The organism is Acinetobacter sp. Tr-809, assembly GCF_011753255.1.
Classification (GTDB): Bacteria; Pseudomonadota; Gammaproteobacteria; order Pseudomonadales; family Moraxellaceae; genus Acinetobacter.
The window spans coordinates 57,672-108,311 of sequence record NZ_VWVZ01000010.1; the positions used below are offsets into that span (position 1 = coordinate 57,672).

A 50,640-nucleotide genomic window follows, 5' to 3' on the forward strand; every position below is an offset into this window, starting at 1 on the left:
TGTATGGATATTGCTGATTGTGAGTGATTAGAAAAAAAATTCATTTATAGAATTAGACAAATCAAGAATAGAAAAGATGAATAATTCATGTTAATCCTATTTGTAGCCAATGTTAAAAATAGCTCAGATGAGGGCAGCGTGATGGATAACTCAGAACAACTCATTCATAAGCAAGAAAATACCAGTTTCGCAAAAATTGAACCTTATACCCAACCCGCAGGTGGGTGGGGCGCATTACTGAGTGTCGCCCGAAACCTAAAAAGACAGGATATTTTAAAAAAAGGGTCAATCACTTTACTCAATATTAATCAGCCTACAGGTTTTGACTGTCCTGGCTGTGCATGGCCTGAGAAAAAAGATGCGCATGCCTTTAACTTCTGTGAAAACGGTGCCAAGGCTGTGGCTTTCGAAGCAACCAGTAAAACGGTAACACCTGAATTTTTTGCACAGCATACCGTCAGTTGGCTGGCTGAACAGAATGATTTCTATCTGGAAGATTTAGGTCGTTTAACCGACCCGATGCGTTATGACCCAGTCTCGGATAAATATGTGCCAATTTCTTGGGACGAAGCTTTTCAGTTGATTGCCAAACATCTACAGGCACTTGATCACCCTGATCAAGCGGCATTTTATACCTCTGGTCGTGCCAGCAATGAAGCGGCTTTTTTGTACCAATTATTTGTCCGCAGCTTTGGGACCAATAATTTTCCAGACTGTTCCAATATGTGCCACGAAACCACCAGTGTTGGCTTAAAAGATGCGATTGGTTTAGGTAAGGGTACCGTCATTCTAGATGATTTTGATCAAGCAGATGCTATTTTCAGCTTTGGGCATAATCCAGGCACCAACCATCCAAGGATGTTGGCAACCTTAAGAGAAGTCTCGAGAAGAGGTGGTAATATTGTTGCCATTAATCCAATCAAGGAGCGTGGACTGGAACGCTTCCAAGATCCGCAAGCCCCATTGGAAATGATGACCAATGGCAGTACTCCAATTAGTCGTTATTACTTCCAACCCAAAATTGGGGGGGACTATGCGCTGATGTTTGGGGTGATGAAGCATTTACTGGAATGGGATAAAAAGGCGCTTGCGAAAGGAAAAGCAAGCGTTTTTGATCGTAGCTTCATTGAAATGAATAGCATTGGTTTTGAGGAGATGCTGGCTGAGATTGATGGTACAGCGTGGTCTGAAATTCATAAACATACAGGGCTTTCACCTGAACATTTGGAATCAATTGCCAAGATGTATCTGGATGCCAAAACCGCTATTTTCTGTTGGGGGATGGGAATTACCCAACACCGTCATGGTACAGCCAATATTCATATGTTGGCGAACCTGATGCTGGCACGGGGACATATCGGTCGTCCGGGGGCAGGTCTCTGTCCAGTGCGAGGACATAGTAATGTGCAAGGCGACCGAACCATGGGGATTAATGAAAACCCAAGTGATGCCTTACTAGACAATATTGATCGCGTATTTGGAATTAAGTCACCGCGTAAACATGGTTTTGGTGTGGTGGATACCATTAAGGCGATGTATGAAGGTGATGTGAAAGTCTTTATTGGTTTGGGTGGAAACTTTGCTGTAGCAACCCCTGATACACCTTATACCCAAGAAGCCCTACGTCGTTGTAATTTAACGGTCAATATTACCACCAAGCTGAATCGTAGCCATCTGGTCTGTGGCAAAGATGCGTTGATGTTACCTTGCCTAGGGCGTACTGAAGTTGATATGCAAGTGCATGGCGCACAAGCAATTTCAGTGGAAGATTCGATGTCGAATGTGCATCTTTCAGCGGGACGTAATCCACCGATCTCTGAAAATATTTTATCTGAACCTGATATTGTGGCACGTATGGCGGAAGCTGCTTTACCTGAGAGTAAGGTGAAATGGCGTTGGTATATTGAAAGTTATGACCGTATTCGTGATTCAATTGCCGATGTTTTTGATGAGTTTCATGATTTTAATCAACGGGTCTATCAACCAAGTGGTTTTCATTTAGAGCATCCTGCCAATCAGCATGTCTGGAATACGCCAAGTGGTAAAGCCCAGTTTTTGATTACACCACTGGCCGAAGTTTACGAAGACAAAGAAAATCAGTATGCCGCTGCTTATAGCGAACAGCAGGTGTATACCTTGATGACCACTCGTTCGCATGACCAGTACAACACTACTTTATATGGTTTGGATGACCGTTATCGCGGTGTGTTCGGGCAACGCCGTGTGTTGTTTATGAATCAAGCAGATATTGATGCAGCAGGCTTTGAAGCAGACCAATGGGTTGATATTGAGAGTGTATTCTCGGATGGTGTGAAACGGATTGTACATAGTTTCCGTATTGTGCCTTATAACATACCGCAAGGCAGTTTGGCGGCTTATTATCCAGAAACCAATCCTTTAGTCGCTTTGAGTAGCCATGATAGATACGCCAAAATTCCAGCGTCTAAAAGTATTCCTGTGATTTTGCATGCAGGTAAGGCACCAGCGCATTTTAATTTGAATATTGAAGTTGACCCTGAGCATGCCAATGAACGTGTTAGTAGTGCATAGCGGATAGGAAACCTATTTTTTCAAAACAGTTATGCGAATGAGGTAAGTGTGGACACAAAAACACGAGGTTATGAAACGATGCAAGTGCATCGTTTCCATCGCGATATCTCTGAAAATGAACTGGATTATATTGTTCAGGAATATCCTGTTGCCTTAATTTATAATGGTATTTCGCATGCCGTGATGATGGCAACACCATCGGATATTGAAGTTTTTGCCAAAGGCTTTAGTCTCTCGGAAGGAATATTACAAAGTTTAAGCGAGCTGTACTCACTCGAGATTCGTCACAATGAACTGGGGGTTGAAGTGGATATGACCATTTCATCCCGTGCTTTTATGGCTTTAAAAGAGCATCGACGTATGATGGTTGGGCGCACAGGTTGTGGCTTATGTGGTATAGAAAGTCTAAAGCAACTTTATGCAAATTTACCTGAGGTGAGTACCCATGTTTCTTCAACATGGTTAAGTCAAATTCCGCATGCGATTGCCCAATTGAAGGTCAGACAAAAAATTACTGAATTAACTGGTGGTGCGCACGCTGCAGCATGGGTCGTGAAAGGGCAAATCGTGGCTTTGTTTGAAGATGTTGGTCGGCATAATGCCTTGGATAAATTATTAGGTTACTTGGCTGAACAGAAAATGGATGTAGCGGACGGTTTTGTGGTAATGACCAGTCGTGCCAGCTACGAACTGATTCGTAAATGTGCGCAATACAATATTGGTCTATTGGCGACCATTTCTGCACCCACCAGTATGGCGATTGAAATGGCAAAACAACTAAATCTCACATTAGCCAGTTTTTGCCGTGGTGAGAGCTTTGTTTTATATACTGAATAATGGTAAAAATTTGTGATTTGATTAATATCTAATGCATTGATTTGTGTAGGATATGAGCATTAAGTTTTTTGATTCCTAAATATTATGAATACACCTTTAAGACCTCAGCCTGTGATCAATAATCTTTCAGGTGAAAACGCGTTATTTATTGTGCTCGGCATCAATAGCAATCCTGATCATTCAGGTGTAATTGATTTTCTTGCGAATTTTTCCGCATTAGTACGCAGTTTGACCAATCGTTTTCCGAATAGTAATTTCAGTGCTTCTGTGGGGATAGGTTCCAATGCGTGGGACTTACTTTTTCCTGATTTAAATAAGCCGAAAGAACTTGCGCCATTTCAAGAGATCAAAGGGTCGAGACATACTGCGGTAGCAACAGCAGGCGATTTATTCTTCCATATTCGTGCCAATCAAATGGCAATCTGCTATGAACTCGCAGCAATTCTGCATGAGCAGTTAAAAGAAGATACCTATTCGATCAGTGAAACCAAAGGTTTTCGATACTTTGATGGTCGCGCCATTATTGGCTTTGTTGATGGGACTGAAAATCCTGAACATGAAATTGCCAAAGAGATTGCATATGTAGGTCAAGAAGATGCCGAGTTCCTTGGCGGAAGTTATGTATTTATCCAAAAATACCTGCATAACATGGAGATGTGGAAGGGCTTAACCACCGAAGAACAAGAAAAAGTCATTGGTCGAAAGAAATATGATGATGTAGAACTTGGAGATGATGTTAAACCGCAAAGTGCGCATAATGTGGCAAGTAAGGCACATGATGCTGATGGAAATGAGCTCAAAATCTTAAGAGCCAATATGCCATTCTCAAATCCAACTGAAGGAGAGTATGGTACCTTCTTTATTGGCTATTCTCGTTCTTTTAATATCACCAAAACCATGCTTGAAAATATGTTCTTAGGTAAAGAAACTGGGCATGTTGATCGTTTACTTGATTTTAGTACTGCAGTTTCAGGCAGCTTATTCTTTGTACCGACCTTTGATTTTCTCGAAGATTTAGGTGAATAAGTTTAATCCGCTGAAATAAATTGGTTTATTTCAGCGGAAAATGCTTATTGGTTCATCAGATATTGTTGTAACTGGGCACGGAACTGATCGGGGATGCGATCTGACTTTTGTGTGCTGAAATCGAAATACACCTGAACCGCTTTGCCCCGAGCAACACAGTGATCATTTTGCCAAGCTTCATGCGCCACAATAAAAGAAGAATTGCCGATATGTTCAATCCATGTTTTGATTTCGATATCCGCACCGTAATAAATTTGGGCAACAAAATCGACTTCAACACGAGCCAGAATCAAAGGCAGGTTTTTGATTTCCATACTTGGATTGAATAAGCGAAAAACAGGTTCGCGTGCTGTTTCAAACCAGCCTGTAATCACGGTATTGTTGATATGTCCAAAAGCATCAGTTTCATAGAATCTTGGTGTAATCGAAAGTGTAAACATAGATCAACTGTTATTTTTTCATTTAAAGCTCAATACTATAAGGGCTGAATATGTAAAAATCAGCCCCAATAACAGACTTCAGCGTTTATGAATGCTGAGATAGTCCACCACCTAGAGCTTTATACAATTCAATCTGATTATTCAACTTGCTTTGTTCAAGCATGAGCAAGCCTTGTTGAGCTGCATACGCTGAGCGTTGTGCATCCAATACGGTCAGATAACTATCAATACCTGCTCTAAATCGAGCTGTGGATAATTTATAGGTGGTCTCAGTAGCAGAGACCAAACGACGTTGTGCAGCTAAACGCTCATCAATATGGGCATGCGCAGCTAACGCATCATTGACTTCACGAAAAGCGGATTGAATGGATTTTTCATAATCTGCCAGTGCAATCTGTTGTTCAGTTTCTGAAATTTTAATATTGGCTTTACGCGTGCCCCAATCGAAAATGGGCAGGTCGATACTTGGGCCAACAGACCACGAAAAACCACCTGATTTAAATAAATCTTTAAGATCTGTGGACGCATAGCCAGCTGAACCTGTTAGGCTAATCGTAGGGAACATACGTGCTTTGGCTGCGCCAATATTTGCGCCTGCAGCACGCAACTGATATTCAGCAGCTTTTAGATCGGGACGATTATTCAGTAAATCGCTGCTTAAGCCAGTTGCAAAACTCCTTTCAGCACTAATCGTTTTTACAGCTTGACTAGGTAACAGTTTTTGAGGAACATTTTGTCCAGCCAGTAAATTGAGTAAGTTTTGAGCCTGCAACACTTGGGTTTTATAGGCGGCAACATCATTTCGTGCAGTCTCAACTGAAATTTGTGCCTGGCGCAGTGGAACCTCGCTATCAATACCGACATCAAACCGTTTTTTGTTCAGATTATAGGAATCAAGTTGAGCCTTTAAGGTTTGTTCTGCAAGATTAAGGTTGGCCTGAGCAAAGGCATAATCCAACCAAGCTTGTGAGACTTGACTGACTAAACTGATCTGCGTGGCTTCTCTTGCACTCTGGGTCGCAAAGTAATTATTTAACGCCACATCTTTTAAGCTTTTGACTCGGCCCCAAAAATCCAGCTCATAAGCCGTCATCCCCAAGCCGACTTGAAAAGTTGAATAAGGATTGTTTGGGTTCGCAGATGGATTCACCTGTCGAACAGCACTGCCATTTGCCCCAATAGTAGGCAACTGATCATTTTTACTGATCTGATATTGCTGTTGGGCACGTTGAATATTCAGTGTCGCAGTACGTAAATCACGGTTGTTATTTAAGCTGATTTCAATCACTTGCAGTAGGCGTGTATCAGCAAAGAACAGTTTATAACCCTGAGTTGCAATTGAGTCGCCTGTGTTTGCGAGTGCAAAATTTTCTGGAATATTCGATTTGATTACAGGTTTGGGTGCCTGCAAATTCATACATGCTGTTAGGGCTATCGAAAGCGTAGACACAAGCAGGGCACGAGATAAGACAATCGCTTTAGACATGGTCTTCTCCAAATAATAAAAGGGTAAATACTGAGGAGGAGTCAGAGGGAATCAATTGATTCCCTCTGCTCGTTATCATTTAAGATGGATTTTTTTGTTTTGAGGAAAATAGCTTTTCAACTGCACCCAAAACAAAAATGAAGAACACGGGGACAAAGAAGATTGCCAGAATGGTGGCAGAAATCATGCCACCAAATACGCCTGTACCTAAGGCATGTTGGGTCTCTGAACTTGCACCTGAAGCGATGACCAATGGAATGACACCACAGGTAAAGGCAAGTGAGGTCATGAGGATTGGGCGTAAACGGAGTTTTGCAGCTGCAACGGTGGCCTCAATTAAACTCATTCCTTCTTCTTTTAGCATCTTGGCAAATTCGACAATCAAAATGGCGTTCTTGGCAGATAAACCAATGATGGTAATCAAGCCAATTTTAAAGAACACATCGTTCATCATGCCTCGGGACATAATCGCCACAATCGCACCGAAAATACCAAGTGGCACCACCAGCATCACTGAAAGCGGAATCGCCCAACTTTCATACAGTGCTGCCAAGACCAAGAATACGACTAACATTGATAATGCCAGCAGGAAGGCCATTTGCGATTCAGATTGCTTTTCTTGTAGGGAAATACCAGTCCATTCATAGCCAATCCCTTTCGGTAATTTGGCAATTAGTTGTTCCATTTCACGCATGGCATCACCTGATGAGGTATCGAAGTTCGGAATACCAGCAATGCTTAATGATGGTCGACCGTTATAGCGATTGTATTGCTGGGGGGCTTTACTCCATTGTGGTGTGACCACTTCAGATAAAGAAACCAATTGTCCGCTTGATCCCGAGACTTTCAGGTTCAAAATATCTTTCAATTGCATCCGTGATTTGGCATCGACCTGAACAATTACTTGCTGCATACGACCTTGGTTCGGAAAGTCATTGATATACATTGATCCCATTGAGGTTGAGATAATGTCTGAGACATCAGAGAACTTCACCCCTAAAGCATTAAGTTTCTCACGGTCAATTTTCAGAGAAATGTTGTCGCCTTGCGGTAAGCCTTCATTCCAGACCATATAGAACTTTTTGTTCTTGGCAGCCATTTCCATGAGTTGATCTTGTGCAGCCAGTAGCGCAGGCATTCCTAAGTTGGCACGGTCTTGCAAACGTAAACTAAAGCCTGAAAAGGTACCCAGTTCATCAATCGCCGGTGGAAGTACAGCCATCGTAGCGCCTTCCTTACTGTTTGCCATGCTGGCATTGACCGCATTGGTCATTTCAGTTGCTGTTGAAGTACGGTCTTTAAAATCAGTAAGTGTGGTAAAAGCCACAGCCACATTTTGACCTGCGCCACTAAAGCCCCAACCCATGATGGTGGTGTTACTTTGTACATTAGGATTATCTTTTAGACTGCTTTCAAATTCATTGACCACACCTCGCGTTCTTTCAGCCGTGGCATCCGATGGCAATTGGAATGACGTCAGGAACCAGCCTTGATCTTCTTCTGGCATAAAGGCGGTAGGCCAATATTTCATACCAGCAAAGGTAATGCCTGTAATCACCACAAATATCACCATCATTGGAATGCTATGTTTGATGACTTTCAGTAGTATCAACTCATACTTTTTGGTGACTTTGTCAAAGCTACGATCAAACCATGCGAAGAAGCCTTTTTTCTGATGATGACCATCAATTGGTTTAAGAATCGTGGCACACAGTGCAGGGGTTAAAATCAGAGCGAGCAGGGCCGAAAATAAAATTGACACCGACATGGTCAAGGTAAATTGCTGATAGATAATCCCGACCGAACCACTGGCAAAGGCCATCGGTAAGAACACTGCAGCAAGTACCAAGGTGATCCCGATAATTGGACTGGTAATCTCTTTCATGGCTTTGGAAGTGGCTTCTTTTGGTGACAGTCCTTCAGTCGCCATAATTCGTTCAACGTTTTCGACTACCACAATCGCGTCATCGACAATGATCCCGATAGCCAGCACCATACCAAACATGGTCAGTACGTTAATCGAGAAACCTGCGAGTAGCATCACTGCAAAAGTACCCAACAATGCAATCGGTGCAACAATCGCTGGAATCAGGGTATAACGAACATTATGTAAGAATAGATACATCACAATGAAAACCAGAACCATGGCTTCAAGTAAGGTATGGATCACTTTTTCAATCGAAATTTTTACAAAGGGTGCAGTGTCATAAGGAATACTGAATTGCATGCCTTCGGGTAAGTTGAGTTTTAATTCCTCAATTTTTGCTCTTACACCTTCAGCAGTTTTCACAGCATTAGCACCCGGACTGAGCTGAATCGCAGCAGCCGTTGCAGGTTTGCCATCTTCTAAAATCGCAAAGTTATAGGCCTGAGAACCGATTTCAACTTTGGCAACATCAGACAGTTTAATTACACTACCGCTGGTTTTGCTTTTTAGGCTGATGTTTCTAAATTGTTCTACATTGCCTAATTGTCCTTGTGCAGATAGGGGAACAGTAATGAGTTGACCTCGTTCAGCGGGCATATCTCCAAGACGACCTGGGGCAATTTCAATGTTATTTTCACGAATGGCATTATTCACATCACTAATGGACAAGCCATAAGACACCAGTTTATTTGGGTCAACCCAAATGCGCATGGCTTTTTCTGCACCGAAGGATTGTACTTTACCGACACCTTCAACCCGTTTCAGTTCTTCGACTACATTACGAACGAGATAATCACTCAGGTCGACTTCGGAATATTGACCATTGGGTGAGTTGATTCCAACCAACATCAAGAAGCCCGATGACGATGCTTCGACCTGTAAGCCTTGCTGGCGAACCACTTGTGGCAGTCGGGCTTCAACGGCCTTGATCTTGTTCTGCACATCAACCTGTGCCATTTCGACATCAGTTCCGGGTTTAAATGTTGCAGAAATTTCTGCCGTACCCGATGTATCTGTGGTCGAACTATAATAGAGCAGGTTTTTTACACCTGATAATTCACGTTCAATCAGAGTCACAACGCTGTCATTGATGGTTTTTGCCGTTGCACCCGGATAGGTGGCACTAATATTCACTTGTGGTGGCGCGACACTTGGAAAGCGGGCAATTGGTAGTTTGGGAATACTGAGTAATCCAAACAAGATAATGAAAATCGCAATCACCCATGCAAACACGGGGCGGCGAATGAAGAATTGTGACATCATCATTGAGCTCCTTGCGTTGCAGGTGATGTGCTATTGCTCGATACAGGTACTTTCCACGCGGCGAGTTCCAGTTTTTGATTCGGCTGGATACGCTCCATACCTTCAACCACGATCTTGTCGCCCGCTTTGAGACCCTTGCTGGCAATGTAGAACTGCTCATATTGTTGACCCAATTCGATTGGACGAATATCTGCCGCACCTTTGGCATTGATCACATAAACTTGTGGATCACCATTGATATTGCGTTGAATGGCTTGGGCAGGGACGAGCAAAGCTTGAGGAACAGAAGCGCGGTCAATATTGACGCGAACATACATGCCTGGAAGGAGTTTGCGTTCTGGATTCTGCACTTCAATTCGAATGGTGACATCGCCCGTTTCAGGATCGACATTGATGTCTTCAAATAGCATTTTTGCGCTGACGTTATAAGGATGACCATGACTATTCGAAATACGCACGGTCTTTTCATTGTTGGCTGATAACTCACCACTTTGCAGCGCAGCCTGTAGACGCTCATATTCACTAATCGATTGTTTTACATCGACATAGACTTTATCAATCTGCTGTACTGTCGACATGGTGTTGGCATCACCTTGACTCACCAATGCACCTTCTGTCACAAAGGACTGTCCAATACGACCTGAAATTGGTGCCCGTACCGTAGCATATTGTAGGTTCAGGTTTTGACGCGTAAGCAGGGCCTTCATTTGCGCAACATCAGCCAAAGCTTGACGATATTCGGCTTGTGCATTACTGACTTCTTGTTTACTGATGGCATTGCTTGGCAGTAATTGTTCATAACGTTCTAACTGAACCTTTAAACGAACCACTTCTGCTTCTGCTTTGTGTAGCGAGGCTTGATTACTGTTCACATCGGCTTGGAAGGTTTCTGAATTAATTTTATAGAGGGCTTGTCCAGCTTTAACCTCACTACCTTGGGTAAACAGGACTTTTTCAATAATGCCACCGACTTGTGGGCGGATTTCAGCGGTACGAAACGCTTGAACACGTGCAGGCAGGTTCTCGCTAAAGTTCACCGATTGTGGCTGTATATTGAGTACTGTGACTTTTGCAGGTGGTGTTTCTGCTGGAGCCGCATCTTTGGAACCACATGCTTGCAGCACCAGTCCGATGGATAAGAATAATGGAAGTAATAGATGCTTTTGCATTCTGTCCATGCCTTGGGAGTTTTTGATGCTGACATTATTTTCGAACTTTGTGTAACCAACATCGCTGAAGTGTGGAAAAAGTGTGGAGGTCAACAGATAAATCAGCGTATCATCGAGTTTGACTGAACCTTTGTGCTGATTTATTCATGTTTGACGCCTCATTTTCTTTTGACTGCCGTGATAAACAGATTCTCGTTGTAGAAGATGAATACGAGATTGGCGATATTATCGAGCACTATTTAAAACGTGAAGGCATGCGGGTGATTCGTGCCATGAATGGCAAACAGGCAATAGAAATCCATGCAGCACAATTCGTAGATTTAATTCTGCTTGATATCAAACTCCCTGAACTAAATGGCTGGGAAGTACTAAGCAAAATCCGCCAAAAAGCACAAACCCCTGTGATTATGTTGACGGCGTTGGATCAAGATATTGATAAGGTCATGGCATTAAGAATTGGTGCCGATGACTTTGTGGTGAAACCGTTTAATCCAAACGAAGTGGTGGCGCGTGTACAAGCCGTTCTGAGGAGAGCTCAACAAAACAGTCAAGCCCCAAACAAGAATCTGGTGTATAAAAACATCGAAATTAATACCGATATTCATAGTGTCTATGTGCATCAGCAAGATCGAAAAATCATGCTGAATCTCACCCTGACCGAATATAAAATTCTGCTTTTAATGATTGATCATCCATACAAAGTCTTTACCCGCAGTGAACTGATGAATCATTGCCTCCCAGATAGTGATGCTTTAGAGCGTACAGTGGATAGTCATGTCAGTAAGCTCAGAAAAAAACTGGAAGAGCATGGCTTGCAACAAATGTTGATTAACGTGCGTGGGGTCGGTTACCGACTTGATCATCCTGTGGAATGATCATACTTGAATGTTGAATTAATTGAAGTCATCAGATTTTCTGTTCTGTGACCTGACCGATTTAAACAAGCGTTTCAATCCATTTTTGATGTTTGCCCAATATTCCTTACCCAATAGGGCAATCACGATTAACAGCAGAATTTCACCCCCAATCGCCATTGCTGTCATGATCAACGCTTTATGGGGAATATCTAGAAATGGAACAATTGGAAAAGCAAGCCAGTAAGCGATGACAATGGCCAAAAGAACAAAGCCTATTTTCTTACGTAGATTGAGTTTTGGTTTTGGCATTTTGGTTACATCAATAAGATTTTGATGTTGCTATTTTTGGAAAGGTTTGAGGAGGAAGGATCTTTAAAGTGTGGAAAAAGTGTGTAAATCCCTCAAAAAATCAGCGTATCATGTGGAAAAGTTAGATTAATTGATTGGAAAAATCCAATGAAGAATAAGTCAGGTATTAGTAAGCAGTTGTTTATCGCATTAAGTATCGTGAACTTGAGCGTGACGCTGTTTTCGGTTTTGCTTGGCTATTTTATTTATAACTATGCCATTGATGTGGGCTGGATCACTTTAAGTTCTTTACAGGGAGACTGGACTGAATTTCATTTTGTCGACTGGATTTGGTTATCTACGGTTATTTTTTGTGGTGGTGTCATTTCCATTATTATTGGCATGCATTTGGCTCAGCGTTTTATTAAACCGATTAATTTCTTGGCGGATGCCGCAAAAAAAATCAGTCAGGGTGATCTTTCTGCAAGGGCAGATGACAGTAAAATTCATTCCACAGAAATTGCTGAGTTGATGCAGAACTTTAATGACATGGCGCAGCAGCTGGAAAGTTCGGTTGAAAATGCGAAAGTTTGGAACGCAGCAATCGCACATGAATTAAGAACCCCAATTACGATTTTGCAAGGACGCCTACAAGGCGTCTTAGATGGGGTGTTTCAATCGGATGAAGCATTGTTTAAAAGCCTGCTTAATCAGGTGGAAGGTTTATCGCATTTGGTCGAAGATCTGCGCACTTTGAGCTTGGTTGAGAATCAACAGCTCAGATTAAATTATGAGTTAGTCGATTTGAATGCGCTGACCGAGAAAGTACTCAAGCTGTTTGAAAACCGTCTGGAGAAAGCTCAGATTGTGCCTATACTTAATGTGGTGCAGACGCCTATCCGTTGTGATAGTCGACGGATTGAGCAGGTTTTGATGGCTTTGATCGAAAATGCAATTCGCTATGCCAATGCAGGAACATTAAAAATTTCTGCAAAGCTGGTCTCGGATGAATGGATTCTACAAATCACAGATGAAGGCCCAGGTATTGTGCAAGAATATCAACAGGATTTATTCAATCCATTTTTTAGATTGGAACAGTCTAGAAATAAAGAATTTGGTGGTACAGGTCTAGGTTTAGCTGTTGTACATGCAATTGTGATTGCGCATAAAGGTTCAATCGAATATAGCAATCCGAATCACAATAGTGTGTTTAGTATCAAGTTACCAAATGAGATTTAGTTTATTTCTTCTTATATTTCTTTAGGCGACCACTTTTAAATGCATAAAAAAGACTAAATTAATAAAAAAATCTTGGTTCTGAAAATTATATAACTTGAATATATTGGGGCTGCGTTACAAGTTTTTATTTTTAATAAAACTATAAATTTAGAGATAGCTAATAGGGACGATAATGACCGTACTCACACAGCTTTCAGCCGCGATTGAAAATGCACCGCGTTGGCATGAATACAAGAAACATAGTTTAGATACCGTACAAATTACACCAATCGAAGGTGCATTGGGAGCGATTGTGACTGGATTAGATGCCAGCAAACCACAAAGCGGGGAAGTGATTCTCAAACTGAAAAAGGCATTGCATGAACATTTAATTCTGGTTTTCAAGGCACAAGACTTGGAAGACAATGACTTACTTGCTTTTGCCAGTTATTTTGGCGGAATTTTCCGGCCACCAACAGATGTTCCTGTATTGGCAACGCGTAATGATACCAATGCACCACCTGATATTGTGCCCGTATCCAATGCGGTTGGAGAAGGTGATTATACAGGTCATGGGGAACTCACCCCGCATAGTGACCATCACTGGACCCCACAGCCTTCTAGTGGATCTTTGCTTTACGCAATTGAACTTCCAAAAGATGGTGGTGCCACCAGTTGGTATAACACTGTTCAGGCCTATGAAGACCTTGATCAGGAAACCAAAGATGAAATCGAAGGGCTGCAACTGATTACGTATAATCCATTTTTACGCTTAAAGGATAAAAGCCCGATTCCAAAATATCGCTTTTCTAATCAACCGATATTAGGTGCTGCATTTCCGCATCCATTGGTTCGTACGCATTCTGAAAGTGGTCGTCGTGGTATTTATCTGGATGCACAAACCGAAGTTGAAGTTGTCGGATATGATGATAAAAAAGGTGCTGCATTGATCGAACGTTTAAGAGCCCATATTGTGCAACCTCAATATCGTTATGAACATCAGTGGGAAATTGGCGATATTGTCTATTGGGATAACCAACTGACCTTACATTCGCGCACAGCCTTTCCAGCCGAGCAACGCCGTTTATTGAAACGTGTTAGTTTGGCGGGTGCAAGACCATTCTAAAGTTAAACTGAGCCAGCGAAAGCTGGCTTTTAATTTCCTGCTTTTGCCAATTCTGCTTCGATATAACTAATAATCATGGTGCTTAAACCTTTAACCATTTCATCAAAGCTAATCTGTGGGTTGGGTAAGATCAAGTGACGGGCGACATTGAAAATACTACTATTAATACTAATATAAGCGGTCACGCTAAGATTATTAACTTTTAAATATCTCGGATGACGAATCATGTATTTCATCAAGACCTCCATCAGTGCCATCTCAATTTGACCTATATATTTTTCGTACTTAAGCTCAGTCGCATAGCGTAGGCAGATCAGATAGCGATCATCATCACGTGTTAACAAATCACGAAAGGTATAAAAGATCATTTCAAATAAGGGCTCTAACTCTTGCTCAATCATGATAGGTGTCAGTTCTTTTACCATGTCCAAAACTTCTTTGACGAAAGTCCTAGCCATCGCATCATAAATTTCTTCTTTATTTTTAAAATACTCATATAAAGAGCCAACACTGACCCCTGCAATATCAGCAATATGCCGTGTGGTGGTGCCACTGGTACCATTGGTTGCAACGGCAATAAAGCCTGCTTCAATAATCGTATCTACTGTCACTTTAGAACGTGACTGACGTGGTTTGCGAGTTGCCATAATACTTTATTATTAAAATCCGAACATAACGTCAGATTAACATGTCGCTTAAAATGAGGAAAGTAGGGGGATTAATCCGAACAAATAAAATTTATCGCTTTTTCATATTAAATTTTTATCTGTAATGATCCTATTTTTTAGGGAGATGCTTTGTATAGAAACAAGGTATTTATTAGAAATTTAATTTAAATATATGTTTGATATTTAATATTAAATTATATTAGAAGAGAGGTCCTTGAAAAATTTAAAAACAAAGAAACGTACTGAGCATTGATATTGGATAGCTAAAAAAATCTGAAAAAATTACCCGAATTGAATCCGAACATAAGATCGGTTTACAGTGGGTCTAGAAGAGGAACTGGTTCATAAAAATCTCCCGAATGTTTTTTCGTAACCAAGCGCTTGCTTTTTTAGAAATGCGAAAAGAGATGAACCATATTCGAAGAATGCTAAAGGGCAAATGACGCTCAAGTGAAGTAGGTAGGTGTAGCCATGATTAGCAGCACATTAAAGAAAGGTTTAAGTTTATTTAAATCTAACCCAATAACTGAGCAAATCGATTTTGCGAGTAAAAAAAGTATCCCAATTCGTCACCTGGCTATCGGATTTGAAGGGAAACAAGTTGATCTCTCATTTTATATGAATAATCAATTTGCCACGATTTTTTTCGCGACACTTTCAGTATTTTTAACCTATGGTGAAGACTTGGTGATTGAAACAGCACGTCATCACCGCGATCAATTGAAAGACCCGATTTTAAGACAGCGTGTGACTTCATTGATTGGTCAGGAAGCAATTCACTCAAAACTACATAATGAGTTTAATGATGCAATTGTTGAACTCGATTATCCAGTAAGACTCTATCGTTTCTTAGGTGAACAATTTTTTGAACACATTTTCTTGAAATTCCCGCAGCCTTTGAAGTTGTCATTGATGGCAGGGATTGAGCATTTTACTGCTGTACTGGCAGAGTACATGATGGCGCACGAGCAGAATTTCTATTTCTCTGATGATGCAAAAACCCGTGCATTATGGATGTGGCATATGCTTGAAGAATCAGAGCATAAAGATGTTGCCTATGATGTTTATCAAACACTAAATGGTAACTATGCCTTACGTGTTTCAGGCTTCTTCTTGGCTTATTTCACCATTCTTGGATTGATCCCGTTTTCGGCAACCATGGTTCCTATTTTACGTAAACCACAAGAAATGCTGACCTCGAAATTTTGGAAAGATGCGCGTCGTGGCATCAAGCTGATTTTCAGTCCAGTGGATGGTGTGTTTGGTAGCACCCAAAGTCGAATTTTTGATTATCTGCGTACTGATTTCCATCCGAATGATCATGATGCATCTGCATATTTTGAATATTACGAAAAGAAACTTTTATCCGAGGGCGGTGCATTGCATCCATTCTTTGTAAAAGAGTTCACGCCTAAGATTCAAGCGGCTTAATTTTGAATTCAGCAGGTAGTTGCATGTAGCGAAATTTCACTAGGTGTTGGCAAAAAAGTTCAATCGTTGATGAGCAGTTTTGTTCTTGTTGCACTTATTTCGCTCATGCACTATGCAAATAATCTTATTCAGTTGCTGTGTAGAGAGATATACAAGCTGGCTAAGTCTTTTAAGTTGTGAAGCAGTTTTAGGGGATCAAGATATGGTCGCTCAAGTTCTTCGAAATGTCTTTTCAGACAAACTCAGTACCAAATACCGAGGCATTATTCAAAATCTTGCGAATAAGTCACCGATTCCAATTCGCCATTTTGATTTTAAGTTCGATCCTGAAAGCTTGGATATCAAGTTTTTAATGCAGAAGGAATGGGCAACTGCGTATTTTGCTGCTCTATCGATTTTTCTCACTTATGGTGAGGATTTGGTAATTGAAACCGCACGTTATCATCGTGATTTTATTGATGACCCTATCTTAAAGCAAAGATTAACTTCTTTGATTGGACAGGAGGCAATTCATTCAAAATTGCACAATGAATATAACGAAATCATGATTCCAAATGATGTACCTGTTCGCTTATATCGTTTTTTGGCAGAGCAAGTATTTAATTATACTTTTTTAAAATTTCCCCAACCACTCAAGCTGTCGTTGATGGCAGGGATCGAGCACTTTACTGCTGTGCTCGCTGAGTTCGGTATGAAGCATGAATATATTTTTCAATATTCTGATGATGAAAAAGCATGTGCTTTGTGGATGTGGCACATGCTTGAAGAATCTGAACATAAAGATATCGCTTATGATACTTATCAGGTGCTCTCTGGAAATTATGCATTAAGGATTCTTGGCTTTTTTCTGGCGTTTATTACCATAGGGGCTGGTGTTGGAGCTGGTGGTTTGTTTTTACCATTTTTCCGCCGTCCGAGTAATTTGATTAACCTCAGTTTCTGGAAAGAAGCGGGTGCAAGCTGGTCTGTACTTTTTAGTTTAAAAGATGGCATGTTTGGTAGCACATTACCTCATATCTTTGATTATTTACGTCCGGATTTCCATCCCAATGATCATGATACAACAGCCTATTTGGAGTACTACAAAGAACGTTTATTAAACCCTGAAACCGGCTTATTAAGCCCTTATTTCCTTAAAGAGTTTGTACCACCTGTACGTGCAGCGACTGCATAACTTGGTCCATATCCATACGAGACGATTGGAACATAAAGATGAAATTATTTGGAAAAAAATCCAAGCCAAGCCAAAAAGCATTTGCTGTGGTGACTGGCGCAGGAAGCGGGATTGGTCGTAGTTTTGCACTTGAACTGGCAAAACGTGGCGGTACAGTGGTGTGTTCGGATATTAACCTTGATGCAGCAAAAGAAACGGTCGGTTTGGTTGAGGCACTTGGAGCCAAAGCCTTTGCTGTGCAATGTGATGTTGCTAAAGAAGAGCAAGTCAATCAGTTGGCAGAACAGGCCCAACAATTGATGCAGAACCCAGTCACATTGGTGATTAATAATGCAGGAATTGGTTTGGGAGGCAAGTTTGATGAAATGTCTTCTGAAGATTGGCATTGGTGCATGAATATTAATTTATGGGGTGTAATCCACGGCTGCCGCGCTTTTGTGCCGAAGTTTAAACAACTTGGACATGGTGCAATTATTAATGTGGCTTCCGCTGCATCTTATACTGCAGCACCAGAAATGACCGTCTATAACGTATCTAAAGCAGGTGTTCGTGCCTTGTCAGAAACACTTTCGGCTGAACTGCGAAAATCGAATATCAAGGTCAATGTGCTTTGTCCAACTTTAGTACCAACCAATATCATTAAAAACGGCAAAGTCCCACATAAAGGGCTTTTAGATTATGCCCTCACCAATTTGGCTTTTACCACCAGTGACAAGGTGGCCAAGCTGACTTTGGATCGTTTGGATAAAGGTGAGCTTTATACCATTCCACAAATCGATGCCAAGTTATTTTGGTTGATGAAACGTACTGCACCAAATTTGTATGCAAAATTCTTAGGTACCTCGTACCGATTTATGAAGTAGTTACCTCGGATAAAAGATTTTAAACACTGAAATAAGAAGAAACGCGATTAGCAATAGGCTTATTTCAGTTGAATGAATAAAGGATATTTTTAAATGACAGCTCAAGCAAAAAAATTAAACTCAGCTGAAGGAAAGGCGCTACCACAACATATCTATGATACCTTTATTGTAGGTGCTGGTATCTCGGGTATTGCAACTGCAATTCGTCTTGATCAAGTGGGTTATAGCAACTACAAGATCATTGAGAAAGCGACACGCGTTGGGGGAACTTGGCGTGAAAATACCTACCCAGGTTGTGGATGTGATGTTCCGTCTGCGTTGTATTCATATTCATTTGCACCAAGTGCAAAATGGAGTCATTTATTTGCACGTCAACCTGAAATCTTGAGCTATTTAGAGGAAGTAAGTGAAGATTTTGGGGTGAGCTCAAAAATAGAATTTGGTACAGAGTTGGTTAACGCTGCTTGGGACAATGAGCGCAATTTATGGGTTATGGACACCAATAAAGGGCAATTCTTAGCACGTACCACAGTTTTTGCAACAGGACCAATTACTGAGGCGCAAATTCCCAAACTCGAAGGCTTGGAAACGTTTAAAGGTGAAATGTTCCATTCCGCCAAATGGAATCATGATTACGATCTAACAGGCAAACGTATTGCAGTCATTGGGACAGGTGCTTCTGCAATTCAGTTTGTTCCTCAGATTCAGCCTTTGGCGAAAGAACTCTACGTCTATCAGCGTACGGCACCGTGGGTGGTACCAAAGCCAGACACTGATTTAGGTGATGTCAGTAAAGCCCTGATTGAAAAATTTCCACTCATTCAAAAAACATGGCGTAAAACTGTTGCTCAGTCCTTGAATGCGATTAACTTCGGCTTACGTAACCCAGCAGTGCTAAAACCAGTGGGTGAATTAGCCAAACTGATTTTACGTTTCCAGATTGAAGATCCTGAATTACGCAAAAACGTAACACCGAACTTTACCATAGGCTGTAAACGTCTATTGTTCGCCAATAATTATTATCCAGCATTGCAACAAGCGAATACCAAACTGATTCCACATGGATTGGTGAAAGTAGAAGGCAATACCGTCGTGTCTGCAAATGGTGAACGTCATGAAGTAGACGTGATTATTTGGGGTACTGGTTTTGAAGTCTCTCATCCGCCTATTGGTAAGCGTGTGACCAATGAAAAAGGTCAGATATTAAATGATTTGTGGAAAAGCAGTTCACCAGAAGCATATTTGGGTACCAGTATTGAAAATGTCCCGAATGCGTTCTTAGTTTTAGGACCAAATGTCTTGGTTTATGATTCATTCATTGGTTTGGCTGAAGCACAACTTGATTATATCGTTGATGGTTTACTAAAAATCAAAGAAAAAGGCATCAGTAAGCTGAATATCAAGCCTGAAGTGATCAAGCAGCATAATGAATTGGTACAAAAACATCTAAAAACCACTGTGTTTAACGCGGGTGGATGTAAGAGCTATTACTTAGATGCCAATGGTCGTAACTTTGCTGCGTGGCCTTGGTCGTTGAAAAAGTTAAAGCAACGTTTGAAACGCATGGACTTAAATGATTATCAAGTGACGTATCAAACTGAAAAAGCTAAATAATTTTTCATTTAGTCATTAATAAGCAGTAAATTTTGTCTAGCGATGGAATTTGCTGCTTATTTTTTGCAAGATAGCAATAAAAATGGGGGAATCAAAATGAAAGAAGGACAATCGAGTCGCACGGCTGAAGCAGCCGCAGCATTGCGTGCCAATCATTTTCAAAATGCTGAAAATCCAGTCTTTTCAGACCCTTTTGCATTTGAATTAACCAGTAAGGGCTGGAAGAAACTGTTAACCACTTCATTGACCGTGAAAGTAATGAATTCTGCTATGTTTAATCGAACCTTTGGCTTATTAACAGGTCAAGTGGTAGGACGTTCAAGATATGCAGAAGATCTACTTGAGCAAGCAATCGCGAAAGGGTTGCAACAATATGTGTTAGTCGGTGCAGGGTTAGATTCTTTTACCTTGAGACAGGCCCAGAAGTACCCTCAGTTAAAAATTTTTGAAGTGGATCATCCAGATACTCAAGCGGCAAAACAAAGCAAATTACGCCAATTGGGAGAGCTTCCAGCGAATGTTGAGTTTGTTGCGATTGATTTTGAAAAAGAATCGATTGCAGATGCTTTAGTACGGAGTATGTTTAAGCAGGATCAAGCTGCTTTTTTCTCATGGTTAGGGACGACCCATTATCTGGAACCAGCAACGACTTTAAATACCTTAGCCAGTATTGCACAGATTGCTGCACAGGGTAGTGAGGTAGTGTTAGACTACTCAGTTGACTATCGCGAGTTGGAAGGCATAGAGCGTTTGGGGACCTTGTTCGTGTCGCAATTTACCCGTTTTTTAAAAGAACCATTGAAAGGGCAATTTAGACCGAAGATATTGCATCAAGCAGTAGAACAAATGGGGTATAACATCATTGAGGATTTATCAGGGGATGGCTTAACTGAACGTTATTTTCAGGCACGACCTGATCATATCCGCCATACTGTTGCGACACATATGTTGCATCTGAAATTGATCAAAGCTTAATTTTTTATTCTGTTGCTATAAAAGAAAAAGCCCTTTAATTCTACACACCGAATTAAAGGGCTTTTTGCTTAGCGGCGTTTATTATAAAGCGCTAATGCCGCTGGTAAGTTTTTACGCATATCACTAATACGTTGTGTATTTGATGGATGCGTTGACAAGAATGAACTGCCACCAGCACCATCTAAACGATTCATTTTTTCCCAAAGACTAATTGCTGCATTTGGATTATAGCCTGCTTTTGCCATAAGCATTAAGCCACCGTAATCGGCACGGCTTTCTAGATTACGTGAGTAAGGTAGACCAACACCGACTTGGCTGCCCAAATCGATTGCAGCGTTACCTAGATCGCCTATGCTGCTACCTGCGTATGATTTACCAATACCTATCGCAAGATTTGTTAAAGCCTGAGCACCAATTTTACTTTTTGCGTGTTCTTCTAAAGCATGTGTCATCTCATGACCCATAATTGCCGCAATTTCATCATTGGTTAAATTCAGCTTGTTGACAATACCTGTATAGAAAACAACTTTACCACCTGGAGCAACGTAAGCATTGACTGTATCTGATTTTAATACAGCCAACTGCCAGTCAAAGCGTTGTCCAGTTTGGTTCATTTGGTCTGCATAAGGTTTTAAGCGTTGAAACACAGTATTAATACGTTGATAAGTACTTGAGCTGCTATCTAGCTGGTTCTTGGCACGCGCTTCTTGTGTCATTTTTGCGAAGCTTTGTGCTGATTGAGCATTCAAGGTTGCACTGTCTGCACCCGCCATATCTGCGAAAGATGCACAGCCAGAAATTGTCATCACGGTGACTGCACAAAGGCTCAAAGCTAATTTCTTCATACTTATTCTCTCCAAATCAGTATCTTATGAATATAGTCTTAATTAGGTGGGATTATAAAAAATGTTTACAGCAGTTAACATTCTGAATACCTCTATAATCATTGTAATTATGTAATCAACCAACCCTATATTTTAGCGCAAAAAATAAAGCCAATGACAGGCACTGGCTTTATTCGAATTCATTCAATCTTCGATCAAATTAATCTTCGTCATCATACTCATCTTCAGAGAAGGTATTTTCTTCTAAAGAAGCATCAAAAATTAAGATTGCTTTACCATCAGTTTGGATCATGCCTTGATCTTCAAGTGTCTTGAGGACACGTCCAACCATTTCACGAGAACAACCGACGATACGACCAATTTCTTGGCGGGTGATACGAATCTGACGACCGTTCGGCAAAATCATTGCTTCTGGTTGAGCAGATAAATCAATTAGGCAACGTGCAATACGACCTGACACATCAATGAAGGCCAAATCAGTCACTTTACGTGTTGTATTTTTAAGACGACGTACCAATTGAGCAAACACAGCATAGCTTAAATCTGGATATTGTTTGCTTAACTCGTGGAAATTGTCGTAAGAGATTTCTGCAATTTCACAGACATCTCGTGTACGTACTTCTGCGGTACGTTGAGGGTTCTTTTCAAAAAGCCCCATTTCACCAAAGAAATCGCCTGGGTTTAGATAGGCAACAACAATTTCACGTTCGTCATCTTCACGTAAGATAATTGACACTGAACCTTTTAATATTAAATACAGTGATTTTGATTCCGTTCCAGCGTCAACAATCGTGGTGCGTTTAGGGTATCTATTAATATGAGCACGTTTTAGCAAAGCTTTAACTGATTCAGGTAGTTGACCTGGAGACAAAGCATCAGTGCTAAGTTGTGAAAAATTTGAAGTCATGCTTAAAATTTCCGAATTTGGATAAAACCGATCGCACAGGCCCTTGGTAGAGCCTTTTCTACACAGAAGAGATGAAATTCCTTATCAACTCATTTTATGTTAGTGTACAAGAACAGAGTAAATTTATAACGTTTTTCGGGTAGTTGCAATGCAAACAAGTGTACATTGGTTAGAGAATGTTGCTTTTGAGGCAAAATCAGAAAGTGGCCACAGTGTGGTGATGGATGGTTCTGCTGAATATGGTGGTGAAAACCGTGGTCCACGTCCTATGGAGTTGATTTTAATGGGACTTGGTGGGTGTGCTTCGTTTGATATTGTGACCATTTTAAAGAAATCTCGCCAAGATGTGACGGGCGTTGTATGTCAGCTCAAAGCAGAAAGGGCTGATTCGATTCCTGCGGTATTTACTAAAATTCATTTACACTTCATTGTCACTGGCAAAGCGGTAAAAACGAAGCAAGTTGAGAAAGCGGTTGAACTCTCTGCAGAAAAATATTGTTCGGCGAGTAAAATGCTTGCAGATGGTGGTGTTGAAATTACCCATGATTTTGAAATTATTGAAGCAGTTTAAATATTAAATTATTAAGTTTTGCTAAAAAGTGATCTATTTTTATAGATCACTTTTTTTTATAAGCTTTTCTTTTTATTTTAGAAATAATTGTGGATCTACCCGCGCATTATTCAGGCTCATGCCCCAATGTAAATGTGGTCCAGTGACGCGACCGGTTTTACCTACCAATCCGAGTGTTTCACCCTGATGAATCTGCTGTCCCTTCGCCACATTAATTTTACTCAAATGACAGAACATGCTGATTAAGCCCTGACCGTGATCAATCAGTACAGTATTGCCATTAAAGAAATAGTCACCCGTTTGTACGACGATCCCATCTGCAGGTGCTACTACTATCTGTCCAACTGGGGCTGGAATGTCTAAACCAGAGTGAGGTGCCCGTTCTTCACCATTGAAAAAGCGTTTTCTTCCAAATGAGTTACTGAATTTACCCGCAGTCGGTCGAATAAAATTTGGAAATTGCGTCCATGTGCTTGTCGTAAAGGAGCTATAAATATCATTTTGCTCTTTGGCTTCTTGTGCATAACGATCCAATTGATCTTGATTTGGATTGACATAGTCTTGGTTTTTGACCGTCAAGCGTTGTTCGGCATAGCGATATGGGCTTACTTCGATTTGAATCGGTGTGCTATTGGTTGTTAAAGTCAAATTGCCTAGCGATGCTGAGAGTGGAATACCAAAGATGGCATAACGCTGAGTCCCTTGTTGTGTAATCAATACTGGTTTTTGTTCGTAAAAGACCTGCGTGGTTGTTGTCGGGAGTGGAATCACGGCAATACCACCGGCACGTCTTGAGTCCTGTGGCAGTTGTGCAAAAGCTGCATGAAGTGGAAGCAGGGAAGCCACGCTGAGCAAAATTGTTTTTAGAGACATGATAAGCATTTTTAATTGAAGCAAAGTGCTAAGCTAAAACGTTCACCTTAAAATCACAATAAGGATTTTGTGCAAAACGGAATAGACGGAAAAATTATACAAAATATACTTGAAATAGATTGTTTATACACCCATATTATTACTGAGTTTTGTCTCTTGAATTTTTTATAAAATATTGAAAAATATATAAATTTTATTTGAAATTTTAAAAAGCGTTCCCATCTAAGTGATAAGTTAAGAATTTGTTGTGAGGAATAACAAGAATGCGATTTGAAAAATTTACAAACCGTTTACAGCAAGCACTCTCAGACGCACAATCATTGGCAATGGGTAAGGATCATACTGCAATTGCAGGGATTCATATCCTGTCGACTCTTTTGAAAGAACCTGCCAATCTGAGTTTATTGCAACAAGCGGGTGCACGTTTACCAGAGTTAAAGCAAAAATTGGAACAAGCATTAGAAAATGCTCCTACTTTGGCGAATCCTACAGGCGATATCAATCTGAATCCTGAAGCGGTAAAGGCATTGAATTTAGCTGACCGTTATGCACAAAAAGCAGGTGATGAATTTTTATCAACCGATTGGGTGTTGTTAGGTTTGGCGGAAACAGGTGAAACCAAAAGCATTTTAAACAGTGTAGGCGTGACACCAGAAAGCTTACGCAAAGTGATTGAAAATATTCGAGGAAATGACAAAGTTATGAGCAATAATCACGAAGATCAACGTGACTCACTTAATAAATACACCATTGACTTAACTGAGCGTGCTTTAGCGGGCAAGCTTGATCCTGTGATTGGCCGTGATGATGAAATTCGTCGTACCATTCAAGTTTTATCACGTCGTACCAAAAATAATCCTGTTCTGATTGGTGAACCTGGGGTCGGTAAAACAGCGATTGTCGAAGGATTAGCACAACGTATTGTCAATGGTGAAGTACCTGAAGGGTTGAAGAATAAGCGTGTACTGTCATTAGACTTAGGTTCATTGCTTGCAGGTGCAAAATATCGTGGTGAGTTTGAAGAGCGTTTAAAAGCTGTATTGAAAGACCTTGCTAAACACGAAGGCGAGATCATCCTGTTTATTGATGAGTTACATACGCTCGTTGGTGCTGGTAAGGGTGATGGTGCAATGGATGCAGGTAATATGTTGAAACCTGCTTTAGCGCGTGGTGAACTTCGTTGTGTAGGTGCAACGACTTTAGATGAGTATCGTCAATACATCGAGAAAGATGCTGCGCTTGAACGTCGTTTCCAAAAAGTGTTGGTGGATGAACCAAGTGTTGAAGATACCATTGCGATTCTACGCGGTCTAAAGGAAAAATATGCCACCCATCATGGTGTGCAAATCTTAGACTCAGCGATTATTGCTGCAGCGAAGATGTCTCATCGATACATTACAGATCGTCAACTACCTGACAAAGCTATCGACCTGATTGATGAAGCAGCATCGCGGATCAAAATGGAAATCGACTCGAAGCCAGAAGCTTTGGACAAACTTGACCGTCGCTTAATCCAATTGAAAATGCAATTGGAAGCGGTGAAAAAAGACCAAGATGCGGGAAGTAAAGCCGAGGTGAATCATCTTGAGCAGCAAATTGCTGAAAAGCAAAAAGAGTACAACGATCTCGAAGAGATTTGGAAAGCTGAAAAAACGCTGGTCGAGGGGGATAAGAAAGCACAAGTTGAATTGGATCAGGCACGCGTCGCTCTGGAAAAAGCTAAACGCGAAGGTGATTTGGCAGAAGCAGCACGTTTGCAATATGGTGTTATTCCAGAGTTGCAGAAGCGTTTAGAGCAAGCTGAAGTTGCAGAGGAAAATGAAGAACCGAAGCTAATTCGTACCAAAGTCACTGAGAATGAGATTGCCGAAGTGGTGAGTGCCGCAACAGGTATTCCTGTGGCGAAGATGTTGCAAGGTGAACGTGAAAAACTTCTAAATATGGAAGAGTTCTTGCATAACCGTGTGGTCGGACAAGATGAAGCAGTAATTGCTGTTTCCAATGCGGTACGTCGTTCACGTGCAGGCTTGTCTGACCCGAACCGTCCTAGTGGATCATTCTTGTTCCTTGGACCAACTGGTGTAGGTAAAACCGAGTTGACTAAGGCTTTGGCAAACTTCTTGTTTGACAGTGATGATGCCATGATTCGTATTGATATGTCTGAATTCATGGAAAAACACTCGGTCAGTCGTCTGGTTGGTGCGCCTCCTGGTTATGTCGGTTATGAAGAAGGTGGTGTTTTAACTGAAGCGGTACGCCGTAAACCTTATAGCGTGGTGTTGTTTGATGAGGTGGAAAAAGCTCATCCGGATGTGTTTAACATTTTGCTACAGGTGTTAGATGATGGGCGTTTAACCGATTCGCAAGGTCGTGTGATTGACTTTAAAAATACAGTCATTGTGATGACCTCGAACCTCGGTTCACAAGATGTACGTGAGCTGGGTGAGGGTGCAACCGATGATGAAGTTCGTACTGTGGTCATGAATGCGGTAACCCAGCATTTCCGTCCAGAGTTTATTAACCGTATTGATGAGTTGGTGGTTTTCCATTCATTACAAAAAGCGCAAATTCGTGGAATTGCCGATATTCAGTTAGATCGTTTACGTTCACGCTTGAGCGATCGGGATATGGGCTTAACCGTGGATGATACTGCTTTCGACTTATTGATCGATGCCGGTTTTGACCCTGTGTATGGTGCACGTCCATTAAAACGTGCCATTCAACAGCAAGTGGAAAATAACTTGGCTCAGAAAATCCTTTCAGGTGAATTTCAGCCGGGGGATAACATTTTAATCAAAGGTGAAGATGGTCATCTTGTGTTTGATAAAATGAAACTCAGCTAAGCACAATTTTAACGATTGGCTAAAAAGATGGTGATCAAAATCACCATCTTTTTTTGTATTGGTGTTATTGGTCAGATTTTTGCTCGAATATTACCAATAACATTGCGACTTGATTAAAAACTTGATAGCTTCGGAACAAATAAGAAAAAAATTCAGGATGAATTGCAATGGAAAACAACAGACATCATTGCACACATGCTTGTGTAATTTTGTTGTTAACAGCCTTATCTTCGATGGCGAATGCTGCACAGCCATTGAATGAAGGATCACTCGCTTTACAAACAGGTATGCTGAACAATGCACTGCCTAGTATTATCATTAAAGCTCAGCAAGATGCTTTAAAGCCTGAAGAAGAGCGTTGGCGTTCACAACGGATCCTTAGTGATAAATACTTGGGTGATATTCGTGTCGGTACCATCTTGGGAGGCGTGTTATCTCCTCACGAAGAGCAAAAAAAAGTACTGGCTGTCGATACCAGAGATAAAGATAAGAGAGAAGCGACTATTAAGCCACATCAACAACCACCTGACCGTTACATGATTTATGAGTTCGAGTCAGGCAATGTTCATGTGACTTATAACGATGATGTTAAAGCCGAGCTCGTAATTAAATAGCGGGATGCTGAATTTTCCAAGCACGATGAATTTTTTGATTACGTTTAAAATCTAAACCAATCGTTTCAGAGGTGATTTCTTCCACTTGATACATCGCCTCTAACTCTTCATCTAGTTCAAAGCCACGATAGTTATTTGAGAAATACAAGGTTCCATCACTGGTTAAGCGATTCATAGCACGTTTTAGAAGTGAAACGTGGTCACGCTGTACGTCAAAAGTTCCATAGAACTTCTTAGAGTTTGAGAAGGTTGGTGGGTCAATGAAAATCAAATCATATTGCTCATGACCTTCTTTTAACCACTCAAAGCAATCACTTGCAAAGAACATGTGTTGTTCATCTGCATGATCTACAGTTAAACCGTTTAATACAAAGTTTTCTTTTGACCAATTCAAGTAAGTATTGGATAAATCGACACTGGTCGTACTTGCTGCGCCACCTAAAGCAGCATGTAGGCTTGCTGTAGAGGTATAGCTATAAAGATTGAGGAAATGTTTGCCTCGTGCTTCTTTGGCAATTCTTAAACGCATCTGGCGGTGATCCAAGAATAGACCTGTATCTAAATAATCGGTCAAATTTACCAAGATACGAGCATTGCCTTCTTGAACGATAAAACGTTTCGATGCCGTACTTTGTTTAGTGTACTGGTTTGCACCCGCTTGTTTTGCACGTGTTTTAATAAAGATTGCATCACGACCTAAGCCTGTTACCGCACGAATGGCAGCTAGCGCAAGGTTAAAACGTTTTTTTGCTTTTTCTGGATCAATCGTTTTTGGTGGCGCGTATTCTTGAACATGCAAACGATCCCCATATAAGTCGACCGCGACGTTAAAATCTGGCAAATCGGCATCATATAAACGTAAACAGAATATATTTTCTTTGACTGCCCATTTTTTCAATGTTTGCATATTTTTTTGCAAACGATTGGTAAAGTCTTCGGCTCCTTCAATTTTTTCAAATTGTTGTGGTTGCCAAGTGGCAAGAAAAGGTTGTGTCACTGTTGCTGGTTTGACTGTACCAAAACGGATATAAATTGGTAATTTACCATTCATTAAACGTAAGGTTTGAGGGTCATTAATAGCAAGCACATCTGCCTGTTCAATTTGTGCTGCAATGACAGCAACAGACTGATTTGGGAAATTCTTTTGTAACAGTCCCGATAAACCTAAATAGAATGAACGGCTAGAGGCTTTATCACCTAAACGTTCGCCATAGGGTGGATTGGTCACGATAAAGGCTTTTTTACCTTCGGCATGGAAGTCATCCCAATCTGCTAAGGTACGTTCTTCAATTTGGATTTGATCAAGTAACTTTTCAAAACCAGCAGCAATAATGTTTTGGCGAGTCGCTTTTACAGCCTCCCAATCAGCATCATAAGCATAGAATTTAGGTAGTGGCTGTTGTAAAGCTTTCTCATGACGTTCAGCAGCTTCGGCTTTCAGGGATAGCCAGAGTGCATGGTCATGACCATGCCAACCATTAAAACCAAAACGACGCACTAAACCAGGCGCACGGTCTGTCAAAATGAGGAGAGATTCGATAATAAATGTGCCTGAGCCACACATTGGGTCAAGAATAATATCGGGTTGGTATTTTGATAATTGTGCTTTTTGTAAAATTGCTGCTGCCAAGTTTTCTTTAATTGGTGCATCGGTCATATAACGACGATAGCCACGCTTATGTAAAGAATCACCAGATAAGTCTAAGCAAAAGGTGTGTTCAGTCTTACCTGCAAGGGCATACAGGGTGATTTCAGGCTGCTTAATATCAATGCTTGGACGCTTGCCAACGGCTTCCATAAAAGAGTCGACCACACCATCTTTAACGCGTAGGGTCGCGAACTGTGTATTGACCTTAATTTCTCGTTCTACATGCAAACGAACGGCAAAGGTACTTTGTGGGGCAAAAATCAAAGACCAATCAAAGCTAATCGCGCCTTCATAGAGTTCTTCAGCGACATCGCGCGCATCATGGGTATGTTCAAGCTCGTGGGTATGAATCGGTAAAAGTACGCGAGAGGCAAGGCGTGACCACATACAAACGCGGTATGCATTTTCAAGTGTGCCTTTAAACACTAAACGCCCAGCAAAACGTTGGATATTTTGAATGCCTAAATCTTCAAGCTCTTGTTGTAATAAGGTTTCAAGCCCGTCCGCACAGGTCACCCAATAGTCTGTTAGACGTTGTTTAGCATTCATTCAAATTTCCAAAAACATTTTTAGCAATCGGCTATTTTAACTGATTTTTGTTTGCTCTGTCGGTGCATATTTGTGTGATTGTCAGCTTTATTCTGAATTAATCGATATTTTTTGAATAATTTGATCTGTATTTAGGAGATTCAAACAATGTGATCGAGTACATTTTTATTTTTTATTTTAATAGTTGGTACAGCTTTTGCATTTATCTAGATGAATGATCAATAAATATTTCTCCCAATGATGTGAGGACTTTATGAAAGAAAGCATGAATAACGAAGTACTGGTCAATGCCGAAGCTTTTACGATTGCAACTCAAATGTATGTCCGTTTAAGACGTGTCTGTGGTCGTGTAATCGATGTAATGTATCTCGTTAACAATAAAGATTATGCCAAGCATGTACTGGATATTGCTTTAACTACTCAGGACCCAGAGTTGGAACGTTTTGTACATCGTTTAAGCCCATTGATTGATTTATATCCTGAGCCAAATCCATTGGTTGTGGAGACAAAAACTGCGATTGAAAAACAATCGGTTGAGGTTTTAGATACTTATTCCATGGAAGTGACAGATGAAGAAATTTATCAAGCGCAGGTGCATCATCACTATATTGGTGCACTAAGGTAAATTATAATTCATTAAAAAATAGAAAATTAAAAGGATGTAGCGTTGATGCTTACATCCTTATCCTTTTTTAGGATATTCATATATAGACTAATATTCAGAATCGATGTTCTGATAGTGCATAAAAAATAAGATCAAGTAAAAGAACTAAAATTTTTTACTTAAGTGCTGAAAACTTCAACTACGAATGAAATCCAAAGTCTGTATAATGCCTTAACTTAACGTGTTAGGAATCTCTTATGCACTTGGCGGCATTGCATACTTTGAGTCAGATCCAGCTCAATCAACAAGGAAATCTCAAGCACTTTTTAACAATCGAGGGTCTTTCTAAAGAAACCCTGACCAAAATTCTAGATACAGCACAAAGCTTTTTAGATGAAAATAATAATTTGATCAACCGTCCACTACTTGAAGGGCTGACGGTGATGAATCTGTTCTTTGAAAACTCCACGCGTACCCGTACCACTTTTGAGGCTGCAGCGAAGCGTTTATCTGCCAATGTCTTAAATATTGATATCGCACGCTCAAGCACATCTAAAGGTGAAACGTTACGTGACACGCTTTGGAACTTGGAAGCAATGGCGGCAGATATTTTTGTGGTACGCCATTCATCTTCAGGTGCGGCACATTTTATTGCTAAAGATGTGTGTCCTAAGGTTGCGATTATCAACGCGGGTGATGGTCGTCATGCGCATCCAACCCAAGCAATGCTGGATATGTTGACGATCCGTCGTGAGACTAAAAAACCTTTTGAAGAATTAACCGTTGCCATTATTGGTGATATCAAGCATTCACGTGTTGCTCGTTCAAATGTGGCAGCATTGCAAACATTGGGTTGTAAAGACATTCGTGTAATTGCACCAAATACCTTATTACCAGTAGCTTTTGATGAATATGGTGAGCATGTCCGTCTGTTTAACAAAATGGATGAAGGTGTAAAAGACTGCGATGTGATTATTGCATTACGTATTCAAAATGAACGTATTGATTCGCCTGCACTATCTTCACAGGCTGAATTCTACAAAATGTACGGTTTAAACAAAGAGCGTTTGGCTTTAGCCAAACCTGATTGCATCGTGATGCATCCTGGTCCAATGAACCGTGGCGTTGAGATTGATTCAAGTGTTGCGGATGGCGATCAATCTGTCATTTTAAAACAAGTGACCAATGGTATCGCAGTTCGTATGGCGGTACTGGCACTTGCGATGCAAGGGCAGTTACAAGAACAAGGTTTAATTGAAGCGATTGCACTGTAAGGGATAGATCACATGAGTATTGTAAAAATTGAAAATGTCCGTGTGCTCGATCCAATTCAAAAAACTGATCAAGTCAAAACGGTTTATATCGAAAATGGTAAGTTGATCGATGCGGTAGGCCAAGTCGATGAAAGCATTGATGGGCAAGGCAAGTGGTTAATGCCGACCATGGTTGATTTATGTGCACGCTTACGAGAGCCAGGTCAACAACAACATGGGACTCTAAAGTCGGAAGGTAAAGCAGCGCGCGCCAATGGTATTTTGCATGTGATTACACCACCTGATTCAAAGCCAATTGTTCAAGATAATGGCGCTTTAATTCATGGCTTAATTGAAAAAGCACAATTGGATGGTGGTATTTATCTGCAAATTATCGGGGCCCAAACACAAGGTCTGAATGGCAAACAACCTGCTAATATGGCGGGATTGAAGAAGGGTGGATGTACTGCGGTTTCAAATGCCAATGCAAGCTTTGAAAATGATGATGTAGTAATTCGTACACTTGAGTATGCAGCAGGTTTGGGCTTAACTGTCGTGTTCTATGCAGAAGAGCCTCAGATTGCCAAAGATGGCTGTGCACACGAAGGCTTTATTGCTTCTCGTCAAGGTTTACCGATGATTCCAGCAATTGCTGAAACAGTTGCAATTGCAAAATACCTAATCATGATCGAAGCAACAGGAGTGAAAGCCCACTTTGGACTGCTGTCTTGTGGTGCTTCAGTTGATTTGATTCGCGCAGCAAAAGAGAAAGGTTTACCTGTTACTGCGGATGTTGCGATGCATCAACTGCATCTTACTGAGCAGCTGACCGATGGCTTTAACTCACTAGCGCATGTACGTCCACCGTTACGTTCTGAGCAAGATAAGGCTTTATTACGTCAAGGTGTCAAAGAGGGCGTGATTGATGCAATTTGTACCCATCATGAACCATTAAGCAGTTCTGCGAAAATGGCACCCTTTGCAGAAACACAACCAGGGATTAGTGCTTTTGATACCTATGTGGGTTTAGGCGTACAGCTGATTCAGGAAGGTGTATTTGAACCTTTAGAGTGGGTTGAAAAAGTCACGTCGATTCCAGCACAAGTTGCCAATATGACGGAATGCTGGCAGCAAGAAGCGGGTTGGGTTTTGGTTGATCCAGAACAAGTGTGGACTGTTTCCAAAGAAACAATCGTCTCTCAAGGTAAAAATACGCCATTGCTTGGACAGCAGTTAACCGGCAAAGTTATTACGATATTTGCTTAAAATGATATAAAAGCAGCAGAATAAGACGATGAAGTCTTATTCTGCTTTGTAAAGTGTGATGTAGATTATTGTATTTAAATTTTACAAAATAGATAAAAACAAAAAAATTAGATTAAAGTAAGAAAATAAATGAGATGTGCTTTACATAAAATTATAAAAAACGAGAAATAAATGAGTTAAATCATTGGAGCTAAACATATGGCTATAAATCCAATGGAGCTACTTAAGCAAAAAGTATCCTCTATTATTGTGAATGACCAAACTTTTTTGGTGAATGAGAAAAATGATGTTTTATCCAGATTTTATCCCATTTTTCTGCATCGTTTTTTGCAAAAACCCGAACTTGTTGATCAGTTAAAAGAGAAGCTAACACCTTCTGTTTTTGACCTGTTGGAAGAAAATGAACGGGTAAAAAATGCATTACTCTTGAGGTTAGCAGCAGGCAAGGTTTCTGTTGCAGAGGTAGAAATCACCTTAAATCGGGCAATTCCGAAAAGTCTGGCGGTACTTTCAAATGAAGTCGGCAATGATGCAATAAGCATTATTCATTACCTACGTGAACATCAACAATCTATTCATGCTTTATTGCCAAACTGGTCTGAGGAAGTACTTGCATTGTTAGATGAAGCTCCAATTGTAGCTGAATCCTTGGAACAAGTTACTGAGCCAGTTGAGATCGCAACCGAAAAGAAATCCTATCGGTTATTTCCTTTCTTGACGCTCATTTTTGCCAGTTTTTCCTTACTTTTTCTATATCAATTAAGCAAATAAAAATGTTTATGAGTGATGAAATTATTCGCTATGGCAGTACTTACAATTCAAACCAGTAATAAGCTAAGGTCAATTGGTTTTAGCCAGGTTTGTAAAGTGTGATGTAAGTATTGTATTTAAATTATATAAAAACGAATAAAAAATACACAATTGATTAGAATGAACAAGCGTCAGCTTGCTTGTGTTCTGCATATTTCTTAAGCGATCTGAATATTATAAATTTAATGTGTTGGAGTGAATAACAATGTCAATAAACCCAATCGAACTACTAAAGCAAAAAGTGACTTCTGCAATTGTAGGCGGTCAAGACGGTTTAGCGAACGAGAAAAGTGCGCTGCTATCCAAATTTTATCCGATTTTTCTTTCAATTTTAGCCGCGAAACCTGAGCTAATCCAAAAACTAAAAGAGTCTATTTCACCTTCATTATTCGATTTATTTGGTCATAATGATCAAGTCAAAAATGCGCTGTTATCCAACCTAGCGGGCGGGCAGCTTCCGACTGCTGAAGCAGAGCAAACCATAAATCAAGCACTTCCAGTAAGCCTTGCTGCTTTAACAAGTGAAGCGGGTAATGATACTCAAAGCATTGTCAATTATTTAAAACAGCATGCGGATACCATTCGCTCACTTTTACCTGCATGGGCAGTCGGGTTGCTTGCGCCATTAGGGCTGGTATCAGGTACGTCTGCTTCAGTTTCTAATCTAGCCAATAATGCAGCCGCTACGGCAACTAAATCACGTGCTTGGTTGCCGATAGTGGCGGTGATTATTTTAGCGCTTTTGGTGGCATGGTTATGGAAGTCTTGTCAGCATAAACAGATGGCTGTTCCTGTAAATAATGGCAATTCTGCTGCATCACAAGTAACCTCAGATGCTGCACCTGCGAGTTTAGCATTAAGCACGGATGCCAATGGTAATATGGCCCAATGTCAAGTCGGTGTGGGGGACCAAGGTTTCTTGGCGAGTATTCAAGCCAAACTTAAAGAAGTTTTTGCTTCAAGTCAGGATTGTACAGTAGACACTGCTACAACGCATGCAGCTACATTTACTGATCAGACTGGTCTAGCGGGCGTAATAGGGTTACTTAAAGGCGTTCCAAATGTTTCATTGGATTGGGTAGGCGACAAGATTACTTTGAAAGGTGCTGACGCAACCAAACTGAATGAGCTACTTGGTAAAATCAAAGCGCTTGTACCAAATACAGAGGTGGTTGTAGAAGCACCTGTCAGTGCAGCTGATTCTGTAAGCAATAGCTTAAATGCAGCCCAAGATGCTTTGGCAAATATTGATACTAATCAGGTTGATATTAATGCTGTGATTAAAGCTTTAAATCTACAGATTATTAATTTCTCAACAGGTTCGAATCAGATTCCAGATGAAAATAAAGCCATCTTGGATAAAGCAGCAGCTTTAATGAAAAATATCAAAGATGCAAAACTAACTGTTGCAGGTTTTACCGATTCAACAGGTAATGCTGACAGCAATAAAGCGTTATCACAAAAGCGTGCACAAGCAGTGGTGGATTATTTGGTCAGCCAAGGCGTTGATGCGGCTCAACTTACAGCTGTAGGTCATGGTGCAGATAATCCTGTTGCAGATAATGGGACAGAAGAAGGGCGTTTTAAAAATCGTCGTATTGAATTTTCAATTACACCTTGATTAACAGCTTGCTGATTTAAAGGAGTTATTATTGCAATAACTCCTTTTATTTTAATTGCTTATTTGAATGAATAAGATTTTAGATCTGATCGGTTGAATAAAATCATAGAAAAGACTCGAAAGTATAGTTTTAAATTGAGTAGAATGTGCTCGAAAAACAAGATAATAGAGCATTAATATGAATAAGTTTTTTATATTCACAACATTAACTGCAGCTGCTTTACTAACAGGTTGTGATAAATTCAAACCAAAAGATAAAGTTGAAGATACCGATGCTGCAGCTGTTGCTGAGTGGAGTTGTACCAATCAAGATAACTTGAATAACATTCAGGCGGCACTAAAGAAAGCATATTTAAAACAAATTGAGCGCAGTTTACGTGAAAGTGAATATCAGGCCGACTACGATATTTTAGACAAGATCAATAAAGGCTTGAAATTCGAGATCAAAAATGTCCGTACATTGGATGCAGCTGAAACTGAGCAAACTTCAAAGACCCTATTAAGTTGTGAAAGCCAGTTGGTCGTTTCTTTTCCTCAAGGCTTACAGAAACGTGCAGAGAATGCTTACCTCGAAGAACAAAAATACCAACACGATGGTGAGGATGAAGATCCAAGAACGTATACCTTAAGTGATTACTTCTCGGATGGAGATTACCCACTAACGCTCGAAAATGATCAGTTACGTGGTGAGTTTTCTTATAATCTAACTAAAACTGATAAAGATGGCTTGGTTTTCAATATTCCAGATCAAAATTCTGTGATCGATGGCGTGGTCTTTATGGCAACCAAAGCTGTGCAATACGTCGCTTACTTAAAAGAAAATCGTTTGATGGAACAAAGTAGTGAAAAAGCACAGCAAGAGTATGATGCGGAATCCTCGGCTCAAATGAATTTGGCACAAAAAGCAATGGATATTCGCAAGAAAGAACTTGATGCTGAAAAATCAAAACAGGTTGAACGTTTAAACCAAACTTGGGATAAATTCGGCCCTGAACAAAAATCACAATTGCAGCAAGATCAAGCAGATTGGTTTGAAAAGCGTGATATCGACTGTAAGGTACTCTCACAGAAAAACGTGTATGACATTCCTGAAAAAGATCGTGAGACTTATCAGAAACAATCCAACTATTGGAATGATGCAATGCGTCAGCAAGACCAAGAGATGCAGTATACTAAATGCTTTACTCAACGTACCATTGAACGCATTGTCTATCTGAATAATGTCAATTAATTGATCAGTAAAGAAAAGGGCGAATTGATTCGTCCTTTTTTTATTGGCATGCTTAAGCAATTACGATGAATAGAAAGAGATTATGCGAATTACATTGATTGGTGCTGGCCGTGTTGCGACACATTTAGCCAAGGTATTGCAGTTACAGCATCAAATTGTTCAGATCTTGAGCCGAGATTTACAGCATGCCCAGACACTAGCAAATCAGGTTAAGGCACAAGCAATTAATGAGGTTCAACAGCTTGATTCGCAAACAGACTTAGTCATTATTGCGGTGAGCGATCAAGCAATTTCGAGTGTGATTGAAGCTATTACTCAATATTTACCTGATAATCTTATTGTTCATACATCGGGTAGCACAGATTTAGCGATACTTGAACAGAGACATCCGCGAGCTGGGGTTTTTTATCCCTTGCAGACTTTTAGTATGGAAAGAGCTGTGAATTGGAGGGGCACCCCTTTATTTGTTGAAGCGGCTCAGCAAAAGGACTTAACCTTATTAACCGATTTGGCAAATAGTTTAAGCCAACGTGTTTATCAATATAGTTCTACACAACGGCTGACTTTACATTTGGCTGCAGTGTTTGCTTGCAATTTTAGTAATTATTGTTATGACATTGCCAAGCAAGTGGTTGATGCTGAACAGGTTGATTTTAGTTTGTTATATCCTTTAATTTTAGAGACTGCAAATAAAGCGACGACCAATAATCCCAAGGATATGCAGACAGGCCCCGCGATGCGAGGCGACCAAAATATATTAAGTATGCATAGCCAATTATTGGCAGATTCCAATCGGATTGACCTACAGGATATATATCATTTAATGAGTGAATCTATTTTAAAACGCCATCATTAAATCGGTTTAACAATAATTATACAAAATAGACAAATCAGTCTGTTTTGTATACCATGGCTAAAATTTGATTTAATTTTATATAAAAAGATGTTGGTTAATATATTTCAAGCTTTAGACAATTTAGGTTTGACTGCACAAAAACGTGCTATTCATATTCAATTTTCCAATCAAAATTTAAATACTCAAGTCTTCCTACAGCGTATTGATGGTCAGCATCAACTGAATGATGGGTTTAAGGCAGAATTGATCTGCCTATCCACCAATGCCACCATCCCATTAAAACAATTTATTGGTAGCCAAGCAGCGATAGATAGCGTGACCGATCAAGGTCAATTGACCCGTGCTACAGGCATTATCACCCAAGCACTACAGGGACAATCCGACGGTAGCTTAACTTTATATAAGCTGACTTTAGAAGATCCAACCGCACTGTGGAAACAACGCCGTAACAGCCGCGTCTTCATGAATAAAAGTGTACGAGATGTGGTGGAAATCATCTTCAAAGAGTGGCAACAAAAGAGTCCACTCTTTGCATCAAGCTTAAGTTTAGATTTAAGTGGACTCAGTCAGGACTATGATGTCCGTCCCTTTATTATGCAGTCTAATGAAAGCGATTATGACTTTCTCACCCGTTTGATGAGAAGTGAAGGGATGAATTGGCTTATTGACGAAGCTGAGCGAATCGTTGCACTCAGTAGTGCTGCGATTCAGCCGCAAAAACTACGTTTGATTGATGACAATAGCCAGTACCAAGCACTCGATCGCAGACAGATTCGCTACCATCGCAGTAGTGCCACAGAACAATACGACAGCATGACTAGTCTGGTTGGGCAACGCTCATTGCAACCGAGCAGCGTACATGTACAACGCTGGCAAGCCGATGCACTAGAACAGGAAGATGGTGCAGGCAGTGTGCAGAGCACACATACACACAGTGATCAGTATGACAATGCCAGTCTAGGACTAGAACAAGCATGGCATTTTTCACCCGCATGGATGCAAGATTTAAATGGTGAAGACGGTGCTACCCAGTCAGGCAATGAACAGATAGAAAAACTGAATCAGAATCTCGGTCAATACTATGATCTGCAATCAAAGCAATTTACAGCCAATACTACGGTGCGAGACACCCATGTCGGTTACTGGTTTGAACTAGCCGAACATCCTGAAATTGATCAACACGATGGGGCAGACAAAGAATTCTTAATCACAGGCAAAAACTTTTATAACCAAAACAACTTGCCTAAAGATCTATATCAACAGATCAATCAACTATTAGCACAAAGCAATTGGCAACCAACCCAACAAAGCAACACAGAAGAACGCCAAGCCAACCAGCTGACGCTGCAACGCCGCAATACCAAAACCGTTCCTGAATTTAATCCGTTACAACACCGTCCAGCTGCTTCACCACAACGCGCCAAAGTGGTTGGACCAAGCGGTGAAGAAATCCATGTGGATGAATGGGGGCGTATCAAAGTCCGTTTCTTATTTACCCGCAATGACGATCATAGCCATGATGGTGGTGCAGGCGCCAATGATAATGACACCGATTCAGCATGGGTGGATGTACTGACGCCTTGGGCAGGAGAAGGCTATGGTGCACGCTTCTTGCCACGTATCGATGAAATCGTGGTGATCGACTTCTTTGATGGCAATATCGATCGTCCCTTTGTAGTGGGACGCATCCACGAAGCCCATCGTAGCCCAACCAAGTTCGACAATGCCGGCAAGCTGCCTGACACCAAAAAACTGGCAGGAATCAAATCGAAAGAATATCAGGGCGAAGGCTTTAACCAACTGCGTTTTGATGACACCACAGGGCAAATCAGCGCACAACTACAAAGCAGCCATGCAGCGAGCCAATTGAACCTAGGAAAGCTCAGCCATCCCAAAGACAAAGCCGAAAGTGAAGATCGAGGTGAAGGGTTTGAGCTGCGGACTGATCAATGGGGTGCAGTACGTGCAGGTGAAGGTCTTCTTGTTTCCACGTATAAGCAGGATCAAGCCCAAGGTGAACACCTCGATGCTCAACCTGCCAAACAACAGTTTGAGGGCAACCAGAGCAATGCCAAGGCATTGAGTGAGGTTGCCAAAAACCAGCAGACTGATGAAATTGAATCCGTTGAGCAACTTAAAGCATTTGCGGATGAAATTGAAGCTGATATTGCCAAGTTTAACAAGGCAATGCTGTTACTGAGCTCACCTGAGGGGATTGCTCTGAGTACCAATGAAGATATTCATTTATCGGCAGATGGGCAGATCAACCAGTTTGCGGGAGATAGTATTAATCTAAGTACGCAAAAGAATCTGGTGGCACATGTCAGTGGTAAAGCCAGTCTATTTGCCGCACAAGGTGGTATTAAACAAGTCGCAGCCAAAGGTAAGTTTGAAGTTCAGGCTCAAGGTGATGGACTAGATTTACTTGCCAAGCAAGGGATTCAGATTATTTCAACCGAAGATCTTATTGAGATTACTAGTCCGAAAGAGATTGTGATTACTGCGGGTGGTTCTCAGATTAAGCTGAATGGTTCAGGTATTTTCCCAACCACAGGTGGCAAGTTTGAAGTGAAGGCGGGGCAGCATTTGTTTATGGGGGGAGCGAAGGTCGATATGCAACCTATTGCATTAAAACAGTTGGAATGTGATCTGCGGGCAACAGAGGCATCTGCAAAAGGCTCACCTGTAATAGCAATGGATTAAGTTATGGAAAATAAAAAATTTTTAATAGAAAAAATATCGACTTCTGAAGATATTATTTTTAAAGCAAATTATATATTTTTTGATCCTTTATTGTGGATGGATGCACATTATGTTCTTAAGCAACTTGGTGTGAAATATGAGCTAATTGGGTCTAACTTATTTGAAAATGAAAGTATGACACCTACTTTGGTTGATCTTAATTTGATTGATGAGACGTTGAGAAGACGATTGTGGGAGGAAATAGGTTCATATTTTTATGTCGATGCATTTAGTCAATTTGACCAAATGAGTATGTTTCAGAACTATATTCTTTCTAAGAAAAATATTTATGAGATGAAAGACTTTTTAGCCAAAATGATGAAAGTAACAATTCAAAAAAAGAATTTTTTATTCCGAATGTTTGATTCCAGAGCGATGATTCACTTTCATTTATTATTTAATTTTTACAATAACGAAGCAACAAGCCAAATTGAAAAATTTCAATTATGGCAAGACTATATAGATGAATGGACGATATCTATAGCTGGACAATACTTTACTTTGAGCTTTCCAAATCACTTTTCTGACCAGTTATATCCTAAGAAATTTAGTTTTGATGACATGATGCAGATTACTGAAAAATTAAGAGTATTAATGACACCCAATATGGATGTTGTAGAGGGAGAATTAGGTTCTACTTTGCCATTTGAAGAACTGTTGCATCGTGAATATAAAAATATTTTGGGAGAAAAATAAATGACGGCTTCTAATTGTAAACGTTGTCAGAAAGAAGGTTTACCTTTATTTATCAGTCGTTTTTCTGTAGGTCGAGGGAGTGCAATTCGTTCGCCTATCGCTACACCAGCAGGTTATCCTGAATTACCCACAAGTAGTTGTTGCTACACGCTTAGGAATTTACGTTCAGGTTATTTATATATTTACGATAGCTTAGATAATAGTATCAAAGTTTATAGTTTAACCTCTGGGGGCTTAGCAACATTAATTAATGCAAGTGAAGCACAAGCGACAACAGAAGCATTTAAAACACAACATATTGCATGTATGCAACAAGGGCAGAAATTTGCCAATGCTGCATTAATTACTATTCCAAGACCAACCGTTGCACGTTCAATATTTATCAGCTATTCCGAATATAAGTGGACACAGACGGTACTGAATGCGCATAAGGGAGCTTCAGCTGCGGCAGTTGAGAAGCGTAGGCATATGACTGAAGTTAAGATTGGAGGGAATACTGCGAGCAGTCTACCTATACAACGTCTACAAAACAGTGTTAATGAGTATAGTTTAACCAATGCTCAGGGGCAGCAGTCTTTTGCATGGTCGACTCGCGGTTTTTTGGAATTAAAAGGCTATGCACCAAAAATTATTAATGAAGCAAATCGGTTAGCACCAGGAAAAGGGTTGGTGATTGCGATCAGTGATCCTGTTGCTTTAATGAGTGATATTAGTGCTTTGCTAGATGAGCTTGGTCGAATCTGGCAACAGGCACATCGACATCCTTTGACAGTCTATGGAGAGATTGAAAGTTTAAAAACAGCTGTACAAATGGATGCTGCTAATAATGCTGCTTTAAATTTTGACCAAGCACGTTCTGCAATTACAGAGGAAACAACCGAGCAAATATTTGTTCCTGCATTGGGAAGCTATATTGATACACCAACGATCGCAGTAACAGGATACCGTAATAAAGAGGATTTACCTCCTTTGACCCCGCAACAGCTACAGCAATTACGCAATAGAATAAGTGCCAGTCAGCAGAGTGCTTGGGCAAGATATCAGCGAGAATTTAGTAGTCCAACAGCACCAGATAATTGGAAAAAGGATTTTGATGCAAAAGCAGTTGATTATCAGAAAAGATTTATTGAGCCCTTAGCGAAAGCTCATCTCGCGTGGTTTAAGAGTAATACGTTGTTTTACTATATGCGAGCGAACTTTGATAGTAGCTTGATCCAGTCAGGCATGGAATATTCAACGACGGTCATGGCTTTGGTAGGTAATACTCAGATGCTCCCTGAAAATTTCACTTATTATTGCCAATTGTTAAAAGGCGATATTAAGCATGCAGCTAATTATCTTTGTCGTGGGCTTCTCTTTAATCAGCAAGCAGCTTTGAATCACGTTCAAAGTAAATTGGCTGATTTTGATTTTATGTCAGGTTCAACCAAACATGCTTGGTCTGGGCTTATTTTTGGTGTAACACAATCCATTGACTTGGCTATAGTGGGACGAGCAACAATACTCGAAGGTTTTGTCAAGGCCATCAGTGCTCCTGTTTCGCAAGTGATCAAAGAAGCTGTAGATGGGGCAAGCGCAGCTTATAAAGTACCTTTGTTGCTTGGAGCGCATTATCAAAGACCTGTAGTTCGTGTAGAGGTCAATGGAACGAAATTAGAATATGCCAAGTTTATTACACAGGAAATTTTAAAGGCTTCGGGTAAGAAAATTAATTCAGATGATTTAAAACGTGCGGTTAAATTACAACTTTTGCAACTCGAGGCTGCTGGTGTAGTCGATTTAAAAAGCCGGAATCGCAGTGTATTTGCTTTGGTCGTGGATATAAATGAACTGAATAACGTTAATTATAACACCCCGAACAGCCAACGAGCACCTGCGATGGCTTCAAGTATTCGTAGTGCTCAGGATGTTAGTGAATTACGTTTTAAAGACTATAGTAAAGCGGTAAGTACCAACAAAAAAATGTCATTTGGTGCAGGACTTTTTGCCTCATCATTACAATGTTTAGCAATTTTCAGTATGTATCAAGACATGATGAAAGCAACACCAACACAATTATTGGAAACCTCGACTAAGTTTGTAGCAGGTATCGTGGCTGGTATTGCAAGTGTGTTGGATGTTATGGAAAGACGGTTTGAAACAGTGATGAAGACAGCTTTGGATCAGGCGACAAAAGCAAAAAATGGTTGGAGGGTTAAGGTTTGTGGATTCCTGAAAACTCGAGGTCTGGTTGCTGCTGCTCTTGTCTTTGCCGTATGGGATGGCGTTAATGCATATAAAGCATTTCAGAAAGGTAATAGTACTTTAGGATGGCTCTCTGTTTCTTCGGCGGGTCTTGGATTAATTACTACAGGATTATTTATTTATGGTGGTTTAATTGCCACAGGTGTGGGTATTGTCTTAGTAATTGCGATGATTGCTGTAGCATTTGCAATTAATTACTTCAGTAGTAATGAGTTACAGGATTGGATTAGACAAGGTTATTTTGGCAAGAAAAAAGCAAATTGGTCTTTAAGTACTGAACTACAAAAACAGCAAGAAGCATTAACAGCGTTGGCATCGTCATAAAGTTAGGAAATTTAAGATGAGTGATTGGGTAGGTTTATTTGGAAATTATGAAACGGTGGGGAAACAGCTCAAACTGCATAAAACTGAAATCTTAAATAGAAGGCAATCTGAGAGTAAAACTCTCTCCCCACATCGTGCTGTAGTTCAAATTAATAGTACTTATTTGGAGCTAATTGATCGCTGGAATTATCAACGAGGTTTTATAACTATTTTAAGTATAGTTACCATGATAATTTCATTTGGCTTTTTATATCTAATTATTTATTTTGGTTTTTTTGATTCTTCTCCGAATAGCAGTGCAGGCAATACAATGATGGGAATAATATTTCTTATTCTCTTTTTAGGAATTCTTTGGGGGAGTTGGCATTTTTTTCGTAGAGAATGTTTTAGCTACACTCACTATCCCATTCGTTTTAACAGAGATTTAAAAAAAGTTTATGTAATTCAGCCAGATAAAAAAATATTGGTTGCCAATTGGGAGGATTTTCATATCGGTTTGCAACAGTATAGCCGTAGTGGCTGGGATATAAGATTTTCTTTGCTAGACGATCAAGAAAAGGTGACTCAAACTTTTGCTTTACCATATACGGGTTTTAGTCAGTATAGTTCTGAGTTATTAGAACACTGGGAGTTCGTTCGTCGCTATATGGAAGATGATACAGCTCAAGCTAGCTATGATGCGGTTACAGAAGTTTTTCCAATACATCAACGCAAAGAAACCTTAAAAAAAAGTTTCGAGCGTGTGATGATTGCAACAACAGGTGGTGATCAACCTATAAATAGAACTCAACGATTAATATTTTGGGCAACTTTTCCATTTAGATTCATTGAAATTGTTGGCCGTACTCTGTCTATAAAAACGAGTAAAATTCCAAAGTTTCCAGACTGGGTCGAGCAAGAATGCCAAATCGAAGCCAATGATCCTTATGACTTTGAACAGTATCCGAAACCTAAGCTACAAAGTGAACCGATCAAGCCATTTGAATATGTGATTTATATAGTACTGCTACTTATTTCTATCATCATCTTTCTTGGATTTATTGATCTATTGTCATTGGCTAAAGGTGAAAACTCAGGACTGTTAAAAGCTCTATTCTTTTGGTGGTAAGTGTGCTAATAGAAATACTTGAATTCTGAAGTTATTAACACTGTTTATAAATATGACAACTTATTGATATATGAACTGATGAAAGTTATCTACGGTAACGTTCAAAAACTCCAATGTGTTGATGCAATTGTTGGACAACTACCTCAGCTGAGATCACAAGCAACGGCAACAGCTTTAGTATTAATGTTTGCTGAATCTGGAGGAATGAGTGCAACAGCGATTTGAGCTGGAGTGAATGGATTTGCAGGTTATTATATTCATTTCTATATTGATTATATTGAGTTTTATTCGGCATTTACAGGCGTCTTTTTTCAAGAAAGAGAGGATGTCTATGTGGTTTATGATGTTTATAATTATACATTCAGCCACTTGTTGATCTGAAAACCAAAGAATAATAACTATAATAAACTTTAAAGTGAATATCTTGTTTTAAGGATTATTATTTTAAATTAGGCTGGCGCAGGATTTTTAAAGGTGCTTTTAATGTCGATAAAAATATCGGAATTTGATTATCAGTATTTTGTGAAAAGACATTTTGTATTGAACTTCGCTTTAGGTGTACTTGCTTTTCTGAGTTTTATTACAATTTTTGATTTAAGTACATATTTTATAAAAATTTTATTTATTTCTTCTTGTCTACTTTATTTCCTTTCTTGTATTTTTCTTTATATGCGTGCTAAGACTAAACCTGATGCACTTTTATACGCGCAGCATCGTTTTATTGGGGGGTATTTGACCTCTTTTTCTTTTCTGTTGGTCGCGCTGTCAATTTCACTGAATGTTGGTGAAATATATTTTTGGAGCTATATCGTACTTTATATCTTATTTAATATCCTTATTCGATTTGAAATGAGTGCTATTCTAGATGGCAAGAAACATCTAAGTGATTGTACTGGATATTTTAATAAAAAAGAGGGAGTTGATTTATATGATTTTATATTTTTATTAACTGGGCGTGAGTGTAAGATAAATGGGTGGTTGATATTTTTTGGTTTTATTTTAATTCAAATTGCCTTGATCGCCATTCTGAAACAAATATTAAAAATTTCAGCTCCTTATGAATTCTATATCATGTCAGGTACTTTTTTCTTTATCTCATGTTTTATCTTATACAATATAGGCTTAAAGATGTATTTACCTTACAGTGTTCTAAAAGAGGAAGTACAATAGAAGCATTATTTAAATTTGAATCTAATAAAAAAGCCACTAAACAATTAGTGGCTTTCTTTAAAACTAAATCAACTTATTTAATTTTCTTAAAGATAAAATCATTGATCTTGTGACCTGATTCTAGACCACGACGCTCGAATTTAGTCACTGGACGCCATTCTGGGCGAGGGTAGCTATTGCCTTTACCTGCCAAGTTTTCCATATCTGGACGGTTATCTAGGATATCAAGCATCCACTCTGCATACGGTTCCCAGTCAGTTGCTGAGTGGAAGGTACCACCAAGCTCTAACTTCTGTTCAACCAGTTGCATGCGCTCATGAATCACGAAGCGGCGTTTAAAGTGACGCTTCTTCTGCCACGGATCTGGGAAATAAAGCTGTACACAGTTAATGCTGTTATCCGGCATTTCACGTAATACTTGGATTGCATCGGCATCCAGTACAAATAAGTTCTTTAAACCTGCCATACCCGCTTCATAGACACACTGTGCGATACCAGGCACATGCACTTCGATTCCGACAAAGTTACGTTCAGGATTAGCTTTCGCCATTAACACCAAAGAACGACCCATACCAAAACCGATTTCAACGGTTAATGGGCGCTCAGGGTGTTCAAAATGTTGACGTAAATCACCAACAGGGTATTCCAAAATTAAATCACGATAATCTTCTAAAGCAGTACGTTGTGAAGTATTGAGCGGAGCTGAACGACGCATAAACGTCACAATTTCACGGTGCTCAGGCAAATTGTCGAGTTCCGTAATTTGCGTTTCTAACTGATCGTTTGACATGATTCTGGAGATATAAATATAGAAATGCCGTATTTTAAGTGTTCAGGTGTTCAAGTCAAACTTTAAGTGATTTTATTTAGCCGATCATTTTTGAAATTGCTTAAAATTTGTCAAAAAAGCTTCATGTAGCTGTCACAGAAATTGCATAGCCTAATTACAATTTTAACACTAAGTAAAAAACGATGAACAATTTTAAATACCATTCGATTGCCATTTGCCTAGGTTTATTAGGCGCGTCTTCAATGTTTTCAGCTGCACACGCACAACTGATGTTTAGCCAATATGTCGATGGCAGTAGTAATAAAAAGGGACTGGAAATCTATAACCCCGATGCCACAGCGGTGAATTTAGCGGATTATGAAATCCAGCAGTTTAATAATGGTGGCACGGTTAAAACAGTCGCTTTCCCATTACAAGGCACTTTGGCCAGTAAGCAAAAATTCCTGATAGGTCGTTCAGAATTACAGGCGCAATTGGGCGATAAGGTGGTCAATCAAGTCGCTGGATTATCTTTCAATGGCGACGATGCCATTGTGTTGTTGTATCGCGGTACACCCGTAGATCGTTTTGGTCGTATTGGTGAGCGTCCAACGGCAGGTTGGGGCACAACGGTATTCAGTACTGCGAATAGCTTTAAACGCATTCAAACAGATAATCCTGTAGTGAGTGTTGACCCGACCAGTCCATTTGACCTCGACCAATCTTGGCAGGCATGGACTGATCGAAATGATTTTTCGAATTTAAGCGGTTCAACCACCACTCCACCTGTAGATGCAGTTAGCTGTAGCAGTAGTGATACGCCGATTGCCAGTTTAGCCGAGTCAGCTCAGAATCAAAACTACACCATTCGTGGTGTGATCACAGCTGATTATCGTTATAGCAATGGTTTCTCAGGTTTCTATGTGCAAGCACCTGATAGCAAAGCCACGCCAAATGTCAGCAATGCAATTTTTGTTTATATCCCTGCAAGTAGTGCAGTCAAAGGTGGACAGGTTGGTGATGAAGTTATCCTGCGTGGTCGTTTAACCAGTTATCAAAACCAACTTCAATTGGATCAGTTGCAGCAGGATATTAAGACCTGTAACCAGAATATGGCATCGTTGATTCAACCACTGGACTTAAACTTGCCATTTAGTAGTTTGACCGATACAGCGGGGAACTCGCCTAAGCGTTATCAAGGGATGTTAGTGAAATTACCGCAAACGTTGACGGTAAGTGAAAACTATAATTTTGGTCGTTATGGTGAGCTGTCACTAAGCCTTGGTCGCTTATTTATTCCGACCAACCTTTATCCTGCACTTTCAAATGAAGCCAAGGCTTTAGCACAACAAAATTTACTTTCTAAGATTATCTTTGATGATGGTTATAACAATCAAAACCGTGCACCGTGGTTGCCACAAAACTTTAGTGCTTTAAATACGCTACGTTCGGGCTACCAATTAAAAAATGCACAAGGTATTTTGGAATACCGCTTTAATGCTTGGCGTGTACAACCGATTGCAGGTGCAAACTTGCCAGAAGTGGTAACCACCTCCAATCCGCGTTCAACGATTGCGGCTAAACAAAGTAAACATATTCGCGCTGCGGCATTTAACGTGCTGAACTATGACAATGGCAAGAATGGCTTCCCAACGGAACGTGGTGCCAACAGTCAGGCTGAATTTGATAAACAACATGCCAAAATCGTCAACGCATTAAAATCAATTGATGCAGATGTCTATGGTTTGATGGAAATTGCCAATAATGGTTATGGCAGTGACAGTGCGGTTGCTAACCTGACTAAAGCTTTAGGGCCAGACTGGAAATATGTTATTCCAGAAGGACTTAATCAGTTGGGTACAGATGTGATTGCGGTTGCAATTATTTATAACAGCAAACGTGTTCAGCCAGTGAATAAGCCTGCTGTATTGGATTTAGGGGATAAAAGCCGTTCAACCATTGCACAATCCTTCAAACCTGTACAAGGTGGACAAATCTTTACCGTGATTCCAAATCATCTTAAATCGAAGAGCTGTCGCGGTGTTGATGAAAACTCTCTCGATGCAGATCAACGTGATGGACAGGGCTGTTGGAACCCAACCCGAGTGAAAGCGGTTGAGCAACTCACCCAATGGATTGCCAAGAATCCGACTCAAGTGAAGAATCCGAACATCTTACTGTTAGGTGATATGAACAGTTATGCCAAAGAAGACCCAATCCTCAGCTTTGAGAAAGCCAACTACAAAGTATTGCTGAATGACAGCAAAGTGGGTGAGGGCAACAAGGCTTATAGCTATGTGTTTGGTGTGGCAAGTGATGCCGATGGTTATGGTGGTGCAGGTAATCTTGATCATGCCATTGCCGATGCCAATCTATATAAGCGTGTGATCAAAACATTTGCATGGCATATCAATGCTGATGAACCAACGGTATTGGACTATAACGAAGAATATAAAACTGATGAGCAAAAGGCTTTGTTCTTCACGGCAGATGCCTATCGCTCTTCAGATCATGACCCTGTGATTGTAGATTTGGATATGAAAAGCTCGGATTCTCAACTTGAACCAAGTAATCCGAAGAATATCATCGTTGAATTTTTAAACTCATTATTTGAATGGTTAGGCAAACTTTTTGGTCGAGCGTAATCCATCTTCCGTGACATTGTTTGGTTTGTTTTTTCATAAATTAATCAATCGTCACGGAATATAACTTGCAAGGCAGAAAAAAATTCATTAATAGTAGTGGAGTAGATGTTCTTAGCATGAAAGCTATTATAAATTTTGGTTATTTCTGTTCTCGAGTTTCGTAGGAACGTTCTAGGGCATAAGTTGTTAGATAACAAGGATCAATTATGAAGTTGTATTATTCACCTGGCGCATGCTCATTGGCAGCCCATATTATTTTAAATGAAATAAACGTCGATTTTGATTTAGAACGAGTTGATCTAAAAACACATAAAACTTCAAAAGGTGCAGATTATTACGAGATTAATCCAAAGGGCTATGTCCCTGCTTTGGAAATTAATCCAGGTTTGATTTTAACTGAGAATGTGGCGATTTTACCGTTTTTGGCACAGCATGATCCTAAACAGGATTTAATTCCACCATCAGGGATGGGGCGTGCTAAAGTTCTAGAGTGGTTAGGATACTTGAACTCAGAATTGCATGATGCTTATTCTGTATTCTTTAGCGGCAAACTTTCTGATGATGAGAAAACCAAAGCCTATGCTGAAGTTGATCGTTTGCTTAAGTATATCGACAACTATTTAGCTGAATCAGATTGCGATTATTTGGTCGATGACAACTTTGGTCCTGCGGATGCATATTTGTTTGTTCTCACGAATTGGTCAAACCATATCGAACATGACTTGACGCCTTACATCAACATTATTGCATTGCGTAATAAAGTAGCTGAACGTCAATCTGTACAAATTGCGATGCGCGATGAAGGTTTATTAAGCTAAATTGGACATATAAAAAAGCCTCTGTTTACAGAGGCTTTTTTATTTCAACTCAATTACTGTTGAGCTTTTTCTTTCACGTCAGCAGCAGTTGATTCTACAGCACCAGCAACTTTAGCGGTTGCATCACGTGCAGCAGCTTCAGTTTTAGCAGCAGCTTCAGCAGTTGCAGTTGCAGTGTGATCAGCGGCAGCATCAATTTGATCACCCGCTGTATCTACCGCAGTTGCAACATTGTTAGCAGCAGTATCCGCAGCATTTTGAACATCAGCACTAGCTTGGCTAGCAGCATGTTCTAAATGTTCACCCGTGGTTGCACCTGTTTCAGGTGCTTTATCTTTATTACAGCCTACAAGCGCAACAGTAGCAGCAAGACCTAATGCAACAAGTAATTTATTCATTGTCTATTTCCTTTTCTTTGTGGCATCCAATCGGATATGGATACCGAAAATATAAACATAAACTAGATGAATAATAAAGTTGAAAATTTGTTGATAACTTGTAAAAACACGCACTTACATCGGAAAGTGTAAGTGCGTGCACATGTTTTGGATCAGTTTAAACACCAGAGCGGATCATATAATCAAAAGCAGACAATGATGCTTTCGCGCCTTCACCTGTGGCAATAATGATCTGCTTGTATGGCACAGTCGTACAGTCACCCGCAGCAAAGACACCTTTAACATTGGTTTCATTGCGATCATTAATCACGATCTCACCACGA

At 40.2% G+C, this 50,640-nt stretch carries 42 protein-coding genes; 29 read left to right on the forward strand and 13 right to left on the reverse strand.

The window, feature by feature from the left end:
• Positions 1-141: 141 nt before the first annotated feature.
• The 3 genes from F3J02_RS17820 (at position 142) to F3J02_RS17830 (ending at position 4,413) form a co-directional block, all read left to right on the forward strand.
• Positions 142-2,550 carry an FdhF/YdeP family oxidoreductase gene (locus F3J02_RS17820; RefSeq protein WP_167251508.1) on the forward strand — a complete coding sequence of 803 codons (2,409 nt, stop codon included), beginning with the start codon at positions 142-144 and terminating at the stop codon, positions 2,548-2,550.
• A 48-nt stretch (positions 2,551-2,598) separates the two neighbouring features.
• A complete protein-coding gene (gene fdhD / locus F3J02_RS17825) occupies positions 2,599-3,387 on the forward strand; it encodes a formate dehydrogenase accessory sulfurtransferase FdhD (protein WP_167251440.1) in 789 nt (262 codons plus the stop codon).
• 84 nt (positions 3,388-3,471) lie between these two features.
• Positions 3,472-4,413: a Dyp-type peroxidase gene (locus F3J02_RS17830; protein WP_167251442.1), complete on the forward strand. Its 942-nt coding sequence runs from the start codon at positions 3,472-3,474 to the stop codon at positions 4,411-4,413.
• A 44-nt stretch (positions 4,414-4,457) separates the two neighbouring features.
• Here the strand turns inward: F3J02_RS17830 and F3J02_RS17835 are convergent, their stop codons facing one another.
• From F3J02_RS17835 to F3J02_RS17850, 4 genes are all read right to left on the reverse strand, one after another.
• Positions 4,458-4,853, reverse strand: coding sequence for an acyl-CoA thioesterase (locus F3J02_RS17835; RefSeq protein WP_167251444.1), 396 nt, complete (start codon positions 4,851-4,853; stop codon positions 4,458-4,460).
• 85 nt (positions 4,854-4,938) lie between these two features.
• A complete protein-coding gene (gene adeC / locus F3J02_RS17840; RefSeq protein WP_167251446.1) occupies positions 4,939-6,339 on the reverse strand; it encodes an AdeC/AdeK/OprM family multidrug efflux complex outer membrane factor in 1,401 nt (466 codons plus the stop codon).
• Between the two features lie 79 nt (positions 6,340-6,418).
• Complete coding sequence (gene adeB, locus F3J02_RS17845) at positions 6,419-9,529, reverse strand: multidrug efflux RND transporter permease subunit AdeB (protein WP_167251510.1); 3,111 nt, start codon at positions 9,527-9,529, stop codon at positions 6,419-6,421.
• Positions 9,529-10,698, reverse strand: a complete 1,170-nt coding sequence (locus F3J02_RS17850) for an efflux RND transporter periplasmic adaptor subunit (RefSeq protein ID WP_167251448.1) — start codon at positions 10,696-10,698, stop codon at positions 9,529-9,531. Before F3J02_RS17850 ends, adeB begins: the two co-directional genes overlap by 1 nt.
• 146 nt (positions 10,699-10,844) lie before the next feature.
• Here F3J02_RS17850 and adeR point away from each other — a divergent pair, with 146 nt between their 5' ends.
• Positions 10,845-11,573 carry an efflux system response regulator transcription factor AdeR gene (gene adeR, locus F3J02_RS17855; protein ID WP_167251450.1) on the forward strand — a complete coding sequence of 243 codons (729 nt, stop codon included), beginning with the start codon at positions 10,845-10,847 and terminating at the stop codon, positions 11,571-11,573.
• Positions 11,574-11,591: 18 nt separating this feature from the next.
• Here adeR and F3J02_RS17860 read toward each other — a convergent pair whose 3' ends face one another.
• A complete protein-coding gene (locus tag F3J02_RS17860; protein ID WP_167251452.1) occupies positions 11,592-11,864 on the reverse strand; it encodes a transporter suffix domain-containing protein in 273 nt (90 codons plus the stop codon).
• 147 nt (positions 11,865-12,011) lie between these two features.
• Between F3J02_RS17860 and adeS the strand changes: the two genes are divergently transcribed.
• Positions 12,012-13,082: a two-component sensor histidine kinase AdeS gene (gene adeS, locus F3J02_RS17865; RefSeq protein WP_167251454.1), complete on the forward strand. Its 1,071-nt coding sequence runs from the start codon at positions 12,012-12,014 to the stop codon at positions 13,080-13,082.
• Positions 13,083-13,254: 172 nt separating this feature from the next.
• On the forward strand, positions 13,255-14,187 hold the full coding sequence (locus F3J02_RS17870) for a TauD/TfdA dioxygenase family protein (protein ID WP_167251456.1): 933 nt from the start codon (positions 13,255-13,257) through the stop codon (positions 14,185-14,187).
• A gap of 29 nt (positions 14,188-14,216) precedes the next feature.
• Here the strand turns inward: F3J02_RS17870 and F3J02_RS17875 are convergent, their stop codons facing one another.
• A complete protein-coding gene (locus tag F3J02_RS17875; protein ID WP_004806319.1) occupies positions 14,217-14,834 on the reverse strand; it encodes a TetR/AcrR family transcriptional regulator in 618 nt (205 codons plus the stop codon).
• Between the two features lie 492 nt (positions 14,835-15,326).
• Here F3J02_RS17875 and F3J02_RS17880 point away from each other — a divergent pair, with 492 nt between their 5' ends.
• The 5 genes from F3J02_RS17880 to F3J02_RS17900 all read left to right on the forward strand — a co-directional run bounded on the left by F3J02_RS17880 (position 15,327) and on the right by F3J02_RS17900 (position 20,912).
• Positions 15,327-16,286 (forward strand): metal-dependent hydrolase, encoded by a 960-nt coding sequence (locus tag F3J02_RS17880; RefSeq protein ID WP_167251458.1) that lies wholly within the window; start codon positions 15,327-15,329, stop codon positions 16,284-16,286.
• Positions 16,287-16,488: 202 nt separating this feature from the next.
• Positions 16,489-17,460 (forward strand): metal-dependent hydrolase, encoded by a 972-nt coding sequence (locus F3J02_RS17885; RefSeq protein WP_167251459.1) that lies wholly within the window; start codon positions 16,489-16,491, stop codon positions 17,458-17,460.
• 38 nt (positions 17,461-17,498) lie between these two features.
• A complete protein-coding gene (locus F3J02_RS17890) occupies positions 17,499-18,323 on the forward strand; it encodes an SDR family NAD(P)-dependent oxidoreductase (protein WP_005187545.1) in 825 nt (274 codons plus the stop codon).
• Positions 18,324-18,416: 93 nt separating this feature from the next.
• Complete coding sequence (locus F3J02_RS17895; RefSeq protein ID WP_167251461.1) at positions 18,417-19,937, forward strand: flavin-containing monooxygenase; 1,521 nt, start codon at positions 18,417-18,419, stop codon at positions 19,935-19,937.
• Between the two features lie 96 nt (positions 19,938-20,033).
• Positions 20,034-20,912 carry a class I SAM-dependent methyltransferase gene (locus tag F3J02_RS17900; protein WP_167251463.1) on the forward strand — a complete coding sequence of 293 codons (879 nt, stop codon included), beginning with the start codon at positions 20,034-20,036 and terminating at the stop codon, positions 20,910-20,912.
• A 68-nt stretch (positions 20,913-20,980) separates the two neighbouring features.
• Here F3J02_RS17900 and F3J02_RS17905 read toward each other — a convergent pair whose 3' ends face one another.
• Positions 20,981-21,757 (reverse strand): M48 family metallopeptidase, encoded by a 777-nt coding sequence (locus F3J02_RS17905; protein ID WP_167251465.1) that lies wholly within the window; start codon positions 21,755-21,757, stop codon positions 20,981-20,983.
• A 199-nt stretch (positions 21,758-21,956) separates the two neighbouring features.
• Entirely contained in the window at positions 21,957-22,664 is a 708-nt protein-coding gene (gene crp, locus F3J02_RS17910) for a cAMP-activated global transcriptional regulator CRP (protein ID WP_004654102.1), read from the reverse strand.
• Positions 22,665-22,812: 148 nt separating this feature from the next.
• Here crp and F3J02_RS17915 point away from each other — a divergent pair, with 148 nt between their 5' ends.
• On the forward strand, positions 22,813-23,235 hold the full coding sequence (locus tag F3J02_RS17915) for an OsmC family protein (RefSeq protein WP_167251467.1): 423 nt from the start codon (positions 22,813-22,815) through the stop codon (positions 23,233-23,235).
• 72 nt (positions 23,236-23,307) lie between these two features.
• Here the strand turns inward: F3J02_RS17915 and F3J02_RS17920 are convergent, their stop codons facing one another.
• Positions 23,308-24,108, reverse strand: a complete 801-nt coding sequence (locus F3J02_RS17920; protein WP_167251469.1) for a M23 family metallopeptidase — start codon at positions 24,106-24,108, stop codon at positions 23,308-23,310.
• 263 nt (positions 24,109-24,371) lie between these two features.
• Between F3J02_RS17920 and clpB the strand changes: the two genes are divergently transcribed.
• Both clpB and F3J02_RS17930 read left to right on the forward strand, forming a co-directional pair.
• Positions 24,372-26,951 (forward strand): ATP-dependent chaperone ClpB, encoded by a 2,580-nt coding sequence (gene clpB, locus F3J02_RS17925; RefSeq protein ID WP_167251470.1) that lies wholly within the window; start codon positions 24,372-24,374, stop codon positions 26,949-26,951.
• 167 nt (positions 26,952-27,118) lie between these two features.
• Positions 27,119-27,565, forward strand: coding sequence for a hypothetical protein (locus F3J02_RS17930; protein ID WP_167251472.1), 447 nt, complete (start codon positions 27,119-27,121; stop codon positions 27,563-27,565).
• Here the strand turns inward: F3J02_RS17930 and rlmKL are convergent.
• Positions 27,558-29,762 (reverse strand): bifunctional 23S rRNA (guanine(2069)-N(7))-methyltransferase RlmK/23S rRNA (guanine(2445)-N(2))-methyltransferase RlmL, encoded by a 2,205-nt coding sequence (gene rlmKL, locus F3J02_RS17935; RefSeq protein WP_167251474.1) that lies wholly within the window; start codon positions 29,760-29,762, stop codon positions 27,558-27,560. The two genes, F3J02_RS17930 and rlmKL, sit on opposite strands and share 8 nt — an antisense overlap.
• 253 nt (positions 29,763-30,015) lie before the next feature.
• On the opposite strand from rlmKL, the gene F3J02_RS17940 reads away from it, so the two are divergent.
• The 13 genes from F3J02_RS17940 (at position 30,016) to F3J02_RS18000 (ending at position 45,687) form a co-directional block, all read left to right on the forward strand.
• The gene (locus F3J02_RS17940) at positions 30,016-30,387 is read left to right on the forward strand and encodes a hypothetical protein (protein ID WP_167251476.1); all 372 of its coding nucleotides are present in this window, start codon (positions 30,016-30,018) and stop codon (positions 30,385-30,387) included.
• Between the two features lie 236 nt (positions 30,388-30,623).
• Positions 30,624-31,640, forward strand: a complete 1,017-nt coding sequence (locus F3J02_RS17945; protein ID WP_167251478.1) for an aspartate carbamoyltransferase catalytic subunit — start codon at positions 30,624-30,626, stop codon at positions 31,638-31,640.
• Positions 31,641-31,652: 12 nt separating this feature from the next.
• Positions 31,653-32,885, forward strand: a complete 1,233-nt coding sequence (locus F3J02_RS17950; protein ID WP_167251480.1) for a dihydroorotase — start codon at positions 31,653-31,655, stop codon at positions 32,883-32,885.
• 198 nt (positions 32,886-33,083) lie between these two features.
• Complete coding sequence (locus F3J02_RS17955; protein ID WP_167251482.1) at positions 33,084-33,656, forward strand: hypothetical protein; 573 nt, start codon at positions 33,084-33,086, stop codon at positions 33,654-33,656.
• Positions 33,657-33,900: 244 nt separating this feature from the next.
• Positions 33,901-35,316 (forward strand): OmpA family protein, encoded by a 1,416-nt coding sequence (locus tag F3J02_RS17960; protein WP_167251484.1) that lies wholly within the window; start codon positions 33,901-33,903, stop codon positions 35,314-35,316.
• A 178-nt stretch (positions 35,317-35,494) separates the two neighbouring features.
• Positions 35,495-36,547, forward strand: a complete 1,053-nt coding sequence (locus tag F3J02_RS17965) for a DUF1311 domain-containing protein (RefSeq protein ID WP_167251486.1) — start codon at positions 35,495-35,497, stop codon at positions 36,545-36,547.
• Between the two features lie 82 nt (positions 36,548-36,629).
• Positions 36,630-37,403 carry a Rossmann-like and DUF2520 domain-containing protein gene (locus F3J02_RS17970; RefSeq protein WP_167251488.1) on the forward strand — a complete coding sequence of 258 codons (774 nt, stop codon included), beginning with the start codon at positions 36,630-36,632 and terminating at the stop codon, positions 37,401-37,403.
• Between the two features lie 87 nt (positions 37,404-37,490).
• Positions 37,491-40,106 (forward strand): type VI secretion system Vgr family protein, encoded by a 2,616-nt coding sequence (locus tag F3J02_RS17975; RefSeq protein ID WP_167251490.1) that lies wholly within the window; start codon positions 37,491-37,493, stop codon positions 40,104-40,106.
• A 3-nt stretch (positions 40,107-40,109) separates the two neighbouring features.
• Positions 40,110-40,841 (forward strand): hypothetical protein, encoded by a 732-nt coding sequence (locus F3J02_RS17980; RefSeq protein WP_167251492.1) that lies wholly within the window; start codon positions 40,110-40,112, stop codon positions 40,839-40,841.
• Complete coding sequence (locus F3J02_RS17985) at positions 40,842-43,409, forward strand: T6SS effector BTH_I2691 family protein (RefSeq protein ID WP_167251494.1); 2,568 nt, start codon at positions 40,842-40,844, stop codon at positions 43,407-43,409.
• A 16-nt stretch (positions 43,410-43,425) separates the two neighbouring features.
• A complete protein-coding gene (locus tag F3J02_RS17990; RefSeq protein ID WP_167251496.1) occupies positions 43,426-44,517 on the forward strand; it encodes a DUF6708 domain-containing protein in 1,092 nt (363 codons plus the stop codon).
• Positions 44,518-44,595: 78 nt separating this feature from the next.
• On the forward strand, positions 44,596-44,742 hold the full coding sequence (locus tag F3J02_RS18815; RefSeq protein WP_228267283.1) for a hypothetical protein: 147 nt from the start codon (positions 44,596-44,598) through the stop codon (positions 44,740-44,742).
• Between the two features lie 258 nt (positions 44,743-45,000).
• The gene (locus F3J02_RS18000; protein ID WP_167251498.1) at positions 45,001-45,687 is read left to right on the forward strand and encodes a hypothetical protein; all 687 of its coding nucleotides are present in this window, start codon (positions 45,001-45,003) and stop codon (positions 45,685-45,687) included.
• Between the two features lie 73 nt (positions 45,688-45,760).
• On the opposite strand, the gene trmB is transcribed toward F3J02_RS18000, so the two are convergent.
• The gene (gene trmB, locus F3J02_RS18005; RefSeq protein WP_004654068.1) at positions 45,761-46,477 is read right to left on the reverse strand and encodes a tRNA (guanosine(46)-N7)-methyltransferase TrmB; all 717 of its coding nucleotides are present in this window, start codon (positions 46,475-46,477) and stop codon (positions 45,761-45,763) included.
• A 182-nt stretch (positions 46,478-46,659) separates the two neighbouring features.
• On the opposite strand from trmB, the gene F3J02_RS18010 reads away from it, so the two are divergent.
• Positions 46,660-49,101, forward strand: coding sequence for an ExeM/NucH family extracellular endonuclease (locus F3J02_RS18010; protein WP_167251500.1), 2,442 nt, complete (start codon positions 46,660-46,662; stop codon positions 49,099-49,101).
• Between the two features lie 206 nt (positions 49,102-49,307).
• Entirely contained in the window at positions 49,308-49,919 is a 612-nt protein-coding gene (locus tag F3J02_RS18015; RefSeq protein ID WP_167251502.1) for a glutathione binding-like protein, read from the forward strand.
• A gap of 53 nt (positions 49,920-49,972) precedes the next feature.
• On the opposite strand, the gene F3J02_RS18020 is transcribed toward F3J02_RS18015, so the two are convergent.
• Positions 49,973-50,317 carry a hypothetical protein gene (locus tag F3J02_RS18020; protein ID WP_005153865.1) on the reverse strand — a complete coding sequence of 115 codons (345 nt, stop codon included), beginning with the start codon at positions 50,315-50,317 and terminating at the stop codon, positions 49,973-49,975.
• A gap of 157 nt (positions 50,318-50,474) precedes the next feature.
• A partial coding sequence (locus F3J02_RS18025) for an FAD-dependent oxidoreductase (RefSeq protein ID WP_023274585.1) occupies positions 50,475-50,640 on the reverse strand: 166 nt, incomplete at its 5' end.

Coding starts and splice junctions, on each gene's coding strand:
- F3J02_RS17820 (WP_167251508.1), top strand. CDS start 142: ATGGATAACTCAGAACAACTCATTCATAAGCAAGAAAATACCAGTTTC.
- F3J02_RS17830 (WP_167251442.1), top strand. CDS start 3,472: ATGAATACACCTTTAAGACCTCAGCCTGTGATCAATAATCTTTCAGGT.
- F3J02_RS17835 (WP_167251444.1), bottom strand. CDS start 4,853: ATGTTTACACTTTCGATTACACCAAGATTCTATGAAACTGATGCTTTT.
- adeC (WP_167251446.1), bottom strand. CDS start 6,339: ATGTCTAAAGCGATTGTCTTATCTCGTGCCCTGCTTGTGTCTACGCTT.
- adeB (WP_167251510.1), bottom strand. CDS start 9,529: ATGATGTCACAATTCTTCATTCGCCGCCCCGTGTTTGCATGGGTGATT.
- F3J02_RS17850 (WP_167251448.1), bottom strand. CDS start 10,698: ATGCAAAAGCATCTATTACTTCCATTATTCTTATCCATCGGACTGGTG.
- adeR (WP_167251450.1), top strand. CDS start 10,845: ATGTTTGACGCCTCATTTTCTTTTGACTGCCGTGATAAACAGATTCTC.
- F3J02_RS17860 (WP_167251452.1), bottom strand. CDS start 11,864: ATGCCAAAACCAAAACTCAATCTACGTAAGAAAATAGGCTTTGTTCTT.
- adeS (WP_167251454.1), top strand. CDS start 12,012: ATGAAGAATAAGTCAGGTATTAGTAAGCAGTTGTTTATCGCATTAAGT.
- F3J02_RS17870 (WP_167251456.1), top strand. CDS start 13,255: ATGACCGTACTCACACAGCTTTCAGCCGCGATTGAAAATGCACCGCGT.
- F3J02_RS17875 (WP_004806319.1), bottom strand. CDS start 14,834: ATGGCAACTCGCAAACCACGTCAGTCACGTTCTAAAGTGACAGTAGAT.
- F3J02_RS17880 (WP_167251458.1), top strand. CDS start 15,327: ATGATTAGCAGCACATTAAAGAAAGGTTTAAGTTTATTTAAATCTAAC.
- F3J02_RS17885 (WP_167251459.1), top strand. CDS start 16,489: ATGGTCGCTCAAGTTCTTCGAAATGTCTTTTCAGACAAACTCAGTACC.
- F3J02_RS17890 (WP_005187545.1), top strand. CDS start 17,499: ATGAAATTATTTGGAAAAAAATCCAAGCCAAGCCAAAAAGCATTTGCT.
- F3J02_RS17895 (WP_167251461.1), top strand. CDS start 18,417: ATGACAGCTCAAGCAAAAAAATTAAACTCAGCTGAAGGAAAGGCGCTA.
- F3J02_RS17900 (WP_167251463.1), top strand. CDS start 20,034: ATGAAAGAAGGACAATCGAGTCGCACGGCTGAAGCAGCCGCAGCATTG.
- F3J02_RS17905 (WP_167251465.1), bottom strand. CDS start 21,757: ATGAAGAAATTAGCTTTGAGCCTTTGTGCAGTCACCGTGATGACAATT.
- crp (WP_004654102.1), bottom strand. CDS start 22,664: ATGACTTCAAATTTTTCACAACTTAGCACTGATGCTTTGTCTCCAGGT.
- F3J02_RS17915 (WP_167251467.1), top strand. CDS start 22,813: ATGCAAACAAGTGTACATTGGTTAGAGAATGTTGCTTTTGAGGCAAAA.
- F3J02_RS17920 (WP_167251469.1), bottom strand. CDS start 24,108: ATGTCTCTAAAAACAATTTTGCTCAGCGTGGCTTCCCTGCTTCCACTT.
- clpB (WP_167251470.1), top strand. CDS start 24,372: ATGCGATTTGAAAAATTTACAAACCGTTTACAGCAAGCACTCTCAGAC.
- F3J02_RS17930 (WP_167251472.1), top strand. CDS start 27,119: ATGGAAAACAACAGACATCATTGCACACATGCTTGTGTAATTTTGTTG.
- rlmKL (WP_167251474.1), bottom strand. CDS start 29,762: ATGAATGCTAAACAACGTCTAACAGACTATTGGGTGACCTGTGCGGAC.
- F3J02_RS17940 (WP_167251476.1), top strand. CDS start 30,016: ATGAAAGAAAGCATGAATAACGAAGTACTGGTCAATGCCGAAGCTTTT.
- F3J02_RS17945 (WP_167251478.1), top strand. CDS start 30,624: ATGCACTTGGCGGCATTGCATACTTTGAGTCAGATCCAGCTCAATCAA.
- F3J02_RS17950 (WP_167251480.1), top strand. CDS start 31,653: ATGAGTATTGTAAAAATTGAAAATGTCCGTGTGCTCGATCCAATTCAA.
- F3J02_RS17955 (WP_167251482.1), top strand. CDS start 33,084: ATGGCTATAAATCCAATGGAGCTACTTAAGCAAAAAGTATCCTCTATT.
- F3J02_RS17960 (WP_167251484.1), top strand. CDS start 33,901: ATGTCAATAAACCCAATCGAACTACTAAAGCAAAAAGTGACTTCTGCA.
- F3J02_RS17965 (WP_167251486.1), top strand. CDS start 35,495: ATGAATAAGTTTTTTATATTCACAACATTAACTGCAGCTGCTTTACTA.
- F3J02_RS17970 (WP_167251488.1), top strand. CDS start 36,630: ATGCGAATTACATTGATTGGTGCTGGCCGTGTTGCGACACATTTAGCC.
- F3J02_RS17975 (WP_167251490.1), top strand. CDS start 37,491: ATGTTGGTTAATATATTTCAAGCTTTAGACAATTTAGGTTTGACTGCA.
- F3J02_RS17980 (WP_167251492.1), top strand. CDS start 40,110: ATGGAAAATAAAAAATTTTTAATAGAAAAAATATCGACTTCTGAAGAT.
- F3J02_RS17985 (WP_167251494.1), top strand. CDS start 40,842: ATGACGGCTTCTAATTGTAAACGTTGTCAGAAAGAAGGTTTACCTTTA.
- F3J02_RS17990 (WP_167251496.1), top strand. CDS start 43,426: ATGAGTGATTGGGTAGGTTTATTTGGAAATTATGAAACGGTGGGGAAA.
- F3J02_RS18815 (WP_228267283.1), top strand. CDS start 44,596: ATGAAAGTTATCTACGGTAACGTTCAAAAACTCCAATGTGTTGATGCA.
- F3J02_RS18000 (WP_167251498.1), top strand. CDS start 45,001: ATGTCGATAAAAATATCGGAATTTGATTATCAGTATTTTGTGAAAAGA.
- trmB (WP_004654068.1), bottom strand. CDS start 46,477: ATGTCAAACGATCAGTTAGAAACGCAAATTACGGAACTCGACAATTTG.
- F3J02_RS18010 (WP_167251500.1), top strand. CDS start 46,660: ATGAACAATTTTAAATACCATTCGATTGCCATTTGCCTAGGTTTATTA.
- F3J02_RS18015 (WP_167251502.1), top strand. CDS start 49,308: ATGAAGTTGTATTATTCACCTGGCGCATGCTCATTGGCAGCCCATATT.
- F3J02_RS18020 (WP_005153865.1), bottom strand. CDS start 50,317: ATGAATAAATTACTTGTTGCATTAGGTCTTGCTGCTACTGTTGCGCTT.